The sequence below is a fragment of the Pseudoalteromonas sp. C2R02 genome (genome assembly GCF_018860845.1).
GTDB lineage: Bacteria > Pseudomonadota > Gammaproteobacteria > Enterobacterales > Alteromonadaceae > Pseudoalteromonas.
On record NZ_JAHKQC010000015.1, the window covers coordinates 1 to 57671 of the forward strand.

Annotated in this window: 54 protein-coding genes and 5 tRNA genes (1 of these 59 running past the window's edge); 23 read left to right on the forward strand and 36 right to left on the reverse strand. The window is 35.1% G+C overall.

Annotated elements, in window-relative coordinates:
- Positions 1-44: 44 nt before the first annotated feature.
- The 6 genes from KO527_RS04630 to KO527_RS04655 all read left to right on the forward strand — a co-directional run bounded on the left by KO527_RS04630 (position 45) and on the right by KO527_RS04655 (position 2025).
- Positions 45-120, forward strand: a tRNA-Lys gene (locus KO527_RS04630).
- 41 nt (positions 121-161) lie between these two features.
- Positions 162-237, forward strand: a tRNA-Lys gene (locus tag KO527_RS04635).
- 41 nt (positions 238-278) lie between these two features.
- Positions 279-354, forward strand: a tRNA-Lys gene (locus tag KO527_RS04640).
- 46 nt (positions 355-400) lie between these two features.
- Positions 401-476: transfer RNA gene (locus KO527_RS04645), tRNA-Lys, on the forward strand.
- Positions 477-655: 179 nt separating this feature from the next.
- Entirely contained in the window at positions 656-1696 is a 1041-nt protein-coding gene (gene nadA / locus KO527_RS04650; RefSeq protein ID WP_216039200.1) for a quinolinate synthase NadA, read from the forward strand.
- Positions 1697-1937: 241 nt separating this feature from the next.
- A tRNA-Ser gene (locus tag KO527_RS04655) sits at positions 1938-2025 on the forward strand.
- A 409-nt stretch (positions 2026-2434) separates the two neighbouring features.
- On the opposite strand, the gene KO527_RS04660 is transcribed toward KO527_RS04655, so the two are convergent.
- From KO527_RS04660 to KO527_RS04745, 18 genes are all read right to left on the reverse strand, one after another.
- On the reverse strand, positions 2435-3466 hold the full coding sequence (locus KO527_RS04660) for a hypothetical protein (protein ID WP_216039201.1): 1032 nt from the start codon (positions 3464-3466) through the stop codon (positions 2435-2437).
- 214 nt (positions 3467-3680) lie between these two features.
- Entirely contained in the window at positions 3681-5537 is a 1857-nt protein-coding gene (locus tag KO527_RS04665) for an acyl-CoA dehydrogenase (protein ID WP_216039202.1), read from the reverse strand.
- A gap of 20 nt (positions 5538-5557) precedes the next feature.
- Complete coding sequence (locus tag KO527_RS04670; protein ID WP_216039203.1) at positions 5558-6847, reverse strand: hypothetical protein; 1290 nt, start codon at positions 6845-6847, stop codon at positions 5558-5560.
- On the reverse strand, positions 6844-7611 hold the full coding sequence (locus KO527_RS04675) for an outer membrane lipoprotein-sorting protein (protein WP_216039204.1): 768 nt from the start codon (positions 7609-7611) through the stop codon (positions 6844-6846). Before KO527_RS04675 ends, KO527_RS04670 begins: the two co-directional genes overlap by 4 nt.
- An 11-nt stretch (positions 7612-7622) precedes the next feature.
- Entirely contained in the window at positions 7623-8852 is a 1230-nt protein-coding gene (locus KO527_RS04680) for an FtsX-like permease family protein (protein WP_216039205.1), read from the reverse strand.
- A complete protein-coding gene (locus KO527_RS04685) occupies positions 8852-9607 on the reverse strand; it encodes a hypothetical protein (RefSeq protein WP_216039206.1) in 756 nt (251 codons plus the stop codon). The genes KO527_RS04680 and KO527_RS04685 overlap by 1 nt, the downstream gene beginning before the upstream one ends.
- Complete coding sequence (locus KO527_RS04690; protein WP_216039207.1) at positions 9604-10287, reverse strand: ABC transporter ATP-binding protein; 684 nt, start codon at positions 10285-10287, stop codon at positions 9604-9606. Before KO527_RS04690 ends, KO527_RS04685 begins: the two co-directional genes overlap by 4 nt.
- Complete coding sequence (locus KO527_RS04695) at positions 10281-11015, reverse strand: hypothetical protein (RefSeq protein WP_216039208.1); 735 nt, start codon at positions 11013-11015, stop codon at positions 10281-10283. Before KO527_RS04695 ends, KO527_RS04690 begins: the two co-directional genes overlap by 7 nt.
- Positions 11016-11033: 18 nt before the next feature.
- Positions 11034-11282, reverse strand: a complete 249-nt coding sequence (locus tag KO527_RS04700; RefSeq protein WP_042142386.1) for an acyl carrier protein — start codon at positions 11280-11282, stop codon at positions 11034-11036.
- 28 nt (positions 11283-11310) lie between these two features.
- On the reverse strand, positions 11311-12537 hold the full coding sequence (locus tag KO527_RS04705) for a hypothetical protein (RefSeq protein WP_216039209.1): 1227 nt from the start codon (positions 12535-12537) through the stop codon (positions 11311-11313).
- A complete protein-coding gene (locus tag KO527_RS04710; RefSeq protein WP_216039210.1) occupies positions 12534-13469 on the reverse strand; it encodes an alpha/beta fold hydrolase in 936 nt (311 codons plus the stop codon). Before KO527_RS04710 ends, KO527_RS04705 begins: the two co-directional genes overlap by 4 nt.
- Positions 13469-15388, reverse strand: a complete 1920-nt coding sequence (locus tag KO527_RS04715; RefSeq protein ID WP_216039211.1) for an NAD(P)/FAD-dependent oxidoreductase — start codon at positions 15386-15388, stop codon at positions 13469-13471. The genes KO527_RS04710 and KO527_RS04715 overlap by 1 nt, the downstream gene beginning before the upstream one ends.
- Entirely contained in the window at positions 15385-16410 is a 1026-nt protein-coding gene (locus KO527_RS04720) for a hypothetical protein (protein WP_216039212.1), read from the reverse strand. The genes KO527_RS04715 and KO527_RS04720 overlap by 4 nt, the downstream gene beginning before the upstream one ends.
- Positions 16410-16919 carry a hypothetical protein gene (locus KO527_RS04725; protein ID WP_216039213.1) on the reverse strand — a complete coding sequence of 170 codons (510 nt, stop codon included), beginning with the start codon at positions 16917-16919 and terminating at the stop codon, positions 16410-16412. The genes KO527_RS04720 and KO527_RS04725 overlap by 1 nt, the downstream gene beginning before the upstream one ends.
- Complete coding sequence (locus tag KO527_RS04730) at positions 16912-17769, reverse strand: hypothetical protein (RefSeq protein ID WP_216039214.1); 858 nt, start codon at positions 17767-17769, stop codon at positions 16912-16914. Before KO527_RS04730 ends, KO527_RS04725 begins: the two co-directional genes overlap by 8 nt.
- Positions 17766-18809, reverse strand: a complete 1044-nt coding sequence (locus KO527_RS04735) for a hypothetical protein (RefSeq protein WP_216039215.1) — start codon at positions 18807-18809, stop codon at positions 17766-17768. The genes KO527_RS04730 and KO527_RS04735 overlap by 4 nt, the downstream gene beginning before the upstream one ends.
- A gap of 8 nt (positions 18810-18817) precedes the next feature.
- Positions 18818-19948: a hypothetical protein gene (locus KO527_RS04740; RefSeq protein WP_216039216.1), complete on the reverse strand. Its 1131-nt coding sequence runs from the start codon at positions 19946-19948 to the stop codon at positions 18818-18820.
- A gap of 30 nt (positions 19949-19978) precedes the next feature.
- Positions 19979-21466, reverse strand: coding sequence for a class I adenylate-forming enzyme family protein (locus KO527_RS04745; RefSeq protein ID WP_216039217.1), 1488 nt, complete (start codon positions 21464-21466; stop codon positions 19979-19981).
- Positions 21467-22094: 628 nt separating this feature from the next.
- On the opposite strand from KO527_RS04745, the gene KO527_RS04750 reads away from it, so the two are divergent.
- Together KO527_RS04750 and KO527_RS04755 are read left to right on the forward strand one after the other, a co-directional pair.
- Complete coding sequence (locus KO527_RS04750; protein ID WP_216039218.1) at positions 22095-22253, forward strand: hypothetical protein; 159 nt, start codon at positions 22095-22097, stop codon at positions 22251-22253.
- A 117-nt stretch (positions 22254-22370) separates the two neighbouring features.
- On the forward strand, positions 22371-23318 hold the full coding sequence (locus KO527_RS04755) for an MBL fold metallo-hydrolase (protein WP_216039219.1): 948 nt from the start codon (positions 22371-22373) through the stop codon (positions 23316-23318).
- A 278-nt stretch (positions 23319-23596) separates the two neighbouring features.
- Here the strand turns inward: KO527_RS04755 and KO527_RS04760 are convergent, their stop codons facing one another.
- Complete coding sequence (locus KO527_RS04760; protein ID WP_216039220.1) at positions 23597-23755, reverse strand: hypothetical protein; 159 nt, start codon at positions 23753-23755, stop codon at positions 23597-23599.
- A 231-nt stretch (positions 23756-23986) separates the two neighbouring features.
- Here KO527_RS04760 and KO527_RS04765 point away from each other — a divergent pair, with 231 nt between their 5' ends.
- Positions 23987-24733, forward strand: coding sequence for an NUDIX domain-containing protein (locus KO527_RS04765; RefSeq protein WP_216039221.1), 747 nt, complete (start codon positions 23987-23989; stop codon positions 24731-24733).
- A gap of 77 nt (positions 24734-24810) precedes the next feature.
- Positions 24811-25521, forward strand: a complete 711-nt coding sequence (locus KO527_RS04770) for a hypothetical protein (protein WP_216039222.1) — start codon at positions 24811-24813, stop codon at positions 25519-25521.
- Here KO527_RS04770 and KO527_RS04775 read toward each other — a convergent pair.
- On the reverse strand, positions 25516-26508 hold the full coding sequence (locus tag KO527_RS04775) for an ABC transporter substrate-binding protein (protein WP_216039223.1): 993 nt from the start codon (positions 26506-26508) through the stop codon (positions 25516-25518). The genes KO527_RS04770 and KO527_RS04775 overlap by 6 nt on opposite strands.
- Positions 26509-26573: 65 nt before the next feature.
- Between KO527_RS04775 and KO527_RS04780 the strand changes: the two genes are divergently transcribed.
- The 6 genes from KO527_RS04780 to upp (KO527_RS04805) all read left to right on the forward strand — a co-directional run bounded on the left by KO527_RS04780 (position 26574) and on the right by upp (KO527_RS04805) (position 33938).
- Complete coding sequence (locus tag KO527_RS04780) at positions 26574-29291, forward strand: EAL domain-containing protein (RefSeq protein WP_216039224.1); 2718 nt, start codon at positions 26574-26576, stop codon at positions 29289-29291.
- A gap of 64 nt (positions 29292-29355) precedes the next feature.
- On the forward strand, positions 29356-29850 hold the full coding sequence (locus KO527_RS04785; protein ID WP_216039225.1) for a peptidylprolyl isomerase: 495 nt from the start codon (positions 29356-29358) through the stop codon (positions 29848-29850).
- A 240-nt stretch (positions 29851-30090) separates the two neighbouring features.
- Entirely contained in the window at positions 30091-30717 is a 627-nt protein-coding gene (gene upp, locus KO527_RS04790) for a uracil phosphoribosyltransferase (RefSeq protein WP_216039226.1), read from the forward strand.
- Between the two features lie 67 nt (positions 30718-30784).
- Entirely contained in the window at positions 30785-32041 is a 1257-nt protein-coding gene (locus KO527_RS04795) for a GTP cyclohydrolase II (protein WP_216039227.1), read from the forward strand.
- Entirely contained in the window at positions 32038-33264 is a 1227-nt protein-coding gene (locus tag KO527_RS04800; protein WP_216039228.1) for a DUF1688 family protein, read from the forward strand. The genes KO527_RS04795 and KO527_RS04800 overlap by 4 nt, the downstream gene beginning before the upstream one ends.
- Before the next feature lie 44 nt (positions 33265-33308).
- Complete coding sequence (gene upp, locus KO527_RS04805; RefSeq protein ID WP_216039229.1) at positions 33309-33938, forward strand: uracil phosphoribosyltransferase; 630 nt, start codon at positions 33309-33311, stop codon at positions 33936-33938.
- Between the two features lie 303 nt (positions 33939-34241).
- Here upp (KO527_RS04805) and KO527_RS04810 read toward each other — a convergent pair whose 3' ends face one another.
- From KO527_RS04810 to KO527_RS04820, 3 genes are all read right to left on the reverse strand, one after another.
- Entirely contained in the window at positions 34242-34826 is a 585-nt protein-coding gene (locus tag KO527_RS04810; RefSeq protein WP_216039230.1) for a TetR/AcrR family transcriptional regulator, read from the reverse strand.
- A gap of 140 nt (positions 34827-34966) precedes the next feature.
- A complete protein-coding gene (locus KO527_RS04815) occupies positions 34967-35587 on the reverse strand; it encodes an SGNH/GDSL hydrolase family protein (protein WP_216039231.1) in 621 nt (206 codons plus the stop codon).
- A gap of 109 nt (positions 35588-35696) precedes the next feature.
- Entirely contained in the window at positions 35697-36032 is a 336-nt protein-coding gene (locus KO527_RS04820; RefSeq protein ID WP_216039232.1) for a PBPRA1643 family SWIM/SEC-C metal-binding motif protein, read from the reverse strand.
- A 186-nt stretch (positions 36033-36218) separates the two neighbouring features.
- On the opposite strand from KO527_RS04820, the gene KO527_RS04825 reads away from it, so the two are divergent.
- Entirely contained in the window at positions 36219-36845 is a 627-nt protein-coding gene (locus KO527_RS04825) for a LysE family translocator (protein WP_216039233.1), read from the forward strand.
- A 141-nt stretch (positions 36846-36986) separates the two neighbouring features.
- Here the strand turns inward: KO527_RS04825 and KO527_RS25790 are convergent, their stop codons facing one another.
- The 6 genes from KO527_RS25790 to KO527_RS04845 all read right to left on the reverse strand — a co-directional run bounded on the left by KO527_RS25790 (position 36987) and on the right by KO527_RS04845 (position 39209).
- Entirely contained in the window at positions 36987-37139 is a 153-nt protein-coding gene (locus KO527_RS25790) for a hypothetical protein (protein WP_252733428.1), read from the reverse strand.
- The gene (locus KO527_RS26360) at positions 37136-37330 is read right to left on the reverse strand and encodes an amidase family protein (RefSeq protein WP_354668604.1); all 195 of its coding nucleotides are present in this window, start codon (positions 37328-37330) and stop codon (positions 37136-37138) included. The genes KO527_RS25790 and KO527_RS26360 overlap by 4 nt, the downstream gene beginning before the upstream one ends.
- Before the next feature lie 17 nt (positions 37331-37347).
- Positions 37348-37521, reverse strand: coding sequence for an amidase family protein (locus KO527_RS25795; RefSeq protein ID WP_252733430.1), 174 nt, complete (start codon positions 37519-37521; stop codon positions 37348-37350).
- A 264-nt stretch (positions 37522-37785) separates the two neighbouring features.
- On the reverse strand, positions 37786-38163 hold the full coding sequence (locus KO527_RS04835) for a hypothetical protein (protein ID WP_216039234.1): 378 nt from the start codon (positions 38161-38163) through the stop codon (positions 37786-37788).
- A gap of 68 nt (positions 38164-38231) precedes the next feature.
- A complete protein-coding gene (locus tag KO527_RS04840) occupies positions 38232-39020 on the reverse strand; it encodes a hypothetical protein (protein WP_216039235.1) in 789 nt (262 codons plus the stop codon).
- A 30-nt stretch (positions 39021-39050) separates the two neighbouring features.
- Positions 39051-39209: a YqaE/Pmp3 family membrane protein gene (locus KO527_RS04845; RefSeq protein WP_216039236.1), complete on the reverse strand. Its 159-nt coding sequence runs from the start codon at positions 39207-39209 to the stop codon at positions 39051-39053.
- A 177-nt stretch (positions 39210-39386) separates the two neighbouring features.
- On the opposite strand from KO527_RS04845, the gene KO527_RS04850 reads away from it, so the two are divergent.
- Both KO527_RS04850 and KO527_RS04855 read left to right on the forward strand, forming a co-directional pair.
- Positions 39387-40535: an efflux RND transporter periplasmic adaptor subunit gene (locus KO527_RS04850; RefSeq protein WP_216039237.1), complete on the forward strand. Its 1149-nt coding sequence runs from the start codon at positions 39387-39389 to the stop codon at positions 40533-40535.
- A complete protein-coding gene (locus tag KO527_RS04855) occupies positions 40535-43684 on the forward strand; it encodes a multidrug efflux RND transporter permease subunit (RefSeq protein WP_216039238.1) in 3150 nt (1049 codons plus the stop codon). The genes KO527_RS04850 and KO527_RS04855 overlap by 1 nt, the downstream gene beginning before the upstream one ends.
- 105 nt (positions 43685-43789) lie before the next feature.
- Here the strand turns inward: KO527_RS04855 and KO527_RS04860 are convergent, their stop codons facing one another.
- A complete protein-coding gene (locus KO527_RS04860) occupies positions 43790-44383 on the reverse strand; it encodes a LysE family translocator (protein ID WP_216039239.1) in 594 nt (197 codons plus the stop codon).
- Between the two features lie 110 nt (positions 44384-44493).
- Here KO527_RS04860 and KO527_RS04865 point away from each other — a divergent pair, with 110 nt between their 5' ends.
- Entirely contained in the window at positions 44494-44946 is a 453-nt protein-coding gene (locus tag KO527_RS04865; protein WP_216039240.1) for an Lrp/AsnC family transcriptional regulator, read from the forward strand.
- 22 nt (positions 44947-44968) lie between these two features.
- On the opposite strand, the gene KO527_RS04870 is transcribed toward KO527_RS04865, so the two are convergent.
- From KO527_RS04870 to KO527_RS04885, 4 genes are all read right to left on the reverse strand, one after another.
- On the reverse strand, positions 44969-46252 hold the full coding sequence (locus KO527_RS04870; protein WP_216039241.1) for a HAMP domain-containing sensor histidine kinase: 1284 nt from the start codon (positions 46250-46252) through the stop codon (positions 44969-44971).
- 16 nt (positions 46253-46268) lie between these two features.
- The gene (locus KO527_RS04875) at positions 46269-46937 is read right to left on the reverse strand and encodes a response regulator transcription factor (RefSeq protein WP_216039242.1); all 669 of its coding nucleotides are present in this window, start codon (positions 46935-46937) and stop codon (positions 46269-46271) included.
- A 68-nt stretch (positions 46938-47005) separates the two neighbouring features.
- Complete coding sequence (locus KO527_RS04880) at positions 47006-50062, reverse strand: efflux RND transporter permease subunit (protein WP_216039243.1); 3057 nt, start codon at positions 50060-50062, stop codon at positions 47006-47008.
- Between the two features lie 23 nt (positions 50063-50085).
- Positions 50086-51189, reverse strand: coding sequence for an efflux RND transporter periplasmic adaptor subunit (locus KO527_RS04885; RefSeq protein ID WP_216039244.1), 1104 nt, complete (start codon positions 51187-51189; stop codon positions 50086-50088).
- 399 nt (positions 51190-51588) lie between these two features.
- Between KO527_RS04885 and KO527_RS04890 the strand changes: the two genes are divergently transcribed.
- Both KO527_RS04890 and KO527_RS04895 read left to right on the forward strand, forming a co-directional pair.
- Complete coding sequence (locus tag KO527_RS04890) at positions 51589-54699, forward strand: efflux RND transporter permease subunit (RefSeq protein ID WP_216039245.1); 3111 nt, start codon at positions 51589-51591, stop codon at positions 54697-54699.
- Positions 54700-54714: 15 nt separating this feature from the next.
- Positions 54715-55773, forward strand: a complete 1059-nt coding sequence (locus KO527_RS04895; protein ID WP_216039246.1) for an efflux RND transporter periplasmic adaptor subunit — start codon at positions 54715-54717, stop codon at positions 55771-55773.
- A gap of 57 nt (positions 55774-55830) precedes the next feature.
- Here KO527_RS04895 and KO527_RS04900 read toward each other — a convergent pair whose 3' ends face one another.
- Positions 55831-56190 (reverse strand): DUF2750 domain-containing protein, encoded by a 360-nt coding sequence (locus tag KO527_RS04900; RefSeq protein WP_216039247.1) that lies wholly within the window; start codon positions 56188-56190, stop codon positions 55831-55833.
- 141 nt (positions 56191-56331) lie between these two features.
- Positions 56332-57171, reverse strand: coding sequence for an HDOD domain-containing protein (locus KO527_RS04905; RefSeq protein ID WP_216039248.1), 840 nt, complete (start codon positions 57169-57171; stop codon positions 56332-56334).
- 138 nt (positions 57172-57309) lie between these two features.
- On the opposite strand from KO527_RS04905, the gene KO527_RS04910 reads away from it, so the two are divergent.
- Positions 57310-57671: the start of a DMT family transporter gene (locus tag KO527_RS04910; RefSeq protein WP_216039249.1), read on the forward strand. It continues 595 nt past the right edge of the window; only the first 362 of its 957 coding nucleotides appear in the window; its start codon is at positions 57310-57312; its stop codon lies off the right edge, out of view.

Below are 57671 nucleotides of genomic sequence, written 5' to 3' on the forward strand. Positions count from 1 at the left end.
CCATTCTTTTGAATGGTACACCGGCAGGTTAATGCAAATAGAGCGGGTCATTAGCTCAGTTGGTAGAGCAGTGGACTTTTAATCCATTGGTCGATGGTTCAAGTCCATCATGACCCACCATTCTTTTGAATGGCACACCGGCAGGTTAATGCAAATAGAGCGGGTCATTAGCTCAGTTGGTAGAGCAGTGGACTTTTAATCCATTGGTCGATGGTTCAAGTCCATCATGACCCACCATTCTTTTGAATGGCACACCGGCAGGTTAATGCAAATAGAGCGGGTCATTAGCTCAGTTGGTAGAGCAGTGGACTTTTAATCCATTGGTCGATGGTTCAAGTCCATCATGACCCACCATTCTTCGAATGGCACACCGGCAGGTTAATGCAAATATCTCCAGAATGGGTCATTAGCTCAGTTGGTAGAGCAGTGGACTTTTAATCCATTGGTCGATGGTTCAAGTCCATCATGACCCACCATTCTAAAACAATATCTTTAATATCAAATTCATATACCTTCTTATTTAATTTAATATCCTAGCACTGTCATTTAAGCTTAATATTTCGTATAATTCGCCACAATTTTAAATAGTATTATTTTCACTTTAATGTATCCGTCATTACAATAATTTTAATAGTGAATCTAAGTGGTCGAGAAAATGAATTTAGCTGAAAATTATATGCCTGAGGGATACATATTTCCTCCAAAGCCAGCCCCTTTATCTGAAATAGAAAAGTCAGACTACAAAGCAAGAATTAAACAATTATTAATTGAAAAAAATGCCGTGTTAGTGGCGCATTATTATACCGACCCTGAAATCCAAGCATTAGCCGAAGAAACCGGCGGCTGTGTTGCTGACTCATTAGAGATGGCACGTTTTGGTAAAACGCATCCAGCGACAACCGTTGTTGTTGCAGGTGTACGTTTTATGGGCGAAACATCAAAAATATTAACACCACAAAAGACAGTTGTAATGCCAACATTAGCAGCAACCTGTTCTTTAGATGTAGGTTGTCCAATTGATGAGTTCTCAGCATTTTGTGATCAGCACCCTGATCGTAAAGTTGTTGTATACGCTAATACCTCTACAGCAGTTAAAGCACGCGCTGATTGGATTGTTACCTCTTCTTGTGCGCTTGAGATTGTTGAGCACCTTGATGAGCAAGGTGAAAAAATAATTTGGGGACCAGATAAGCATTTAGGTTCATACATTCAAACAAAAACTGGCGCCGACATGATCATGTGGGATGGTGCTTGTATTGTTCATGATGAATTTAAAACAAAAGCACTTAAGGATATGAAAGCACTTTATCCTGAAGCCGCTGTGCTTGTACATCCTGAGTCACCAGCTGAAATCGTTGAATTAGCCGATGCTGTTGGTTCAACAAGTCAATTAATTAAAGCAGCACAAACAATGGACAATAAAATGTTCATCGTAGCAACTGATCGTGGTATTTTTTATAAAATGCAGCAGCTGTGTCCTGATAAAGAGTTCTTTGCAGCTCCTACAGCCGGTGAAGGCGCTACTTGTAAAAGTTGTGCTAATTGTCCTTGGATGGCAATGAATGGCTTAAAAGCGATTGAAGAGGCTTTAATCGAACCTGCTGATAAAGAAGTATTTGTTGATATGACATTAAGAGAAGGTGCACTTAAGTCACTTAATCGTATGTTAGATTTTTCTGCAAGCTTGAAAAAATAGCCTGTCAGATTTTTAAAAGTAGCTTTACTCAAATGGCTATGCTTTTTGAGTAAAGGTATTACCTACCGAAATAAACTCCTTTTTATCATAATCTCAATAAAACTTACCGAAATATAATAAATTTCGCATACAAAAGCGCTTAATATATGTTCACTTAAACAAAACAGATCGTTTTTTTCTTGCGAAAGAACGTAATTTTCCCTAATATGCGTATCGCTTAATCTGTTAAGCAAAAAAATGCGGTGAGATGTCCGAGTGGCCGAAGGAGCACGCCTGGAAAGCGTGTATACGGAAACGTATCGTGGGTTCGACTCCCACTCTCACCGCCACTTCTCTTAAAGCTCCTGTCAAAAGTCCCAAATAAAATCATTTATCGTAATTACTCGTATATTAACTTGCATCTATACACACACTAGCATTTCAATATCTCATTTTACTATCAGAATGATAGCTTTTTAATTACCCGTTATTTTAGCGATTAATAATTTAAAAAGTTAAGTAATTTAGCTGCTTGTTACTGAATTAGACATCAAAATATATATGTAGGTAATTTGAATAATAAACTTGAAGTATCTAATCCGCTGCTCGGTAATGATGACTTTATAATCCAAAACCTTAAAGTGGATCGTTTCAGTAAACTTAAAACTTATAATCAATAAACCGGTTAGTTTGACTAAAAAATAATTCAGGCCACAAGAAGAGTTACATTGTGTCCTGTTTAAAAATGCTATCTAATGACTAAAGCTTACTTTTTATAAACGACAATATCTCGTCTTTTTCTTTGCCTTCTTCTTGCTTCAATAAATCAAAGATCTTACCTTCTTCTTGCTTTTTGATTGCATCAAAGTCAGGTTTAAAAGGTGTGCCATCATAGTATTTTGCACTCGTGCCTTCTCCTTCAGGTGAGCCATGATCTGCATTGATTGATTCGCGCCATACCCAAGCATGTCGTGCCCATTCATCTTGATCAACTAGTTGAGGGGCGGTAAACCATACATTCCATGAAAGGACATTTTCCTTTTGTAGCATATTGCCAGAGCCTAAATTAAAAACATCAATAATGAATTGGTTAAATCTATCAACTTCTGGGTAACCAGTTTTGATAATTGAGCCAATTTGAACTTTTAAGTGGCCTACAGACCAAGCTTCGTTTTCATGCTTTGCAAAATCAGGAATATCAAAATCCTGGCTTTGTCCTTTGACCAGTGGAAATATAGGTTGCTCAGGCTCTTTAACTAAACTTGTTGTGATAGTAATAGCTTGCGATTTTTTAGATGGAAAGGGGCGACCGCTGCTTTCAAATTTTTCCCATAGTTTTTTCACGATGAAGTTTTGTTTTGCACTTGGGCTGAACCATACTTTACCAACTACACCCATTTCAGCTGCAAGCTCGCGAGTGTCTTCGTTAACCCAGCCTCTCGTACCAGTAACGGTCACTTCTACATTTAAAGTTCCTAAAGTAGGCGAGGTAACACCTTGCTGAGGACATATGATTGAATAAACCCGGCCTGTATCTGTGTAACCAAGTCTAGAAATATCAGGTGCAAACATTTGATAACAGCGTTTGGGATCAGCACTGCCCATTTGTGTTTCCCAACTAAATTCAGGCCACTTAACTGCTTGTTGTCGCTGGAGTCTATCAATATTAAACATGTTGTCAGGCATCGGTAATGATGTCAGATCCACTGTAGGGTAGGCAAATGCAGGGTTTGATTGTTCAAATCCACCAATCCATCCTGGTACACGTTCTAATTCAGGCCTATTATCCATTATACTTTCCTTTTTATAATTGTTTAGAGCAAAACTCTATGAGGGATGTAAAAGCAAAATTAAATGCTTTAAAATTAACGTAACTGAAAAAGGGACTTAAAACATTGTAACTTCATTGTGAAGGTGATTAATGTTTATAGTCTTGACTTAAGAACTTAAAAATTAGTAAAAATAATGGCGTTGGTGAAAGTAATCCACCAATGCGATTAAAAGCTTAAGGTATAAAAGTGGTGATATCTGCATTGATAGCACTTTCATCTTCAAGTGCAATAATGTCAGCTATGCTAAATACATTAGGTAAAATATTATTAATGTAAAATTGTGCAGAAGTGATTTTACCTTGATAGAACTCAGTTTCGCTTTGGCTAATATCAGTTTGCAAAGCATTTTGAGCAATAATAGCAGCATCAAGTAATAACCATGATACGGTGACTTCGGCCATCATTTGTAAAAAGCGGGTTGATACTGCAAAAATCAGTTCCATTTTTTGTACTTTGATCCAACTCCCCATTAATTTATGTGTATCAGTTAAACTGAACAGCGCTTTCTCAAGCATCGCTATAGATTTTTCAAACTTTGGATTATGTGCGTTTTGCTCTATAAATGCCATTACGTTTTGCTCAAATAGAGCTAAGAGTTTTGAGTGACGACCCATAGCCAGTTTATCTCTGAATAAATCGGCAGATTGCACAAAGTTAGTGCCTTCCCATAATGAGAGCACTTTTATATCTCTGGCATATTGCTCAACAGGGTGATCTTTAATGTAACCATGACCGCCATAAACCTGAATAGCCAATTCGGTTATTCTATATGCTTGATCTGAGGTATAGGCTTTAACTATAGGAGTCAGTAAATTTACTAATGATTGGTGCTGATATAATTGGGTTTCACTTTGTTCAGTTGTTAATAAACCATTTTGGTGTTTAATTTCAATATTAGTCGTCATGCTTTGATGAAAACATAGCTTAACGATTAATGCGCGGCAGCCTTCAACCTTACTTTTCATTTCGAGAAGCATACGTTTTACATCGACATGGGCAATAATTGGTACCCGTTTCGCTTTTGGATTAAATGACTGTTTAAAATCAGTCCCTTGAATACGTTCTTTTGCATATTCGGCTGCATTTAAATAAGCACTTGATGCCATTCCTAATGCATATATGCCCGTTGCGATGCGCGCGAGATTCATCATGGTCATTAACTGGCGTAGACCAACGTTTTCTCGTTCTCCCAATAAATAGCCAAAACAAGGTGATTCGGCACCAAAAGTTAAGTGGCTGGTGGCACAACCATTGAGACCCATTTTATTTTCTAATCGCAAACACTTAACGCCATTATCTTGCTGTTTCAAATCAACTTTAGGCACAACAAAGCAGGATAAACCAACCGTTCCAGAGCGTGCACCTTCAACTCGGGCCAATACAATATATGCTATGTTTTTAGTTAATTGATGCATACCTGCTGAGATAAATATTTTTTCTCCGGTTATTTGGTAACGACCGTCAGCTTGTTTAATTGCTTTTGTTCGGCAATTTCCGACATCGCTTCCAGCATCAGGTTCTGTCATACATAAACAGGCTCCCCATTCATTAGCTGCAAGCTTGTTGCAAAATATGTCTTTAAGCTGTTGGTTACCAAATTTATCAATTAAATATAATGCTGGGCTACAAAACCCTGAATAAATCATAAACGCAGGGTTTGCACCCATAAATAGTTCATTTATTACTTGAGCTAATATGTAAGGTGCACCTAAGCCGTTATATTCTTCAGGAGCGCCTAAGCGACCCCATTGCGCCGATATATAGTCATCCCATAGTGTTTCAAAACCTTTGGGGAGCTGTACTTTGCCATCGGACATTAATTTACAGCTATCTCTATCAGATGATTGATACAAAGGGCCCAACTTTTGATAACAAAATGTATGGGCGTGCTCTATTAAATGATTACAGAAATCTTGATCGAATTCAGGGTATATATCTGAATCAAGAATGTGGTCTTGTACTTTAAATTGTTGCCACAGTAAAAACATGTGGTCGCGTAAATCAACGCGAAAAGCATTATTTGATGTCATGTTTAACTCTTATTATTGTTTTAAAATGCCCAGTTAAATACTAGTCGCATACTGTGCTGATTAGGGTTTAAACCATATTCACAATTATTACAGCCATTGAATAATTCAAATTGCAATCGACTGGTAAGGTGATTGTTCCATGATTTGAGTAGCTCAAGGCGATGTAATTGGCTGTTATCATTAAGGTTGAATTGCACACTTTGTCTATACTGCCAAAGTGCATTAGAAAGTGGGGTTGCATACATTAAATACAGGTAATTTTGCCTCAGTTGCCCCTGACTTAAACTATTTAATGATGCCGATAAGTAATTATAATCTTGCGCACTCGCTTGGTTGTTAATCACATTTTGATAAGCAGTTGTGCTTTTAGTTGATATTTCAGACCATTCGTCACGGGTAAATCCGTGTTTAGTATTTAAATATTCTAATCTAAAATTATGACCTGAATCTAATGTGTAGCCGGCACCTATCAAGAGCTTTTGCCATCGTTTCACCTCATTTTGGACTAGATTAGTTTCATCAAGTAATATTTGTGTTTCTTGGTCTCTTTGATGCAACAAACTCCATTCAAATCGCATCGTCATATCGTCGGTTATTAATTTATTATAACTGGCAGCATAATTGAGATTTTGATTGGGTTGTTTATGTAATAATAACGAAAAGTCATGGCTACCTTGAAAGCCAAAACGGGCAATATATTGTTGCTTATGATTTTTAGCTCGAGTGATATAATCTGCAATGACTAATTGATAAAACCAGTTGTTTTGATTGAATTTTATAGTGGCCATATCCCAACCTTTTTGTTGGTTTAGGTCATCTAAATCTATATAAGGGCGGTCTCGGTAAGGTTTTAATAAATTAGTTAAATTCCAATTAAATCCGGTACTCCATTGGGTTTTTATTCGCCCTAATTGCCATTGCCATGCATAATCGACGCTAGTCCAATTAATATAGGCTTCTAATACTGTGGTATCAGTTTCACTTTGGTTATCAGTATGTTGATATTGCGCTATGGTACGGGCTCTGGCTTGAAAATTACTTTGCCATTGGGTTTTAACTTGCCAATCAATCACTGTAAGCTGTTTGTTTTGTTCAAAGTTAACTAAACCAGGGTTAAAACTTTGTTCTTCATTGATTTTGTTATTTTGAACAAAAGTTAGTAATTGCGTATTATGCTCGAATTGCTTTGGTGTTACTTTCTTACTCTCTGTAAAAGGGTCATCTGGAATGGTACTTTTTGCCCATGACTGAAGACTAAAGAAGCTTAAGCAAAATAAGCTATAGCAAAAGTATAAATTATTCTTGCTCATAAGCTTATAATCGCTTCTTTATTAAATAGCGCATCAGGTAATTCACTGCTGCGGTAATTATCAAACAACATCCACGTATAACTACCAGAAATTAAAGGGTCTGATAACAACATTTTGTGCACTTTTAGCTCACCATTAAATTCTTTAAATGCTTTATATTGCGCAGTTTTAAGTAATTTACCTGAACGGGCATAATATTCACTTTTAATCGGTTTAAAAGGCGCTTGGTTTTGCAACCAGAATGTTACTTTTTGATAACTCATATTACTTTTTTTAGCACTGAGCTCTAATTGTATTTGCTCAGGGTTATCTTGGGGTATGATTTTGCCAGTATAATCTCGGCTAAAATTACTGCCAGTGACATCGGCATTACTGGTTTCTCCTAGTAATCTTTGTGCTGGAGATATTCTAATAACCTTACGCGTACCTGGTATATATAACCACATGTCGCTGTGTTTTTTTAATAGTATACGACCTTGTTGTCTGGCAGGTGATTGAAACTTAACTAACGAATTATCCTGTTTCACATCTACGGATAGTTGATTAGTTCGGCTATCTCTATTTTCTTTATAACTTACATTGGTGATATCGAAGCTAAAACCTTTGCTGTTTAGGCCTCTATATGAGTCAATAATTTGTATTAATTGGCTTGCGCTATTATTTTGTTCGGAAGATAAATCATCATTGACTTGTTCGCTATGAGCGTTATTAGCAGTTGCGGATAAAATAAAATATAGTGCAATTTTGAGTAGGTGTTTATTCATGTTTATTCCTTTTAAGCTGAACGCATCGCTTGATTTATTTGTAAGCGAGATGCTTTAAAAGCGGGGTAAATACTGGCAAAAATAGCCACTAAAGTGCCTGTTATTGCTGTTTGCCAAAGTATTGGCCAAGAGATAAATATGCGAATAGGGTAGCTTTGACTACTACCCGGTGGTGTAGGCATAATAAATTGCGCTGATGTAATTCCATTGGCAAATAACACCGCTAGTAACAGTCCGATAACACTGCCTATTAAGCCTAAATAACATGCTTCTGTAATAAACAGCATCATGACTTCATACCGTGTTGCTCCCAACGCACGAATGGAACCTATCTCAGGTGTACGTTCCATTACCGCCATCATCATAGTGTTAGCAATACTTAATGCGGCAATAAATAAAACAATCACTTTAATAAAGCCAAAAACACCATTAAATAAATTAATAACTTCATGGTAATAATCAGCAAGTTCATACCATGTTTTTGTTTCAACTATGAGTCCATGTTGTTCAAATAATGATGTTAATTGCTCAAGCATATGTGGCGTTTGTTTAGTATCAGAAAGTAAAACGACTAATCGACTGACACCTTGGGTAAATTGAAGATCTTGTGCATGAGGTAAGTTGACACGGATTAATCGGTTATCAACATCTCTTACGCCAGTATTAATCGCACCTATTACTTTTATATCTACTGCATTCACTGCGCCATCTGTTGTTGATCCCAATAGGGTAAGATAATCACCTACCTGGGTATTAAGCGCATTAAATAATCCTTGGCCTAGTAAAGCACCATCAATATCTTGGCTAAATAAATCTTCACCTTGTGTGATGGTAATTGCTGAGCTTAACAAAGATTCTTTATCAGAATTAATGCCACTACCGACTACAGCGATAGACTGGTTTGAATTGGTTAATAAACCAGAAAAATTAAGCCTAGGAGTAATAAGCTCAACACCTGGTTGGGATTCTACTAATTCGCTGATCTTTTTCACATCATGTTGGGTTAATAAGTACTTTTCAGGCTCAATATGACCATATTGGTTAAAACCTTGTTTATATATTTGTATATGTCCAAGTTGCGAGCGGATCATATTTTCTCGCATACCGTCATACATAGAAGCAACAAAGCCACCAAACAGCACTAAACTTATTACCGCTACTTGGATTGACAATAAAGTAATAATACTTCTGCGTCGGTTGCGTAACACATTAAGTAATGCAATTTTATATCTAAACCCCATTATTCAGCTTCCTCTAGACGCTCAGTGGCTTTAGATTGCCAATTAGGTGATGCATTATTTTTTAATGATTGCCAAAGTGCTTTAGCTTGTTGTGGTTGATCATTTTTAGCAAAAGCCATCGCTAAGTAATAATCAACAAAGGATAAAAACTCACTAGTTGGCTCTGATTTAGTGTGTTGCTTAATAAGTAATAAATCGGTTACTGCAAATTTAGCCCGATTTAAAAAGCTAGGCATGTTGGCATAACTCACACCACGTAATAATCTGGCTCCTAAGTTATGGGGAGCTTGTTTAATTGCTCGGTCCATTAATCTCATGCCTTTACGTGAAACAAAGTTCATTTGTCCCAAGTTATGTTGAAGAAAAACAGCTTGATAACTTAGCGCGTTGCCATAGGCTGCCATCATTTCAAAATCGTTTGGCTGAGCTTTCGATAATGATTCAAGTGAATGACTGATTGTTTCTAATTTAGCGAGTGATTGATTTTTATCACTCGAAAACAAGGCTAATTCAATTAACGTTTTTTGTCTCAGTTGCACATCTGATATCTGCGTTTGAGCTGTTAAATGAGCTAGCAATTCTTTTTGTTCATTTACATTACTACCAATAAATGTCGGTGGAATATATTGTGCTTGGCTATTGTTAGCTTTTGCGAGATTTAAAATCGGTTGTTCTATGATTTCATTTACAGAATTTGATTCAGAGCAGCCCGTAATCATTAAGCTGAATAAAATAATACCTAGTGTTGATTTCATGCAGCAGTCCTTTGTTTATCGTTAATAATCTCACCGTCTTTTAATTCAATAATGCGAGATGCTTGAGAAAGGACGTAGTCATGGTGAGTAGCAAAAACAAAGGTGATCCCTTGTTTATTAAGTTGTTTCATTAGTTCCATAATGGAAGCTGCTGTATTTGAATCTAAATTTGCAGTGGGCTCATCGGCTAATATGATATCTGGCTCAGTAACTAAAGCGCGCGCAATCGCAACCCGTTGCATTTGACCACCAGACAGCTGATTAGGTTTGTGATGCATAAAATCAGCTAAACCAACTCGAGTTAATGCTGCAATAGCTTTATTTTTTGTACTTTTAGCCCCTTGCAACGACAAAGGGTATTGCACATTTTCAAGTGCTGTTAATACAGGCAATAAATTAAATGACTGAAATATAAAACCAATATGCTGTTTTCTGATATGAGACTTTTTATTATCAGATAGTTTATTTAAGCTTTTATTTGCGATGATCACGTCACCAGTATTGGCTTCATCCATTGCACCAATTATGTTTAATAATGTACTTTTACCGCTACCACTTGTGCCTTTTAATACTAAGAATTCGCCTTTGCTTATGGTTAAATTTATATTTTTTAATGCATGTACTGCGTTTTTTCCGAGCATAAAATGTCGACTAATATTTTCAAGCGCGACAACTACCATAACTCACCTCGATTTTGCTCTGTAAATTGTAATTCTAGGCTTTGATATTGGTTCAAATCTGATGGCATTTTAGTGTTTATTGCTTGATATAAATCTAGATAACTTTGTACTTTGTCAGCCGATAATGTATCGCCTTTGAAGAAATAAGCTTGTGCCATTGCGATGTAAAATTGTCCCTTTACTTGTTCAGGGATTTCGTTAGAGGTGCGCTTTAAAAGTGTTTTAAACCAGGCTTCGTCATTGAAGACTAAGTCAAAATTTGGATTTATTTGTCCAATATTAGCAAAAGTAGCTAAGCGAATTAATCTTATATTTAGATCATTTGGTGCTAAATCTACGGCTTTACTGATGTTTCCTAATACTTTATTTAAGGTATAAAGTTTGTAAAACCCCATAGTAAAATCAAGAGATGCGCCTGATAACTTGGCAGCATTGGCATTATACCAAGCCATCACTAATGCATTATTAGGAGAAATATTATTTGCTTGCGCTAAATATTCATCAGCTAATTCAATATCATTGTGCATAGAGTAAATAGCGCCTAATTCCACTAGTAATGAAATATCTTCAGCATTATCTACTAATTCTTGCTTTAGGGACTTGATACTTGAGCGTTGTTGCTCTGTATAAGCTTGATGTTTAAATTCAATCGGCCAAGATCCCATAGACCAAGAAATAATATTACCAATTATTAAGCTTGTGATTATAAAGCTGAAGATTTTTTTCATTTTAAATTCCTTTGGTAGTTATACGAAATTATCTGATGCTTCTAACAACTGAGCATCCATATCACGTAAAGTGGTAAACTCATCAAAAATAAGTGCTTCAGGATCACTGACATCGGTATATATCTGCTCACAGATTAAAATAACTTCAACAACATTTAGTGAATCAACACCTAACTCACCTAAAGGGGTATCTGCATCAATTTGTTCTTTATTTAGCATTTGTGCTACTTCAGTTTGCAATGAAGTTAATTGTGATTTGTCTGACATATTTACTCTCTATTATGTTGTTTTAAAATTAATCTACAGACCAATCAGCATATCTTGCTAAGTGATCTAAGGTTAAGGATAAGCAGCAGAATTCTTCTACTTGAATTGGATTTTTCTTATGTTTTTTAAGTAATTTGGCGGAAATTGGCGGCACAATGTGAAATAGTTTGTTGGTAACCGGTGCAAAGCCGTAATGCATTAACCTTTGCATTGCATCAAAAATATTAATGATACTTTCATCATTAAAACTAAAAAACTGGCTTGTTTGAGGTTGAGTTGAGCTAATGTTTTCTGATAACAGCTGCTTTAATTTATTGCTATTACAATAATTAAATTGGATGTCTTTGTTATATGCTTTTGCAATTAACCTTTGTTGAGCCCATTTATTTGGTAACTCAAATGATAAATACGTCCAAGTTGCAAAACTTGTTTTGTTCTCATCAGATTCGCAAGCTATTTCGGCTTTATATTGCGCCAATAGTTGCTTTTTAAATTTGTTTAATGAGCTATTTTGCTCGTTTAAACGATTTCTGAATATATTGGTATTTAATGTATATTTTGATTTTTGTTCTACTTGATTAAGCCGCGGTCTGTGGTCACATACTAATTGTCTTTCGTGGCTGATTTGTACTAATAACAAAAATTCAATTTGCCATAATGCTGATACTGGATGCGTTATTATTTGGCTTAGGTGTGGTAATTGATTAAATATATTGAAAAAGCTCAGTTCGTCATTACTGATATTACCAGATGAATTTGCTTGAATTGCATTTGGTGCCGCATTTAACTTTTGAGATAAAGTTAATTGCTTTTGAGATATTTTCTCTGGCTCAGTTTCAAGTTGCCAAATAATACTTTGTCCATTATTTAGAGAATAAACATCTTTGAATAATGTGTTTGGTGAACTGATATAACGCCAATGTAATAGTTGAGTAACTGCAAACGGACATACTTTTGCTTGCTGACTAAAGTCAGATAATTGAATGCTCATTTTTAGCGCTTTACTGTTAATTTTATAAAATAACTGGTGGCTCGAAAAAGCAGATAAACATATAAATACTTGTTTTTTTTCTTTTAGCGGTAACACAATGGCATAATCACCGGCCAAATATACATTGATTGATAATTGCCATTTTAAGTACGCAGCTGATATTAATTCAAAATCAGATGCATCTTCAGCTAAGTCTAATTGATTTATAACGTGATTTCGGTTTGTTATTTGACCATAAAAGCTAAATTCATGTAGATTTATCATGCAAGTTCCTCTTCAGAAGTCGTAACAAGATCATTTGATTGCTCAAAAATGCTATTGAGCCAATCGGGTAAAATCATTGCTGATGCTGTGACCACTTGAATATGATTTACTTTTTTTAACTCAACTATCTTTTTATTCAATGTAGGTTTTAGGTGCCAGTGATAAATGGTTTCTAGCAGGTTAGGATGGACAACTTCATCATGCTTACCACACAGTAATAGTACCGGCACAGAGATTTTATTAAATGCACTAGGGTAGTTATTGATATCGCAAGAGAGCATTAAGTTATAACTATAATGCAATACTCTGCCTTCTAGCCTCGCCATACGTTCATTCGCAGGAAAACTTAAAATAGGTTTATGGCGCATAAATGGTAATAACTTAGCAACGATAAGAGGTAATGTTTTTAGGCTCGGTGCATAAGTTAAAGCATGTGCTGGTGGCGTTATTGCAGGTTTTGCAGCTCTAAAATAACTTATTTGATATTGCCATTTTGCAGACGTATGTTTATATCTAACTGTTTCAAGAGGGCCGTTTATTGCTGGTGCGATAAAGCTCACACCATCTATATTATTACAACCATATTTATCTATATATCTTAAGCAAATGACAGCTCCAGCTGAGTGCCCAGCTAAAATCAGAGGTTGGTCACAGACTTGCTGGTAATGAGCTATAAAATCAGCTAAATCATCCTCTAACTGACCAATATAATCTACAGTTCCCAGACGTCCTTCAGAACCGCCATGACCACGCCAATTTATAAGACAAGCTGCATAGCTTTGTTGATTTAATACCTTCGCAATGTTGGCATAGCGACGGCTATTGTATGTACTGCCATGTAAAAAGATAACTGTTGCTTTTGCATTGGTGATTAAAAACTTATCATATGCTAGTAGGGCACCATCACGTGCTAAATAAGTCATTTTATCCATTAGCATGTCTCAAGTGATAATATTGGTTTTGACATGATGTTTTCATCAGTCTTTCGGCAAAATTGTAAAAAGTAGGGCACCATAAATGGCATGGCTACGTAATCTTGTTCACTATTAAAAATAGTGTTTGCGAGCTGGTTCAACTTTTTCATTTCTGCATCAGGTAAAGTATCATCAACGACTTGTACATTTATTATTCCAGTTGTGAACGACGCTTCTTTCACTTCAGTCAACACAGTATGTTCAGTTAACTTTTGTAACTCTTCGGTGAGCTTTTGATTTATATTGGCTAATAATTCAGGCAGATCATTTTGCGAAAAAGTATCTAGGGATAAAATTTTAGGGAGCGTTAAGCATTCTTGTACCAATCTTCTGCTGGCAAATTTTGGTAAATTTAAGCGGCACTGGGTGACTTTTAAATAGACATCGACCCATAATTTAGTATGTAAATCAATACGCCAACCGTCTTTACCTGCTTGACCCATATTAAATACAAAGTATTTATATAACTCAGCACCAGATTCAAAAAAACCTTCACTGTTACGATCAAAGTAACGGCTTTGTTGTTTCAAAGTATCTACAGTCGCGAGTATTTGTTTATTAAGTTCTTTTTCTAATGCTAAATAGCCACGACGTATGTAATCTTTCTTTTGCCAAAATTCTAAATCAATAAAGTTACCAGCCATATAGTCCCAAGCAGCTTCTAAAAAATAAATTGCTGTATTGTAAGCAACAACAGGGGAGCATAATTGCGCACAATCTAGAATTGGATTGGTATTGTTAACATAGGTATGTAAACCTTGATAAAACTCATGGGCTTGTTGATTTAATATAGGCACTTTTTTGATTAAGGATTGCTCTGCTTGTTCAATCGAATCATAAGCAAAGTCATCACATATTGTTTTAGTGATTGCATCATTTATGAGTGCAATCATATCGCCACCACCACTGAAAAGTGGATCTAAAAACATAGCAGCAAAGCCCGTTGTGGCCCAACGTTGTTCACTGATATATTTTTTACCGCGATAAGCCAATTGCCCCCAAGCTTCAAAATCTTCTAAATGTGCACTTTTGAGTATTTGCCATAAGCCTTTATGTTGCTTTAAAAACGCAATAAATTGCGTTTGTTTTAATGGTGGGTTTTCCATTACATTCTTATCACAATCTATACCTATACTAGTAAAACCACCGCTAAGCGGTATCACCCAAATCCAATAGCCAGGTCCGGTGAAATGTATGGTAGATAAAAACCGGCCATTGACCATCTTTTGCCATTTCTTGCTGCCTAAAGTGTCAATGTCAGTCACATTACTAAAACGTGCCCACGCTGCGCAGTTCCTAGGAACATCATTCCTATGATGTAACTTTTTCTGTTTAGCCAATAAGCTGGCTCTGCCACTGGCATCAATTAACCACTTGGTGTTTACTTCATGATTTTGCCCTTGATAATTAAAAGCTACGGTATGATCACCTGCTTCATTGACTGCCAGTTTTGTTACTTTTGCACCTAAAAATAAGTTGATACCTTGTGCTTTATTCATTTCGACTAAGTCTTTTTCAAATCTTGCTCGGTCTAACTGAAATGCAGGGTGGGGTGGGATACTGGTGGTACCATGTTCACTCATTTGATCTAGTTCTAAATCATGATTTTCTGAATCAAATAAAAAACGTAGACCATTTTTAGGTAAATGGTTGCGATAGAGATAATTTACTAAGCCTAATCTATGTATGAAATAATGACCTGCTATTTCGACAGTAGCTTCACCTACTTTTGCTTTAAATTGGGTACTTGCCTCTAGCTGCAAAATGTTTAAATTAGGGTTTTCTTGTTTAAGTTGTCTTGCTAAAGTGAGTCCGGCCCATCCGGCACCAATAATTAAAACATCATAATGCGTATATATTTTTGTTAAGTAGTTCATGATTTAACTCCAGCTTGGATAATTAAATTGAGGGGCCAGCGAAAATAATGATTATTTATGCCTCGATATTGATGTTGTGGATATTTTAAAGTGGCTTTAACAATCGCATGATAAGCCTCAATTGAATACGGTTTCACTTGAAGAGATTGTTGATAAATAGCGTGATCTGTTGTTAAACAAAACTCATTAAATGAAGCATCATCAATTTGGCTTTTATTGTGGGTATTTATAGATAACTTGAGACTACCAACACGACCACCACCCCCTAAAGTTAATAAGTTCAGCGGTTTTTTACTGAGTTGGCTGCGATAATTATTTAATTCTAAAATGGGTTTTAAACTTAAATAATGGCGCTGATCTGTTTCAATACTTGATAACCAGTAGGTTGGTTTTGCTAGTTTTTTTAATCGACTTTTTAACGCTGATTTTAGTTTTTTACCCCAAACAGAATTAATGTCAAAAGATACAAATAACCCCTGAGATTGATCATTTTCAATATGTGCAATGAGTTGATTAAGTAATTTTGGCATACCAGGTATGCCTGAAGGTTGTGAAAATATTTGGCATTGTTCAATAACAATATCTTGGTTGAGGGCAACTCTTTTTTCTAAAAAGCAAAAGCCAATGCAATCATTTACGATTAAACCACCTTGATCCTCAGAATCACCTACGCCTAACGCATTCAAACACCCTTGCTGTAATGCTTGATCTAGCTCCAATAAAATCACCAAACAATTATGTGATTTACTATTATTAAAATGAAAAATGCTGGCATGTAAGCTAGTACATGCAGCACTGATAAAGTCGGCTTTACATGCAAAGTTATGACTTATATCTTCACAAAAAGTTAAGATATCAGGGTTTAATAAAGGCTTGATTTCACCTGCACTAACAAAAATCACTTGGTTTGGTTTTTCTGTTAGTTCACTGAGTTTTGAGCGTAGCAGTGCTAATCCATGATTAACCGAATCAACCTTTTCGGCCCAACATTGAGATAAGATCATTTGATCATTGCTTTGCATTACTGAGCACCAATATTAAAGTGTCGAAGCTTTGCAATAAATTTATAAAAATTGACTTGTTGATTATTACTTACGCTATGTAAATTGATTGCAATTTGATTGTGACCTTGCTCTAACTGATATCGAATAAAATTGTCATCGATAGTAAGAAGATGAGTCACTTTACCTGCTAATTTGTCAATTTCAGGTTTGATGTCTTGCATTAATAAAACATTATTAGCGAGCAAGGATGCGGGTAATCTCATACCGCCTGGCATAGAAATGCGTATTAAAATAGTAAGTTCTTTAGGCCATAGTTCATTAGCCAGTAAAACTAATTCATTTAAAATTTGATAATGTTCAATAAAATTGATTAGAACTGGTGCATCAGAGCAAGGTAAATCAGCAAATATTGCAAAGTCACTATCATTTGATAATGGCATACATCTAGCTAAAGCCGCTGATGGTTTATTATTAAAAGGCACACTTAATAAATGACCAACATATTCATGTTTCGCTACATTACTCATAGCCTTTTACCTCTTGTAATATAAATTGAGTTTGAGGCGTCACTTTTATTTGCGCTATTGAAAAATATCCATTTAAGGCAAGTGAACAAGCAAGGAATTCTTGTTCTTTAAGTATTGGGCTTTCTTGGCAATGACTCAAAATTGATAGCCAAGGATCTGAGCCGAAACAGTGGCCCCATTGAGCATGTAAATCAGGCAAGCGAGTTTGGTTGACTAATAATTTATTAAACATTTGTTGGATATGTTCTGGAAAAAAAGGCATTGCTAGCGTGACACCTTTTTTATTAGCTGCATGGCGACGAATTACAGTCGCAAATTCAGCCATAGCGTTATGCGTAGTGGCACATTGTGTGAGTAGTTCATCAGTCATTTGGCCATTAACTTCAAGTAATATAGTTGTGATACCAAACCCTGATTCATGCCAGTTCTCGTTATAACGCCAAAATTCTAGATCAAAAACATTAGCATCTATAATACTGACTAATAAAAATTGAGGGGTGTTTTGTTGATCATGTTGTAAATAATATCTTAAAGAAAATCCCCATGATGCGCATTCATAGGCATTGATGAAAGTATCTGCTTGATTCTTTTCATTCTGGTTTAGCATTGAAGCGACTTTTGACCAACTGATATCTCCAGTTGTAAAAGGTAGATCTATCATCGTTGAGCACAAAAAGTGTCGATTAATTTTTAATTGCTCTGAAGCAGACAGCTTTGATGTAATGCTGTTTGTTTGCTGGACTAAAAGTGTGGCTAGCCATTCAAAGCTTGTATTACTACTTGGTGTTTGATTGAATAATCGTTGCTTTAAAGGTTGAAAAGCAATTGCTTTAACTGTTAGTACGCTCATTGTCTGAACCTTTTTTGCTTGGAATAGATTTCATGAAAGCAACGATAAGAGCTCCCTTCCATTTTGGTAAAGCCTAATAGGTCTCTTTGATCTTCAAAGCTGGCTACTTTCCCTTTTGATACGGTATCTAGGAGCAATTCATTTGAAGCAAACTTCAAGGCGAGTACTTGATCTACGGAATGAATAGAAAACTCATTTTGAGCTAAACAGCTACTAGCGACATTTTGAATGTAATTTATGTGTTCAGTTAATTGAGGATCTAAAGTTAATCGTTGATTATCAGCTAACCATAACAAGTGATTCATTAAAGCTTTTACAAAGCGTGGGCGAACTAATGTTAAAAACCGGTTTACGCTACTCAGTCCACCAAGTTTCAGTTGCTGTGATGCATTAATATTTAACTCGCCTTTCACATTACCTAACTGCACTGAATTATCTAAATAGCTCGCGCCTACTTTAGATTGATTCAAAGTTCTTGCTTGTTCTGGTTCAATTAAAAAAGTTAAAGGAAATGGTTTACCTGGCTGGCGCACAACTAACATTAAAAATCCAAGATTATGCGCTTCAATCCCCCATTTTTTATTGATGGTAAGTTGCCATTGATCTTGTGTTGAATTTAAACTTGATTGCCAATAGTTTAATGAAGGACCACCAAAGTCGGTCATTAAAAAATGACCAAAGTAGCCTTGTTCAAGCCAGTCATTTACTTGCTGTTGTTGGGCTTCATTTGCTGTCATTTGCAACATAATTGAGCCAAATAGCCCAATAATTTGATGAAAATGAGGTCCAAAACCTGTTGATTTAACTTGTTCAGTTAATTGGTCAATGATATATGTTTGCTCAAAGTTTGGTAATGGTTGATTGGCTTTTGGTTTAGTTAAAGCTGGTTTAGCAGACAAATTATCTTCAATTAAAATCTCAGAATCTAATAAATTAAAAACAGCATTACTGATAATTTTTTCAAAACTTATTGGTAAAGCTTGATGATTATTTAAATGCTCGGTAATGAAGCTGGAAAAAATAGCTTTTAAATCACTCATAATTGGCCTTATTCAATAATGTAAGTTTTTGCACTTGGCAGTTTTAAGAAAGGGGATAGGGTATAGCTGGCGTTATAGGCTCCGCAATTTTCAAAGATACAGATGTCACCCACTTGCGGTGTAATATGATGCTCAGCTTGTTTACCAATAACATCATCTTTACTACAAGAGCTACCAACAAAAATGCAGCTGTTGTGTTTTGAATGTGGGGTAGGACTAAAAATTATTGGAGTTTTGAATTTTCTAAAATTGTTTTCTGTTTGAGCTAGTAAGAAATTTTGATTTATACCACCATCACAAATAGCATATTGTTGATGTTCTATATTTTTTAAATAACGAACGCGTGTGGCAAAGTATCCTGCTGAGGCCATTAGTCCTCGGCCAGTTTCATGGGCTAATGTGATATGTTTTGGGAAGCTGGTTAATAGTAGTTTATAACTCACAAAATCAAAATCACTTTGTTGCCAATTTTCACTGAATCCGCCACCTAAATTTACAAAACTTAATGCTTGTTGGTAACGCGATTCAATTGTTTTAATAATTTTTTTTGCTGCAACTGCAGTTTCAAGTGCATTGTGGGTAAATTGATATGAGCCATTAAATAAATGAAAACCAGCTAGGGAGAGATTATTAGATTTACAGATATCAATCGCTTGGCATGCGGTATCCCAATCCATACCAAATTGATCTGCTCTTATTTTTTTGATGTCAGGATTAAATTGTTTTAAAACGCATGAATTTAAGCGTAATAAAATAGGCTTTAATGGGCGCTTACCTATAAATTCAATAAGTGATGTTAATTGTGCTAGGTTATCTATGATAATGGTTGAACGAGAAGCAACAGCCGCCCGTAGAAACTTTTTATCGGCAGATGGGTTATTTATGTATTTTTCACTGTTGCCGCCAGCAACTAAATTTAGTTCGCCAATAGACGCTATTTCAATACCACCTGTTAAGTGATGTGCACAGCGCATTAACAAATCTACATTATTATTTGCTTTCATAGAGTAAATTATTTCGGTACCTAGCGCTGATTTAAGTTGTGCAAAATTACTTGCTACTTGGCTGACGCTGTATAAGTAACAAGGTGTTTCAATTTGACGATGGTTCTTATCTAGTAAAGTAGTGATGGCTTTCATTTATAACTCCTAAAACAAATATGGTTAGCTTTAAATTTCTGATAAATACGAAATAAGGTGTTGCTTATCCACTTTGCTATTTGCAGTTAATGCCATGGCTTCAATAAAACGGATTTCACGAGGGCTGTAGGCGGGGTCTAAATTTGACCTTAACCACGTTTTGAACTGAGTTTGGTGATCTGGTGTGTTTTCGTTTAATTGTACATATAGGCAAGCTATTTCATCTCCTAGCTTATCCGTGTACGGAACAATTGCAGTTAAATGTGCATTAGGAAATTGTTCAATTTGTGATTCTAACTCAGCAGGGTATAAACAATAACCTGCCTGTTTTATCAAATCTTTATTACGGCCTTTAAAGTAAAAGTAACCTTCATCATCTTGGCAAAAAAGATCACCCGTAGCTAACCAATTATCATCTCTATATTTACCACTATGAATATTAGCGCCTGCATTTCCTGAGCCATAATAACCCTGCATTAATGTCGCGCTACGAATAAATAGCTCTCCAATCTCTCCTTGGTTTACTTCTTTAAAATGTAATTTTTCATCACAATTGAATATTTTTGCTTCTAACCCTGGAATAGGAATGCCAACAGATCCAAGTTTACGCATACTATCTTGAGGAGGTAAATACAGCGCACGTTTACATTCCGTTAAACCGTACATCGCATAAATATTAGTATGAGGTATTAACTGAGATAAATTTTGAATTGTATCTTCGCCTAGATGACCACCAGTATTGGTAATTTTATTCAAGTGCGGAAATTCACTTTTAAAAGCTTGGATCACTTTACATAGCGAGCTTGCCATCGCCGGCACAACGGGCAGTAGGGAAATATTATGTTGATTTAGTGCTTTTATTACTTTTATAGGGTGAAAATCATCTTGAAAAATTGTTAATTGGCAATCAAATTTTAAGCTAAATAATACTTGATACAGACCATAATCAAATGAAAGGGGTGATAAACATAAAATATGTTCTTTAGCATTGAGGTCAAGGTAAGTACCAATTGAATTGATTGCTGTGATCACATTTACATGACTCAGCATGATACCTTTTGGTTTACCGGTACTTCCTGAAGTGTAAATTATCAAGGCAAGATCGGAGCCACAAACTCTTCTTTTAGAATTAAGCTCAAATGTTTTAATGCTATTGTCGGGTTTTCTAGCTGGTTTTTTTACTTGAAGTGACTCTGGCTCGCCATTTCTAAAAAGTAAATGTGAATCACAATCTTCAGCAATATCTAAAATTGCGCTGTATTTCATGCTAAATCGGACTGGAACAATAACCGCTCCTTTTGACCACAACCATAAAATACTTGCGATAGTTTCAGCAGTTGGGTTATCGGTTACTAAAACTCTGTCACCAAACTTTATATTTGTAGTTTTTTCTAGTGAAGCGCTAAGCTGCTGTAAAACATTTGAATCGAACTGTGAATCATTAGGATAAAACTTAATTTTTCCTAGCCAAAGATTGTTTAATGTTTTTTCAAATAAATCAGCTAATGAAAACAACATAGATAGCTCCCCTAATAATATTTAATTAAAATAAAGTATTATGTTTTTTATTTTTCTCTAAATTGATATTTAGAGTCTTTATTCCAAATAAATTACGTTCCTAAATAAGGGATGTCAATTGTATTTTTAATGACCGAGTAGATTTGTAAAAATAAATCATTTCATTAATTGGGATTATTTCTAATTATTTTTCATTAACAAAAAATTAAAAATATCGTTTTTAATTTGATCGTTTTGTCGAGGTTCACTTGATAGAAAATATTAAAAAAAGGCTATAAATCAGAAGGCTGTAATTTTATAGGGAATGAATTTAAGTCTAATATATTTATTAAATTTTTGTTTGCAAAAAAATGAGGGTTAAATAATAAAAAGTTATTTTATATGTTGAAATACTATGTAAACAATTGTAAATGCATTGGGTTTTTATAGTGAGATATTTGTATTTTTACTTTTAATTATTTAAAAATTTAAATAAACCAAGCGACTTTTATCACTTTAATAAGCCTACAATCACCAATATTGACCATTTAGCATAAAGCTTAAATTAAACTTTTTTTCTCATTTATTATTTATTTCAACAGCTGATAAGCAGCAAATAAATTAACGAATGAATATAAAGGATTAGATTATGAATACTTCAAGCTTAAGTGAACTTTTTACAACATCTGTTTTAGGTGGCTTAGTTATGGGTGTATTAACTTTCAATGGAATGGCATCAGCAGTTGCGATTGGTTCAGTGATTGCAGTATCGGTTATGAGTGCATCATATGCACTTACCAATAGATAATGTAAAACAGTTTAAAAAATTCAAATAATCAGTTATTAGTAAAAGCACAGCAATATGCTGTGTTTTTTACTTTTATAATTTAACATTTGATTGTTCCATAAAAGAGGCCTGCATTAAATGAAACATCCTACAAAAACATTAGTGACGATAGGTGTACTTTTAAGTACGCAAATTGTAAATGCAAACCAAATTAATGAATTAGAGTTAATTAATAATAAAAAATGGCTTCATGGGGCAGTTAATTGTGAAAATGATAAATCGCAAGCTTTGGATGTATTAAAAGTAAATGAAACCAGCTATATACTTAGGCAAAATAAATGCCTGACTTTTGAAGCGCCATTTATTTATGTATTAATCGGCGAAGAAAAAGTATTAGTACTTGATACTGGTGCGATTGAAGATGAAAAAGATATGCCTTTAGTTAAAGCAGTAAATGATATTATCGCTAAAAGTACTGAACCTTCGAAAAAACAAATAATTGTTGCGCATAGTCATACGCATTCAGATCATTATGCGGGTGATAAACTGTTTAGTGGGCAAGGAAATGTGACATTTGTTGGCACAACTCAAAAACAAGTAAATCACTTTTTTAAAATGAATAATTGGCCTAATTATATAAGTGAATTTGATTTGGGAAATCGTGAGTTATCTATCATTCCTACACCAGGTCATCAAAATCAAGCAATAACAATTTATGATCCACAAACAAAATGGTTATTAACAGGAGATAGTTTTTATCCTGGGCTTATCTATATAAGAGAGTGGGATGAATATAAGCAAAGCATCAATAGGTTAACTGAGTTTAGTAAAAGAAATAAAGTGAGTGCTTTGCTGGGGTCGCATATAGAAATGAGTAATAAACCGACAGAAGTTTATGATATTGGCACAACTTATCAACCTCATGAAGCACCATTAAGTTTAAGTCAAAAAGACTTAGTGAAACTAAATAACAAACTTCAAAGTACCTCAGGTGAAGAAGAGTTGAAATTTGATAAGTTTATCATTCAGCCAATGAATTTTATGCAGAAATCAATAGTGGATGTAGTGAGCTTTTTTAAGGGGTAAATACTGAGGTTTAAAGTGTTAGGCTAAAGCCAACATACAGGAATGTATCAAATTTAACCATTAGGTTTAAATTTAGGGGTAGCATAAAATTTTAGATGGTAGTCTTTTTTTGTAGGTGAGGGGTTAGCCGCATAAAGCTTAAATACTGGAATTTCAAACTATTAGGCTAAAGCCAGTCTACAGAAAATTATTTTATATTCATGGCTTTATAGGTATAAAAAAACCACAGAGGGTTGGCTGTGGTTTTTGTTGGCAAGTTGGGTTGAGCCTTTAATGCTTTATTTTTTTGTGAAAATATAAGTTGCGATAAGTGTTGTCGCAGCAATTAATGAACCAACAGCGACTGCTGAAGCCATTCCGTTTAAAGCTAAACCACCTATAACAAATACGCCTAATGCTGTTGTGCTATAAAGTTCTGATGAGTTTAAAGAGTTCATTTTATTGTCCTTAATATTGTGTTTAGCTTTAATTTGTTTGCTGCTAAGTTTGCTTGGAATGAATAATAATACGATTATCAGCTGTATTTTTTACATTTGTGTTTAATGGTTAATATCGGTGATGTTTGGCTTTTTTAGCTGATAAATGATTTTGCGAATGAAAGTTAGCTGATATGTTTTTTTATTGTGTTATGATTTTTCGATATTTAAATATTATGGTCAGGTATTTTTTTGCTCTCATTTCAAGCCGACGCCTTTAATGGCATTATTATTGATACAGATAAGTTACCTGCAACACAAACTTTATTCCAGGCTGCATTAGAGCTAACTATTGCTTATGCAGCTTCTCAGAATAAACGTCTAATTTGGTTAACCTTACCAATAGAGCGCAGTAATATTGTGCCAATCGCTACTGAATTAGGTTTCGTATTTCATAATTGTCTCGAAACAGAAATAACACTTATTTTACGACTCGTTGAAGGTGCTTATGCGCCATTTGTACCAACGCACTCTATAGGCGCAGGTGCTTTAGTTATTAATAAACATAACCAAGTATTAGTGATACGTGAAAAGATAGCAACAGGTACAGGTTATAAGCTGCCTGGCGGTCATATAGAGTTAGATGAAGATATTCATACAGCGATTGAGCGTGAAGTATTTGAAGAAACCGGTATTACAGCAAAGTTTCAGCAGCTTGTTGGTTTTGCCAATAAGCATCCTTACCGTTTTGGAAAATCGAATATCTATTTTATTTGTCGTTTAGAACCAATAACAACTCAAATTGAAATTCAAGATACTGATGAAATTGAAGATGCATGTTGGGTCGATTTAAATACTTATATTCAAGATGAAACTAATAGTTACTTTAACCGTGAAATGGTTAAATCTTTAAGTGAAGCAAGTGGACTGAAAGCTGTAGAGTTAGATTTTAATCAAGGTGTCAATGGTAAAAGAGAAGTCTTATTTTCTGATAGTTAATTAAAGTAAGTACTATTTCACAGTAATTTCACAATGTACCACTTAAGCTGAGTCATCATTTTATTAGGAAATAAACTATGACTCTTTTTAAATTATTAATTAGCTTAATCGTGTGCTTAATTGCAAATCAGGCTCACAGTGAAACAATTAAAACAGATCAGCTTGAACATCAAAATAATGTCAGGGCGAGTTTTAAGTTATTTAGCGAAACTCAACGCAAAAAATTCTCTTATACAATTACCAAATATGAAAACGAAGAAGGTGATGTTACATCCAGCCTTGAAACGTATTCTCCTGCTGCAAGTATTGCTCAGTCGTGGTCTTTAATTGAATTAAATGGTGAAATACCGACAAAAGCACAAGTAAATAAATATCTTAAAAACAAATCGAAGAAAAAGGATAACAGTAAAAATAATCAATCGATTAGTATTTCTCAATTAGTCGATATTGATACTTTACAAATTCTCAATGAAGATAATGAATTTATTAAATCATCATTTAAGGTAGGTTATAGTCGATTTGGTGAAACTGCTAAAAATAAACTTGAAGGCATTTTAACTTTTGATAAAAATAATCAGTTTGTACAAAACATAGAGATTATCAATAATGATCATTTCTCTCCTATGTTTTCGGCCGATATCAATAAACTAAAGTTAACTTTAAGCTTTATAAAGATTAAAAATGCCATATTACCTTTAAGTACTAAAATGCGATTAGTAGGCTCTATGGCGATGTTTATTGAAATAGATGAAATATCAACAGTTGATTATTCAAATTACACTTTATAAGATTTTTGTATTAACTAAAAAACTTAAACTCGTTTTGACGGCTTTTACATCAGGGATCATTTTCAAGTTGTTATTTTCAAATGTTGTTTGATCGTGTTTGTTTTGTGTATATACAGGGAATTCATAAAGCTTCGAAGCATAAATTTTTTGTGTTTGTGCTTCTAAAAGATAATTCATAAATATAATTGCATTACTTTTATTTGGTGCATATTTAGTAATAGCAGCCGTGGTTGTTGAAATTAGTGTTGTGCCTTTATATGTTTTTAACCAATGACGCTTTAACTTTGAAGCAATAAGTTGATCTTTTTGATTTTCAGAATGCGCTAACATATCAAAATAATAATGGTTAGCTAGTGCAAATTGGCATTGTCCATTAGCTAATGCACGAAGTTGATCTCTATCATTACCGGTAGGGCGCTTTACCAATAGTTTTTCTGGTTTTTGTAGCCAATGAGTATTTTCTTTTTCACCTATAGATAATAAAGAGGCAAATAGCTCTTTATTATAACTATGCGATAAATCTCTGATACAAAACTGTCCATGATATTGTGATTTATTAAAGTCACTATAATACTCTGGGATAGGTAATGTAGTGTGCTCTGCACTGAAGATAGTACGCGCCCTTAATGAAGTACTGACCCAGTATTTTTCATCATCTATGAGACTTTGATTTACGTGTGCTAAATTAGTAAATTCAGTAAAAGGTTGCAATAAATGTTTTTTATTAGCTAACTGACTTAAATCGGATGTGAGTAATAGATCTGCATGACTTTGTCTACCATCAACCTCCAGTCTTTTTAATAAATATTTCGATTTACCATGCACTAAATTAACGTTTATGCCAGATTCTTTCTCAAATGAAGAAATAATAGGAGCTATCAATTCGAGCTTTCTAAAAGAATAAATGTTTAATTGTTCAACAGGTTTGGCTAAAACTTCAGCGCTTGATGCAAATAATGCAATAAATACCAATAAATTACTTTTCATACACTCAAATAAAAACTATTATCATTTGCAACTATGGTACTGGTAAATTTTAAGAAGTCTAGAGCATGAAGCAATTAAACTTAAAATTAAAAGGATTTAGATTTCATTTATTTATTTATTTGATATTTGTAATTGCGATGTCTTTTATTGGTTTGCGTTTAGAAAAGCATTATGAAGCGCAGTCAGAGCAGGACTTAAATATACAACTATCATCATATAACCAAGTTTTTCAAAATAAATTAAGGCAACTCGAAAATTTACTTTATGCATTTGATGCATACTTTCAATCTAGTTCAAATATTAGTTCAAAGAGTTTTTATAAAGTCGCGCAATCTCAATTACAAGGAATCGAAATAGAAGTCGGTTTAGAGCAGTATGTTTTATTTAAATCAGAGCAAATCGAGGAAATACAAACACGACAAATTAAACAAGGACAATTCGATTTTAGATTGTATTTACCCGCTAAGCTTGAAGATGATTTAATGGGAGTCATAAAAGCAGCGCCTGTTTCAGATTATGGTCACAATATTGGACAAGTAATAGCACTGAATGAAAATGAGTTAACAAAGCTGTCCTTAGAGCATGGTGTTGTTGCACTTAATTGGCCACAAAAGAATGATCAATGGAGTTTAGTATTAATTCAAAAAGTTGCCGGTAAAGTGCATTCAGCACTCGGCTTAAGGCTTGCTCTCTCTAGCTTATTAGAAAATCTTTATCATAATTTATATGCTGAAACAGGAGAGCATATTCGCCTTATTAATCAAGAAGAAGTGATTTTCACGACGGATTGGAAAGGTCGTTTTAACTTAGATGAAATTAAAGCAAGTGTTTCCACATCAAGTCAGTTTTTTAGTCATGAGTTGACATTAGAGCTATATAATCCTGAAAGTTTAAGTCCTCCCGTTTTGCCAATACGTTTGTGCGTGATAATTTCTTTAGTGGTTGTTTCATGGATGTGTGGTGCTTTAATATTGTTCCAAATATTCGCTCTAAAAGGTCGCAACAGGGAAATCAATCGGATTGTAGTTCAAAGAACTGCAAGTTTAGTTGACTCTAATCGTGAACTTAAAAAAGAATCTTTATTAAAAACACAAGCGTTAAAGCAACAAATAAAGTCAGAGAATCAATATACAAAATTGTTTGTAAACTCCCATGAAGGTCTTTTTATACTAGATTGTAATGAAAATATAAAGACCTTTAATCCCGCTTTTTCATCTCTACTGCTCGATAATGATATCGATAAGAAAAACGTCTCTTTCAGTCGTTTTATTTATAGTCCAGATCAAACTTTACAATGGCAACAGGATGTGAAAAATAAATTAAATCATCAAGAATTTGAATGGTTAGCTAAAAAGCAAAATGGAAAAAGCATTTGGGTGAGGCAAAGCGGAAACTGGGTTAAAAATGATGGTATATGGAGTTATGAAGGTCGATTAGTAGATATAACACAAGCAAAACTATTTAATGAGCAGCTAAAATATAGAGCGCAGTACGATAGTTTAACGAATTTACTCAATAGGCAAACTTTTTTAGAGTTGCTTGATAAGTTAAGGTTTAGTTCTCAAAGTCGATTTATATTACTTTATATCGACTTAGACAGGTTTAAATTAATAAATGATACTTTAGGTCATGTCGCTGGCGATAAAGTATTGATTGAGTTTGCAGCAAGAATGCAAAATTTACTGGGGCCATTTTCTGATATCGCTAGATTAGGCGGAGATGAATTTGCTGTTTTGATCCGACAAAATCATTTGAGCGAAAACCTAATTGGTTTATTAATAAATATACTTGAAGAGATCCGAAAGCCCTTTAATTATAATGAACACAGCTTATCAGTGAGTGGCAGTATTGGCGTACGTAAATTCACTTCACCTTGTATAGAATATGACGCGAAAAAACTCATTCATGATGCAGATATTGCTATGTATGAAGCTAAGCAGCAAGGTAAAAATGATTATTATATTTTCTCTTCAAAACTATCCCAGCAAATTAATCGTAGATTACAAATAGAAACCTTATTACATGATTTAATTCCAGACTTAGAATTATCAATCAATTTGCAGCCCTTGTACTGTAAGTTAGGTATACGCTTAATTGGTTTTGAAGCACTGCTTAGATGGGATAGTGATGAGTTAGGTCGTATCAGTCCTGAAGAATTTATACCTATTGCAGAAGAGTGCGGAAAAATGTCACTACTAGGTAAGTGGGTTTTTGAACGTGCATTAAGATTTATGGAACAATTAGGTGATAAGTCTCAAGATCTATTCATTAATATTAATGTTTCACCACTTCAACTACAGCAAAATAGTTTTATGCATTGGCTTACTAATCGTGTTAATCAATCACCATTAAGTCGCAGGCAAATTAGAATTGAATTAACAGAGTCTGCCATGATGGCAAAAGAGGCTGCTTTAATTGAACAGCTTAAAGAAATTCATAAATTGGGAATTGGCATATATATTGATGATTTTGGCACAGGTTATAGCTCGCTTAGTCGCATAAAAAACTTACCGATAGATGGTATCAAAATAGACCGTTCATTTATTGAGAATATAGAAACAGATAATGGTGTATCGCAGTTAGTTAAAGCGATTTGTGCGATTGCAGAGTCATTCCACTTATCTGTCACTGTCGAAGGTGTTGAAACTCAGGCACAATTGACAGTATTGAAAAGTTTGTATTGTCATCAATTTCAAGGGTATTTTTTTAGTAAACCTTTAACCGAAAAACAAATGATAAAACGCATTGATGAAGAATCAAAAAATATCGTGAAAATTGCATAATTAATTATGTTACGGATACTTTGTCTATTAAAATAGGTATATCTTAGTTTTATAGACATTAGTTATGATCACATTTAAAACAAATATGGGTGATATCAAAATTGAATTGGATTTTGAAAATACACCTATTTCAGCAAAAAACTTCTTAAAATATTGCCAACAAGGTTTTTATGAAGGCACGATATTTCATCGTGTAATTAAAGGCTTTATGATTCAAGGTGGTGGTATGACGCCTGATATGAATGAAAAAGAAGGCTTTGATACTATTGTTAATGAAGCTAATCGCGGTGGCAAAAACCTAGCGGGCACATTAGCGATGGCACGTACTATGTCGCCACATTCAGCGAGTTCACAGTTTTTTATTAATGCCCGAGATAATTCATTTTTAGATTTTACATCAAAAACCAATGACGGCTGGGGTTATGCTGTTTTTGGCAAAGTGACTGATGGTATGGATATCGTTAAAAGCATTGAAAAAGTTAAAACAGGCAGTAAAGGCGAGCATGATGATGTGCCAAAAGAGGCTATTATTGTTGAAAAAGTGATAGTAGCAGAATAACCCCCTTCACATTCTAGTAAGCTAAGCGTTTTTTCTTAGCTTACTTATCTATATTTCTAATTCCTCTGCTCAATTATATTTTACAAAATCTTGTTGGATCACGTTCTGTCTATTAGTCTTTGAATAAGAAAAGTTTATTTTATTTATAAACTCATTATTTTTATTTTCAGCTTGAATGCTTTTAATGATTTTAATGATTTTAAATTCTCAATTTAAGTAGTTAGGTTTTTGGATTGATATATGTCAGATCAAGATAATAATTTTACTTTACCACCTAATGTGACCTGCTTTTCACGTTCTAAAAATGCGCAAATAAGTGAACGGCATTTATTTTTAACAAGATTAAGAAATAGAGAATTACCCTATCAAGCGTTTAGAAAAACAGCAGATCAACTATTTGATTTGATAGCAGAGGCGATGATCCCGCACCTTGAAAACCACGAAGTAATTTTAACGCCAATCTTTAGAGCTGGTTTAAGTTTGCTGCCTGTATTTATGTCTAAAATAGAAAACTCTAGATTATGCTCTATAGGCGTAAAAAGAAATGAAGATACTGCACAGCCAGAACCTTATTTATTTAAAGTGCCTCCTGAAATAGCAGCTGATGCAAAGTTTGTTATTTTAGAGCCGATGATCGCAACTGCAGGCACGATGTGCTACAGCTTAGGCATGCTGAAAAAACAAGGTTATGACTTAAATAATATTGAAATAATCTCAATATTTTGTGCGTTAGAAGCAGTCGATAAACTACAAAATGAGTTTCCCCAAGTTCATATTCATACAGAAGTTGTTGATCCTATTTTAGATGAGCATAAATATATCGTTCCTGGATGTGGCGACTTTGGTGATAGGTATTTTGGCACTTAACTTAAGTTTATCTTTTAGTGTATTTATTTAATAAATCCTTAGGTTTAAAAAATATTAAGGAGTATTTATGAAGGAACATTCAAAGTCATGCCATGTAATTTTAACATCTCATTCCAATCAGGCGTTTAAAGAATCAACGCCTGTAAAATGGGGCGCACAAACAGCCAGTGAGCGAGGTCCTGTTATTGCGACTATATCCACAAAAGAGAATCGTAATGCAATAGGCTCTCATAGTGGTAGTTACACGGTTTATCGCGCACTATCAATTGCAGCTGGCACATTTGCACAAGATCATATTCCCGATCTTACAAATACCAGTCCAACAGTTAACGTCACACCTAAAGCATCATGGTGTGATGCAAAAAAAATTATCTCTTTAGACCCATGGGGCGCCAGTATTGATGAAGTGTTTAGTGAAGCTTTAAAGAAAGGCATCAATATTCAGCCTTCTATTGCCATTACCCAGGCGCATTTAACTTTGCCTGAAATATATGAAGCCGTAGAGAAGGGAAGATTAAAACCAGATGGAGAAATTTTAAAAGAAAATAAAGATGTTTTTGTCACCAAAGTAGCCATTGAGCCAGTATGGTACTTGCCGGGGATCGCTAAGAGATTTGGTATTGAAGAAGGAGAATTGAGAAAAATTTTATTCCAAGAAACAGGAGGAATGTTCCCTGAGTTAGTAACTAGGCCTGATCTTAAAATTTTATTACCGCCAATTGGCAGCACAACGGCTTATATTTTTGGGGATATAAATGATTTAGCCGATGGCAGTAAAAAACTCACATGCAGGGTTCATGATGAGTGTAATGGTTCTGATGTATTTGGCTCGGATATATGTACTTGCAGACCTTACTTAATGCATGGCATTGAAGAAGCTGTAAAAACGGCACAAGAAGGCGGTGTAGGATTAATTGTTTACTTTAGAAAGGAAGGTAGAGCATTAGGGGAAGTCACTAAATTACTGGTTTACAATGCAAGAAAAAGACAAAAAGGCGGCGATAGCGCTGCAACGTATTTTGAACGTACAGAATGTGTTGCAGGTATTCAAGATGCACGTTTTCAAGAATTTATGCCTGATGTATTGCATTGGTTTGGTATAACAAAGATAGATCATTTAGTGTCTATGAGTGATATGAAATATAACGCGATTGTAAAGTCAGGCATTGAGGTTATAAACCGTGTATCTATCCCAAAAAATCTGGTACCAGATGATGCCCAAGTTGAAATCGAGGCTAAGAAAGCTGCGGGTTATTATACCGGTGATGAAGACGCACTATCAGATGACGAACTTGACAATGTAAAAGGGCGGGAGTTGGAATGATTTTCACAGATATTAATGACAATGATGTGAGCTATTTATTATCGCCTAAAGCAATTAGAGAGCGAAGTCAGGAAATATATGATCTGAGTTTAGCTGGGATAGGAGAGTTTCAAATAAACATATCTCGATTAGACGAAGTCGCAGATTATGTATTAGCGGTAATAAAGAATAACTATCCTGATTTAAATATTCCATTTCACTCACGTTGGAGTCACTTTCAAGTTGGCGATATAGATAGGTTAAAGCGACTTGATGAAAAATTAAATCACTTATCTGCATACGATAAGGCAAGAGCTAAATTAGATTTAGTCTTGGTTTCTGTATTATTAGATGCTGGCGCTGGGAATTCATGGTGTTACTTTGATAAACACTGCGGTCAAAGTTTTTCTCGCTCTGAGGGCCTTGCGGTTGCCAGTTTTGATATGTTTATGTCTGGCATGTTTTCAAGTGATAAATCTCAGCCTCTTCAAGTGGATGCAGAATCTTTAATGTCATTTAATCGACAAAAATTAGAGTTGGGATTTCAGGTATCTCACAATAACCCTTTAGCAGGGTTAGAGGGCCGTGCAAATTTGATAAGTGAATTAGGTAATACGCTTAATAACAATGATGATTTTAAAGATAATAGACCCGGTAATATAATTGATTTTTTAACGATTAATTATGGTGAAAAGCTTGAAGCTGACACAATTTTAAATAGTGTATTAGTTAATTTTGGCAATATTTGGCCGGGTAGAATATGCATAAATAATATCAATATGGGTGATTTATGGGCGTATTCAAAATTAAAATCTGACGACCCGTTATCTTGTTTAGTACCTTTTCATAAATTATCTCAGTGGTTAACTTATTCACTGATAGAGCCTATTTTAGAAGCGGGAATCACAGTGACTGGCGTTGAAAAATTAACGGGTTTGGCAGAATATCGTAATGGTGGTTTGTTATTAGATAAGCAATTAATAGCGTTAAAAGATAAAAGTAACCTCTCAAAATCTCATCTGGCAAATAGCGATTTAATTATTGAATGGCGTGCATTAACAATTGTATTACTCGATAAAATAGCAGAGAACATTCGAGATAAGCTAATTATGTCTGAGGCTCAATTGCCTTTGGCTAAAGTCTTAGAGGGCGGAACTTGGTGGGCAGGTCGAAAAGTGGCAAAAACACTTAGAAATACTGGCGCACCGCCTTTAAAACTTAATAGTGATGGCACTGTATTTTAAAAGTAATCTATCGCGTTCACCTCATACTGGAATAGGACAAGACAATGGAAAAATTAACAATAATTAGTCATCCCGTTTTGCAGCATAAGCTCACTTTATTGAGAAGCAAAGAGACAAAATCATGTGAGTTCAGACGTTTATTAAACGAAATTAGTGGTTTATTAGCTTATGAATCAACAAAAGAATTAGCACTTAAATGTATTGATATTGAAACTCCGCTAGAGAAAATGAAAGGCGAAGAAGTTGCACAAGCCCCTATTATAGTCTCTATTATGCGAGCAGGTAATGGCATGCTTGATGGCTTATTAAATATGTTGCCGTTTGCAAGTGCAGGGCATATTGGTATTTATAGGGATAAGTTTATCCAAAATACCGTAGAGTATTATTTTAGACTGCCAAAAGAGTCTACTGGTAAAGAAGTGATATTAGCAGATCCTTTATTAGCGACTGGAGATACTGCAATCGCCTGTATCGATAGGTTAAAACAGTATGGGGTAGGTAAAATCACCATGATTTGCATTTTAGTTTCTCAAGCCGGAGTCGAAAAGCTACATCATTATCATCCGGATGTGAATATTATTGCTATTAGTAAAGAAAGGGACTTGAATGAAAAAGGCCATTTATTACCAGGATTAGGAGATGCAGGAGACCGTCTATATAAAACAACTGATTAGGTTTGAAAGTTTAATTGAATAAATTATCTGTTTTATGTCTAATTTTAACTTTTAAATTTATATTTTTATTTTAAATTAAAAGGAAGTGCATATTAATTCTAACTTGTAAAAACAAACCCTGTGCTTACTTTATTTCTTATTGTATTGTTTAGTCATTAGAAAGTGCTAATTGAATTAGCTTTTTCAAAACGGTCCCTGGGCCCTTCTGGGCTTTTTTATTTAGTATATTCGCCTTACTATTGTGTATTTTATTTCAAAGTAAGGCGAAAAAACTACCTTATTAACGGTTTACCAATCTATTATTTAAGATAAGTTTTTAGTCCAAACGTCAGCCCAAGTTTCTAGATATTTATTTTGCTCTATGCCATAAGGTGTTGCACCTATATCTAAGCTGATCATGTAATAAAATACACTACCAAATATAATCTGTATCATTTCATCAGGGCAGTTGTTACTAAATGACGTATTTTTAAGATTAGATGCAATCCAAGGAAACAAATGTTCATCAGCTAAGCGTGAATTGATCACTTTCATTTTTTCTCTTAGCTCTGGTAAAGTGCCTACTTCGGCTCTGAGCAATATACGTAATGGGCGATATTTTTCACCTATATGTAAAATCATGCGACCAATTGTCAGCAATTCTTGTTTTATATTATCTAAAGGTAAAGAGAGGTTATGTTGAAAGTCTTCGAGTATCTCAACTTCTGCCTCATCAACAATCGCCTCTAAAACCGACATTTTTGTTGGAAAATGACGATAAAATCCACCAGAACGTGCTGTTAAACCGGCTGCTTTTTCAATTGCACCAACAGTGGTTGATGAGAAACCTTGTGTAGCGAAAAGTTCCATAGCCTGAAATTTTAACTTCTCTCTCGTAGATACTTTCACCGGACATTCCTTATTTGTAATTATTGCTTTTATTGTAATTATTGAGCTTAACAAAAAATAAACTGCTTTTGTTTGAAAAATATTAATTCTTACATTTTGAGGGAGGGGCGAGGATTCGGTTTGCTATTTTGACTTTTTAGCTAGGGTAATATTTTTTGTATAATCGGAACAAGTGCTTCAGCTAAAATTTTATGTTGTTCTACTTGCCAGTGAATGCCTTCTTTTTTACAAGTTTGCACAACAGATCCGACATCAAAAAAAACGCAGTTAAGCTTTTGGCTGACCTCTAAGTAGTATTTGGCTAATGCTATTGATTTTTCATGACCATTTTTATAAATACTTGCATAGCTGCCGACTTCATAAATAGCTGGAGGGCATAATAGAAGGGCTTTAGTAGTAGGCTGGTTTTTACTTTTTGAAAGTTGAATTTTCCGTATTAAATCAAAAGCACCTTGCGCTATTTGTTGTGCGGATAATGCAAATTTATTTTTGAGGTCATTGGTACCTAACATGGTGATGACTAAGTCTGGAGAATGTAATTCTAGCAAAGGATTTAAATATTGAATGCCAGTTTTAGAGCCAGCAAAAGGGGGGTTATTTACTAAGGTTCGGTTTGGTTGACCTGACTCAATTACTGTATGGAGATCAGCTAGTACTGTTTTTAAAAGAGCAGTCCATCGCTCATTATCATCATATCTTGACTGCGTATTTGGGGTGGTACCCCACGTATTAGAATCACCAAAACATAATATTTTTGCCATTAAGAGATCCTAAAATATACCTTTGTCTTTAATTGATTATGAATATACTTTTTCAAATTTAGCAGCTTTTTAATCTAAATTGTAAGTACTCGCTATTTTTTATAGTGAATTACTTACCACAACACTTTTTGTATTTTTTATTGCTACCACATGAACATGGCTCATTTCTGTTTGGTGTCTTTTCAAAAGTTTGTGTTTTAGGAACGTTTAAAACGGCATCAAGTTCTTTAATGTTTTCTTCAATATCAGCATTAACTGTGATATTTGCGAAGAAGTTATGTTCATTTACAGTGACTTCAACTTCTTCTTTACGTTTATCTGATTGCACGTTTAGTGTCAATGGGTTTGATTCTGTACCTAGCTTAACAGTAGGCTTAGGTTTGTAAGTCCCCATGTTATTTTTACCCATAATATCAGGCTTACCACGGAAGAAAAATTTAGACATGATGTTATCCATATTTGGTGATGTTCTTACACCACAATTTTAAGTGGCGCGCATTCTAACAGTTTATAAAGGTATTAGCTAAAGCAGTTGCAATAAAAATATAATAGTGACTTGTTGATACAATTTTTAATGGATATAGTGAAGATAGCTATCTCATTGTCATTTTTTTTGAAAAAGGAATTTGTTATGTTTTCCATGGAAGTTTGGTTAGCTTACACTTTAGCATGTTTATTATTAGTGATATCTCCTGGGCCGGATAATATTTTGGCGATAGGTCGCGGATTGAGTCAAGGTAAACTCGCAGCTTGTATTTCAGGGGCTGCATCTGGAACTGGTATTTTATTTCATATTGTAACGGCTACTTTTGGTTTAACTTTATTAATACAGACGTCTGAAATTGCTTTTATGGGGGTCAAATTTTTGGGCGCTGCTTATTTAATTTATTTAGGTATAAAAGTACTTAAATCTCGCAGTTTAATCAACCTTGAGCCTGCTGCTAAACAACCTATAAAATCTATTTTCATCACTGGATTTTTATCTGCGGCACTCAACCCAAAGCCTGGGTTATTTGTTTTAGCATTTATCCCACAATTTATTAATCCAGAGCTAGGCTCTGTTACCATTCAAATGCTAGCTTATGGAATGTGGTTTGCATTTTTAACCGCTATCGGTTTTTCACTTATGGGCGTGTTTTCATCTAAGCTTTCAAATTGGTTAAAGCAAAAACCTAAAGTGATTAATGGGCTTAATATGGGCGCAGGATTTACTTTTATCACGTCGGGCATAGCTGTTGCTGTTCTAAAACAAAAGTAGCATTTTTATAATGTGTTAAAGGAAGCGGGTAAGGATTATTTAATCATTCCCCGCTTTTTTTAAGAAGTGAAGATTAGGTGGTTGGCGATGAAGTGCTGGTTGCTCAAAACACCATCTAACTTTTTATGATAGCCCATTAAATTACGGGACAATGCCGATATGCTTTCCTTTTAAACCAGAGATTTTAAGGTGCGATAAATAGTCAATTTTTGAATCTATGCTAGCTGAATCTGACTTATCTTTAGCGACTAATGTATTGAGCATGATAGTCGCATCAGTTAAGTTACGTGTCATGCTACCAGTTGTATCTTGACTATGAGAAATAGGAATATACCGCTGCGGCTTATAGTGCCTAAAGTAGACTTAAGACCAACAATACCATTAACAGCTGAGGGGCAGGTTACTGAGCCATGAGTTTCAGTGCCAACGGCTAAGAGTGTAAATTTGCAGCCATAGCAATACCAGATACTGAACTTGAACGACATGGATTAGTTGTTGGGTCCTACGGGTTTTTACTTTGTCCATATAACCCACTCCAACCGCTAGAAGCACTTGTAGAGCGAAAGTTTGCCCATTCACTTAAATTTGTTTTTCCTAAAATAATTGCGTCATCTTCAATGAGTTTTTCATCAATAATGGCATTTGACAAAAAAGCATATATCAACAGGATTGGCATTATTATTTTTTTAGATACATTTTAAGTCCTATCATGTTTAAACAAGTTATTTTATAACTGAAACTCTTTGCTCAATCTAGCTTGTATAAACTTTTAATAGGTTGTTTTATAGGGAAAAATATTTAATTGGCATAAGTTAAGGCTGTAAACATAACCTTGCATATTCGCTTATAAAATGCGTGAATACAGGTTACTTGATTACAGCCCTTTATTTTTGAGGCTAGGATAAAAAAGTTGTTTTTTAGTCTTTACACTGATGTAAATCTAGTTTGAATTCTCGATTGCTTCGCGCTGTACTTTTATCTTTTTAGCAAGTTCATCGGCCGCTTTTTTTGCTTCATCAGTTGCATCACTTGCCATTTCTTTACCTTGCTCTACTAGGTCTTTACTTAATTCTTTACCTTCTGAAGCCAGTGCATTTCCTAACGCTTTAGTTTCATCTAATAATTCAGTTAAAGACTCATCTTTGAACTCTTTACCAGATTCTTTAGCATCTTGCCAAGCTTCACTTAATGCTTGCTTAACATCTTGTTTTACTTCAGTAGCCTCTTGTTTAATCTCTTCTTTTTCTTCGCAACCCACTAATAAAAGGCTAGTGAGTAAAACAAAACTGCTTGTGGTTAATTTAAATATTTTATTCATAAGACTAAATTCTGTATTGATTTATGCTGAGGATATTATCTGTTTATACCTTTTCCTCGTCAATAAAATTAAGGCTGGCTTTCTTTAGCTGGAATATAAAGCATTGACGTTATAATATTTTGGAAATCAAAACTCTGTTCTTGTACATGTTTAGCATTAAAATCTAGGAGTTGTTGTTTATCAGGAATTTTCTTGATAGAAATAATTAGAACTATATTTTTATGATCTGGATATTCAACTAAAGTCACATAGTTAAAAACTTGGCGTATTAATAGTAAAATTTGCTGTAATTGAGCTGCATCTTTAGGAAGTAAGTTTAAAAATATGACACCATCTTCATTTAGTTGTTGTTTCAATTTATGATAAAAATCGACTTTAAGTACGCAACTACTATGATCTTGACTGTTAAAAATATCACATAAAATCACATCAAATCTTTGATTTGTTTTATCTAAAAATGCTTCTGCTGTATCAATATTTAAGCTTATTTTAGTCGGTAAATGAAAATAGTCTTTTGCTATTTCTGTAATATTTTTACTTTGTTCCACTGAAGTGAGTGAGATGTTGTGTTTTTCCAGTGAAGTTTCAATTGAACCTACGCCCATTCCTAAGTTGAGTAGGTTAATACTTGATTGCTTCCAAAGTAAAAATAACGTCATAGTTCGAGTATATGGCAGCACTAACTCAGTGGGGTTGTTTAAATTAATTAGGGATTGAAAAACCAAAGGTGATTGCTCAGTTTTCTTAGTTGCGAGCCAACGGTACCCTTTATGTTCTCTTACTTCTGCAATTGCATCAGTTAATTGAAGTTTGCATAGTAGCTGACCTTCATTTACTTGGATATGTGAATTTTTCATAGATGAAGGCCTAATTTTTTGTGCTCTAACTTATTTAGTTATTAGCCATAGTGCATGTATTACACCTGGTATAAAAAAGAAGATGCTTAATAATATATTCAGCGCAAGTTGTTTGCCAACACCCTCTTTTAGAAATGTGGCAACTGGCGGTAAAAATAGTGCAAGAATGATTAGTAATAATTTGTTCATAAAATTTCTCCAAAATTGAATAAGCAAACTCTACGTATAAATATACAATTTTGCAACGCAACGAATTTGTAATCATTCATATTTGATTCAGTTTTGCTTGATATATTGCTTCCAATTACCTATTCGCTTCTATGTTGCGGGTGTGATTTTAATAAATACCATTGAAGTGAGAATGCCGTGCCAGCTTATGTTCTAAAAAATATCTTTTTTGTCGCATTGAGTGTGTTGATTATTGGCTGTGATAAGCCAGAAAAGCCTGCAAAAGTTAATGATGTAATTGTACACACAGTAGAAAAGCAGAATGTGCCTATTTATGGTAACTATGTTGCTAGAACTCAAGCATCTCTAGATGTAGAAGTGCGTTCTCGTATTACAGGTTATGTTGAGCATGTTGAATTTGTTGAAGGTAGCTGGGTGAATGAAGGTGATTTACTTTATCAAATTGATGATAAGCCATATAAGACAAAAGTAAAACGTGTAGAAGCGACTTTGGCAAAAAATAGAGCTGCTTTAGATAAAGCGAAGCGTGATACAGCTAGGTTAGAGCCGTTATACCAACAAGGTGCAGCCAGTCAGCTTGATTTAGATAATGCCATATCAGCACAAGAACAATCTAAAGCAACTGTAATGGCCACAAGTGCTGAATATGATGAAGCTTTACTTGAGTTAAGTTATACGCAAGTTAAAGCCCCTATCAGTGGCATGGTGGGAGGGTCGATGGCAGATGTAGGCGCACTTGTCGGTAATGGTGGTATTTCTTTATTGACGACAATTCAAAGAATTAATCCCATCTACGTGACATTTAATATGTCTTCTTTAGATTATTTAAATGCACGTAGAAGAATGAATAGCCTTTTAGAACAAATAGAAGCGGATAAAAAAGGTAAGTCTTTAGCAGGTTTTGTGCGAATAACTTTACCCGATGATAGTGATTATCGTTATTGGGGTGATGTAAGCTTTACTGATCCAAAAGTAAATCCAAAAACGGGAACTTTTCAGGTACGAGCTGTTTTGCCTAATCCTGACAGTGAACTGTTACCTGGTCAGTATACAAAAGCGCAAATTAAACTAAGTGAATTTGCAAATGCGGTTGTCGTGCCTGAAGAAGCAACCAAAGTGGAGCAAGGCGGAATATACGTCATGGTGGTGCTTGATGATAATACGGTAGAGCGTCGTTTCATTATTGTTGCGCATTATGGGGAAGCAGGATTGGTTGTCAGTTCGGGTTTGAGTGCTGGAGAGCAAATCATTGTTGAAGGCTTGCATCGTGCACGTCATGGTCAAAAGGTGAACCCAATCACAATTAATAAAAAGGGAGATGTTTAATGTTCTCTCACTTTTTTATTAAAAGACCCGTTTTTGCTTCTGTGATCTCTTTGATTATTTTATTAGTCGGTATCGTATCATTTTTAACTTTGCCGATAGATCAATATCCAGAAATTGCGCCACCAGCGGTGAAAGTATCGGCTTCATTCCCTGGTGCAACAGCTACAACGGCATCAGAATCTGTGGCGATACCATTAGAGCAAGAGTTAAATGGCACACCGAATATGTTGTATATGTCATCTAAGTCTACTAATTCTGGAAGTTCAAATATCACTATCACATTTGATGTCGGTACTGATCCTGATTTAGCATCAGTTGATGTGCAAAATACAGCAAGTCAGGCAGGTAGCAGTTTACCTGTTGATGTTCAAACTGATGGCGTTACTGTGTCAACTGAAAGTTCTGTTGAACTTTTAAAGTTAGCGCTTACTTCTGATGATACGAGATACGATGAAATTTACTTGAGTAATTATGCAACAATTAATGTTCAAGCGGCTTTAAAACGCATACCTGGTGTAGGGCGAGTAAGAAACACGGGTTCAAGAAGTTATTCTATGAGAGTGTGGTTAAGGCCTGATACTATGGCGGGTTATGGCTTAACAGTCAGTGATATTTCTAAAGCAATCAAAGAGCAAAATAAAGAAGCTGCAGCGGGTGAGATTGGCGCACAACCTAGTGATGATACGATTAAATTAACTTTTCCAGTAAGGGCGCAAGGCAGATTTAATAAAGTAGAAGACTTTAAAAATATCATGGTAAGGGTTCACTCTGATGGCTCTATGATCAGGCTAAGAGATGTTGCTCGTATAGAGTTAGGTTCATCAGCATACACTTTACAATCAAAACTCAACGACAAAAGTGCAACCATTTTACAAGTATATATGCTGCCAGGTTCAAATGCGCTTGAAGTGACTGAAAATGTAAAAAAAGTGATGGCGACGCTTGCTAAAGGGTTTCCAAAAGGTTTGAAATGGGAACTATTTTTTGATGCATCTGAATTTATTAAGTTATCTATTTCTGAAGTGATAAATACCTTGATACAAGCATTGGTATTAGTGATTTTAGTTGTATATTTGTTTTTACAAAATTGGCGTACAACCATAATTCCCGCTTTAGCTGTGCCAGTATCAATTGTAGGTACGTTTATCGCACTTGCTTTGTTTGGTTTTACCATTAATACCATCAGTTTATTAGCTATGGTGCTCGCGATAGGCATCGTAGTGGATGATGCAATTGTGGTGGTTGAAAATGTAGAGCGCTTAATGCATGAGCAAAACTTAGATGTTGTCAGTGCGACTAAACAAGCGATGACGGAGCTAAGTGGTGCGCTGGTTGCGACATCTTTAGTATTAGCTGCGGTATTTGTTCCAGTCTCCTTTTTAGCTGGTATCACGGGTATTATGTATCGCGAATTTGCAATTTCTATTACTGTGGCAGTGCTTATTTCTACTTTAGTTGCTTTAACTTTGAGTCCGGCATTATGTGCGCTTTTCTTAAAACCAAAAATGGCAAAAAAGAATGCGTTTTTTACTTGGTTTAACCTTTATTTAGAGAAACTATCAAGTAAATATAGTGCAGTGGTTTTACTTACTTGTAAAAATGCGACACGTAGTTATGTCATATTTATGGTGATGATAGCCTCAGGTTGGTTTGTATTTAACCAAATTCCAGTGAGTTTTATGCCTCAAGAAGATCAAGGACGATTTTTTGTCGATATTAGTTTACCTGATGCTGCTACCGTGACACGAACTGATAAAGTTATTTCACAAGCAAATGACCTTATTATGCAACATGAGGCTGTGGCTTATTCATTTTCTTTGGCAGGTGAAAACCGAAGAAGTGGTAGTGCTCAATCAAATGGTCAATTTGAAATAGTATTAAAACCTTGGTCCTATCGGCAAAAACAAGGTATTACCGTTGAGGAAGTGATGAGAGACATTAACGCTTCCTTAGAGCAAATACCCAGTGCTGAGTTTAATGTGTTTCAACCATCAGCAATAGCTGGGTTGGGCTCAGGTTCAGGTGTCGAACTTGCTTTACAAGACAGATCTGGGTCAAATTGGTTAGGATTAATGGAGTCATTAGGTGTATTTTTAAATAACTTAAATGAACGCCCTGAAATTGCAAAGGCTTCAACGTCTTTAAAAGGAGAGGTACCACAACTTTATTTAGAAGTTGATCGTGAAAAGGCTAAAGCATTAGAGGTGCCTATCGCTGATGTATACAGCACAATGAAGTCTTTTACAGGTTCATCAACGGTGAATGATTTTAATATGTTTGGTCGAGTATATCGAGTGAAAATGCAAGCTGAATCTCAATTTAGAGCCAGACCTGATAATTTAAATGACTATTACGTTCGAAGTTCAAACGGCGCTATGGTGCCATTAAATGTACTGGCAAAGCTAGAACTGACAACGGGGCCTTCTGCGGTTAATCGATACAATATGTTTAGCAGTGCCAATATTAATGTATCAGCAGCGCCTGGATACGCTTCTGGTGATGTGATCAAAGCAATTGAGGAAGAAGCTGCTAAAATTTTACCTCCAGGCATTGGATATGAATGGACAGGATTAACCTTACAAGAAATGCGTTCATCTGGTCAGTTAGGTGTGGCGTTAGTTTTGGCCTTTGTATTTGTGTTTTTATTTTTGGCTGCTCTATATGAAAGTTGGACATTGCCATTTGCAGTACTGCTCATTAGCCCTATTGCTATGTTAGGTGCTTCCTTATTTGTATGGGCTACAGGCAATGAAAATAATTTATTTTTTCAAGTTGCCTTTATAGCATTGATTGGTTTGGCTGCTAAAAACTCTATTTTAATTGTAGAAGTTGCAAACCAACTTTATCGCTCAGGTATGAATGTAAGCCAAGCTGCGATGGAAGCTGCACGCTCACGCTTTAGGCCTATATTGATGACTGCAGCATCATTTATTTTAGGCGTATTACCTTTAGTACTAACAAGCGGACCTGGTGCAATCAGCAGAGAGTCTATTTCTATGCCTATTTTAGGCGGAATGATATTAGCAAGTACCATAGGGATTATCTTTGTGCCTTTATTTTTCATTACGGCAGCACGTTTTTTGAAGCAAAAATTATTAATCGACTCAACTAAACATGAAACATTATCATCTAAGAAGCGTGATGTTTAGTTGCTAACTCACCTTAGTTTATACTCAAAATACGCGCTTACAAAGCATGACTAGGCTTTAGAAGGCGCTAGGTCCTGGCTAGGCTGATAAGTCTAGCCAATCTGATCAAATTACCATAGGATATAAACTCGCAATTAATAATAACGCCATAGTGATGTTAAATATTCTTAATTTAATGTCACTGGTTAAAAAACGTTTGAGTTGCTGTCCTAATACAGTCCAAACTCCAACAGAAGGTAAGTTAATAGCGCCAAATACAATACCAACTAACAAGATTGACTCCATGTTTTTAGAAGGGGAATAAACGCTTATCGCGGTTAATGCCATAGTCCACGCTTTTGGATTTACCCACTGGAACATAGCAGCTTGTAAAAATGTAAATGGCTTAGAGTTATTGGGTTTGTGATCTTCAATCGGTTTACTAGTGGCAATTTTATAAGCTAAATATACAAGGTAAATCACGCTAAACACTTTTAATACTTGATAAGTTATAGGATAAATATCAAATACTTGAATTAAACCAGCGCCTACTAAGCACACCATAAATACAAAACCTAAACTGACACCTAACATATGTGGGATTGTAAGTTTAAAACCAAAATTTGCTCCTGATGACATGAGCATTAAGTTATTTGGGCCTGGTGTAATAGATGAAACGAAGGCAAATGTGGCCAGTGCAGTTAATATTTCAATATTCATAAGAGCCTCTTGATGTCATAATTTCTTGCTTAATTGTTAAAACAATTATAATTTTAATCTTATTAAATTATCTTGCTTTATTGCTGTGATAAGAGGGTTATTCGCAACTTATGATCGAATTAGATAAAATAGACGCAAGAATATTGCGTGAATTGAAATTGGATGGCAGGATCAGTAATGCTGAATTGGCCAATCGTGTTGGTTTGTCTGCATCAGCATGTTTAAGGCGAGTTCAAGAGCTAGAGCGTTCAAATACCATTAAAGGTTACAGAGCTGTGCTTAATCAAACTCAGTTAGGCATCGGCTGTGTTGCTTATGTGACAGTTGGTTTATCTAGTCATACTAAAGATGCGCAACTTGAATTTGAAAGCGCCATCACATTATCTGAAGAGGTAAAGGAATGCCACAATATTACAGGACCTTTTGAGTATTTATTAAGGGTGGAGACAACTGATTTAGTTAGCTATAAAAAATTCCACACCGATGTTTTGGGGACGTCAGCCCATGTTGCATCAATAACGACTCACGTTGTTATGGGGTCTCCAAAAGATGATAGGGCGTAAGTATAAAAACTAATTAAAACAATTATCTAAAGTCGATAGTTACTTTTCTACCGCCCAATATTTGTTTGTTTTCATATTGCCAATTCATTTTCCTAATAATTTTATCGACAAGTTGAAGGCCCAATCCATAACCATAATCTGAATTCTCGCTTTCAAATTCAGTTTTACCTGTATTGATATTCTCAATAATTAAAATTTTACTTTCAAAATAAATGTTAATATTGCCTTGAGCCGTATATTGAAATGCATTACGGATTATATTGTTTAAAATTAAACGACATGGGGTGGGTGCTAATTTTAGGGTTAGTTCATCAATTTCAAAGTTAAGCTCTACGGTTTTTCCTTGTAATAGGTATTGGTTATCTTCAAGAAGGTGTTTGATCATATCTGAGATATTAATATCGCTGATAATTAATTTTTCGTTTTCATCTTCACGACTTAGCCATAATAAGGTTTCTGTCATATGTTGCATATTTAAAGCAGCGCGTTTTATTCGCTCAATCGATGTTTGGTTTTTTGGGTTATCTTCACGGCGTTCCATCAATTGTGCATTGCTTTTAACTACAGCAATAGGTGTTCTCAGTTCATGGCTTGCGTGGCGTAAAAATGCTTGCTCTTTGTCTAATACATCACTGATCCTTAACATGGCTTTTTGCTGTTGAAATGCAATTTTTTTTAGCTCATTAAACTCAAAATCAGGAATGGGATCTGTTACATTGTTTAATGTGAGATTGTCAATCCAAGTACCTAAGTGATGTAATGGACGCATAGTGCGTTTTAAAATAAAATGTACATATAAATGCATGATAATTAAAAAGAGTAATGCTAAAGGCCAGGTAAGCTTAAACATATTTTTAATATTGTTTTTACTTAAAGCTTGGTAAGTTTCTATATCAATTTGTCTGGTTAAATAAAAGATATTGCCATCATTTAAAGGTTGAGCTAAAACAAAAATAACTTGTTCTGGCCAAGACATTGGCAGGCCTTCGAGATTTAACCTTTTACTGTGCATTTGTAATTGTGATGCAAACTCTAACTCTGGAAAGTATTTTTTTATCTGGGCTGGTACTGACTGCCAATTAATAAAACCTTTAAAGTGAATTGAGTTTGGAATTTCTGGTTGTTTGTTATTGTTATATGCTTGGGTAAAGCTTTTAGCTTCAAGATGTAAGTCTTGAAAGTTGCCTTCGTCTAAACCATTTACAAAATAAATATTTACCAATGCGGTATAAATGAGTACGACCATACAAGCAATAATAGAATGCGCTGTGATCACATATTTGCGTAACGTTTTATTATTATTCATTTAATCGAGCTTCCGTTTATTGCTTTATTGCAAATCCTTGTCCTGAAATTGTTTTTAATAATTTAGATTCACCCTCAGAGTCTATTTGTTGGCGAAGTTTAAAAATATGTACTTTTAAGCTATTACTATCTGGGATCTCATCATCCCAAATAGCACGAGATAACTGCTCTCGGCTGAGCACTTGTGGAGATTTACGTAATAATACCTCTAGTAAAATCCACCCGGTTGGTGAAAGCTTAAGTTCACGCTGGTGGCGTTTGGCCACTTTAGATTTAAAATCAACAGTTAAATCAGCAATTGAAAAACGTTCAGATTGACCGCTTTGTCGCTTAGATAATACATTGATACGCGCTACCAATTCCAACATTTCAAAGGGTTTTACCATGTAGTCATCAGTACCAACATCAAAACCTGCAAGTTTATCAGGGAGTGAGTCGCGTGCTGTGAGCATCAATATAGGCATGTTAGAGCCAAGTTCACGAATAGATTTACATAATGTTAGGCCATTCATCTGCGGCATATTAATATCTAAAATTGCTACATCATAATTATTTTTTTCAATTAATTGCAGCCCTATCAAGCCATTAGCTGCATGATCACAGCATATGTCTTCGATTTCAAGGTAATCAATTATGGTCGCGGCTAAATCGAGGTCATCTTCGACCAGTAGTATATGTGCTTTCATTTTATCAGAATATTTATTGTCATAATTAAGAGTATGAAGCTGTAGTTAATACTACAGCTCCATCAAAGTTAGTGCTGAGGTTCAACTTTAAAAAAAGCGGCGTACAATACAGGCACTACGCCTAAAGTTAATATTGTGCCAACACCTAAACCAAAGGCTAAGACATTTGCCATGCCGTAAAATAATGGATCTTTGTTTAATATTAAAGGCAATAAACCCATAATCGTTGTTACTGTGGTCATGGTAATGGGTCTTAGGCGTGTCATACAAGAGTTGATCACAGCTTGATATTGGGCAACACCATTGGCTATTTCAATATCAATTCTATCAATTAAAACAATCGCATTATTGATAATGATGCCTGCAAGGCTGTATATACCTAAAGTGACCATAAAACCAAAAGGGGCATTCATTATTAATAAACCACTTACCGTACCTATGATCAGAAGTGGAATTGTCAGTACAATAATTAATGCGCGTCTATATGAGTTAAACTGAATCACTAATAGAATTAATATAAAACCTATTACCATAGGCATACTCGCGCCTAAAGCTTGCTGTGCATCGGCAGATTGTGTAATAACACCATCATATTCAATACTATGATTTACAGGTAAATCATCTTTAAGTGCCTCAATATCTTTATCTATCACTTTTTGTAAATCTTGTGCTGTCATCGCTGTATTGGCAGCTTCTACGCTCACAGTATTAAACATATCTTCACGTTGAATCTTCGAATACTGATTAACAGGGACAAAATCTGCTACTTGAAATAATGGTATTGCAAGCCCTGAAGTATTAGAAAAAACAGAAGCGGTGCGCAATCTATCTAGATTAAAGCGTTCGTTATCATTTGCCCTAAGCAGAATAGGAATAATGTCATCGCCTTCTCTAAATTCAGTGATATTGGTACCATTGAAAAAGCCTTTAAGTGCAGTTGCAATATCATCAGATGTTACACCAGCACGACGTGCCCTATGCTGATCTATTTTTACCATGACTTTTACAATGCGGTTTTCCCAGTCGGTGCGAATATTTTTGGTATGCGGCACTTGATATAATACATCCATGATTTCTTGTGCTTTGGCATAAATAATGTCTTTATCTGGACCTTTTACCTGAATTTTTATAGAGCTTGAATCAGATGGTCCAGCAAACATACGTTTTACGCGACCAAATACATTAGGAAAGTTTTCAATTAATCCATTATGTAATTTACTCACCATCATATTTAAGTCTGTACCAGCTTTTACATTTAATACTACAAAGCCTTTATTATCGGCAGGGTCTTCAGGTGTTAAGGTTAAAACAAATCGTGGACCATTAAACCCTGAATAACCTGAATAGCTGGTGATTTCAGGAAAGGCCTTTTTATCATCAAGCCAAGAGAATATTTGTTTCATTTGTCGGTTGGTTTCTTTAGCTGATGTGCCGTTTGGTAAATCAACGTACATCATGATTTGTGTACGATCAGAATCTGGAAAAAACTGATGAGAAACAAATTTAAATGCTGTCAATGATGCAAATAATAGCGCAAACATCGCAATCATAAATATTGCTTTATGACTTAACACCCAATGTAAAAATGCTTCATATTTTTGATAAAACACGCTGTTTTGTGATTCGTTTTTATTGTCCGAAGATGACTTTTCTTTTTTGATAAAGAAATAACATAATGTAGGGGTAACACATAAAGCCAAAACCCAACTGGTTAATAAGGTAATTAGAATAACCAGTGAAATCGCGCGGGTAAATTCGCCTGCAACATGCTCAGCGAGTATCAGCGGTAAAAAGAAAAAGATCGTGGTAGCTGATGAGCTCAGTAGCGGTAAAGCAAGCTCTTTTCCGCCTTGGCACATAGCTTCAAAACGCTCTTGGCCATCTTCAATTCGACGTTTAAAATCTTCAGCAACGACAATGCCGTTATCAACTAATAATCCCAGCGCAATAATTAAGGTGGCTAAGCTCATTTTTTCTAAAACCATGCCGCTATATTGCATGATAGCTAAAGTTGTAAGCATAACAAAAGGCACAATAGATCCTACAATCAAGCCTGTACGCATACCTAAAAAGAAAATAACTACAACTAGTACAATAGCGAGTGTTTGTAATACGTTTATTGATACGCCTTTTACTGTGCGTTCAACTTGTTCTGCTTGATATGTCGCAATATTTATATTGTAGCCAATTGGTAAAGTACTTTGCACATCACCTATTTTAGCTTTTACTCGTGGTGCGTATTCTAATAAATTAAAGTTTGGCAGCATGGCAATTGAAAGCATAATGGCAGGTTTGCCATTAAAATAAGCAGGCTGATGGGGCGGATCAATATAACCTCTACTTAATTGAACAATATCTTTTAGTGCAATGGTATCGCCAGTGCCAGGAATTGAAATATGGGTATTGCCAATTTCATCAATTGAATTGAAGTTACCTGTAGGTTCAATTACAAATGATTTTGCGCCTGTATCGATACGACCACCTGGACTTATAATATTTTGTTTTTGCAAAGCATTGATCACCGCTTGAGGTGAAATACCTAATTGAGATAGTTTTGCTGAGCTGGCTTCTAAAAATATACGCTCATCCTGAATACCAAGAATATCTACTTTTTTAGTACCCGCGACTGAATAAATATGGTCTCGTATATGTTTTGCAATATCATGGGACTCTCCCATAGAAAAACCATCAGAAGTAAGGGCTAGGGTGACAACAGATACATCACCAAAGGAGTCATTTACAAAAGGAGTGCGTGTGCCGTCGGGTAAATTCGCCTCAGCTTGTTTTACTTTGTTACGTAAATCTTGCCAGATATTGTCTAAATTAAAATATCTATCATAGATTTCAACATGGATCACTGATTGACCTGTGGTAGATGTTGATGTCAGTTTTTCTACTTCTGGAATTTTACGAATTTCTTTTTCTAAAGTTCGGGTAATTAATTGTTCTACACGTTCTGGTGCCATGCCTGGATATGACGTAGTCACTATGGCATTACGAATTGTGATAGATGGATCTTCTTGCGCAGGTAAAGTGAAATACGCAAAAAGGCCATTTATTAATAACAGTGCTAAAACCATCAAAACAGATTTTCGATACGTAAAAGCGATTTGAGTTAAATTCATTTTCAAGCCTCAATTATCAAAAATTAGTTAAATTGTTTTACATGTTTATCAAGTAAACGCACTTTTTGGCCATTACGTAAAAAACTGACACCGGCAGTTGCGATAATTTCACTTGTTTTTAGTCCTGATGAAATCATGACTTGGTTATCAATGATATTTTCTGTTTGTATAACACGCTTTGAGATTGTTTGAGTCTTTTCATCATATACAAACACATAAGAAGATTGGCCCGAACCTGCTCCGATAGCAGATAAAGGTAGGCGAAATGTTTGACCACGATAACCTGTACGACCAACACCTTCAAACGTAAAGTCGACCTCAGCTGTCATACCTGCTCTTAAACCAACCACGGAAGAATCGATTAATACTGTAACCGGAAATGCATTGGCGGTTTGTGCGCGAGTACCAATTTCAGTTACGGTACCATCACCCGTTAACTCAGGAAATGCGGGGTAGTGTATTTGCATTTTATTACCTGTTGATAAATCACGAATTAGTGTTTCGGGTACCATGATTTGTACTTCTAAACCGTCTTCACCTTCAATTTCAAATACAGTTTGTCCTGGCGTGATTTGCATTGATGGCTCTATGCTACGCTTAGTAATTCGTCCATTATAAGGGGCCTTTAATTGACTATCATTTAAGTCTTTAGTTGAAATATCTAATTGCGTTTTTGCTAAGTTTACTGCGCTGGTGGCCGATTGAAATGCGGCTTGTGCATTATCAAATCCAGATTTAGACACTAAACCTTGTTTAGATAATTCTGTATATCGTTGAAATTCATTTTTTGCTTCTACTAATGCAGACTTTGCTTTTTGTAAATTAGCCTGTGATGATTGCTGGCTGAAAATAAAACTACGTTTATCTAGCATAGCTAACGTATCACCACGGGTAACAGCATCACCCAATTTCACCTTTACTGTATCGACCTTGCCACCTACTTGAAAGCTTAAGTTAGTGGCTTCTACTGGCTGAATAATGCCAGATAATCGTCTAACTTGATCTAAGTTACTTAATTGTACTTGAGTCCAAGCTATGGGTCTGATCACTTGTTCTTGAGTGACTTCAGGTTTACTACAACCGAAAAGTCCAATTGTGAGTATCATTAAGGTTAGGCAAGCACGCATGAGGCTTTCTCCGTTTATATAACTGAATAAAGTGTAGACTAAAATTGTCTTTGTAATTCAGTTGGTTTGAAGCAATTAAATATAGAATTACATTCAGTATAAACAAAGCAAGGTTACGGCAGGGTTAAACTTGGAATTAATTACAGATATGTTTATAAAAAAGCGCTTATTCATCGAATTATGAGTTGGTGTTTTTGTTCTCTTTAAAGGTATTTCTATGTGTTTAGGCATACAAAGATATGTCATTTTGTGTCAGGTCTTAACAAGGAATTTCAGCAAAGTGATTTGTCCTGTTTTCACTGTCATTCACCGAAAAGGCTCTTTTTATATTTACTAAGCCTGCTAACTTTTTAGTTATTATTTCTCATTTGTTAAATCGAATTCTGGTTGGAGATTGACATGAAATTGATTTCAGCAGCGCTTAAAAGTCCGGCAGCAGTCGCTGTCACTGTGGCGCTTATTTTGCTAGTTGGTGTGATAAGTTTATTTAAACTACCGGTGCAGCTATTTCCGGATATAGAACGACCTCGTATTGCAATTCAAACACAGTGGCGTGCAGCTTCTCCTAAAGAAGTTGAATCAGAAATCCTAGAACCGCAAGAGCAAGTATTAAAAGGTATTCCTGGATTACGCTCTATGAATGCATTTGCGAATCAAGGCGGTGGGTTTATTAATTTGGTCTTTGGTGTTGAAACCGACATGGAGCAAACACTGATTGAAGTGATCAGCCGTATGACCAGAGTGCAAAACCAACCAAGAGACGCTTTACCACCACGTATTATGTTAGGTGGTTTTGGTGGTAATAACCCTGCGCTAACCTGGTTTTTCTTACAAGCTTTGCCGGGCAATGATAAATCCATCAGCGACTATATTGATTTTACCGATGATGTTATTCGACCACGATTAGAGTCTATTAATGGCGTTGCAGGTGTTCAAACTTTTTCAGATCAAAACCGAGAAGAGTTACAAATAAGATTCGATCCAATTAAAGTCGCGCAATATGGCATTCAAATTCCGCAATTAATTTCGTTGGTATCGGCAAGCAATGATATTTCGGGCGGTTTTATCGATGTTGGTCGCAGACAATATACGCTACGTTTTAATGGTAAATATAAAGTGGATGAATTATCTGACTTAATTTTAGAGTCCAGAAACTTTAGTAATATTCGTTTAGGTGATGTCGCAAAAATTTCAGTTAGCCGACAAGATAGACAACAACTTGCCATTCAAAATGGTAACCCTGCATTTTCATTTCGTATAGATAAAGCCAATGGTGCCAATGTACTTGAAACATTAAATCGCGTAAAAGATGAAGTGGCTTTAATTAATGAAGAAGTACTTGCTGATAAACAGTTAGTGATGGTGCAATCATTTGATGCCTCTGTATTTATTTACCGTGCGATTAATTTAGTGACAAGCAATTTATTTGCTGGCGTTATTTTATCCCTTGCTGTGTTATGGCTATTTATACGCCGAATGAGAGCAACTTTAATAATCGCCACTGCGATTCCGATTAGTTTATTTTCTACTTTTATCGTTTTACAGATCACTGGTCGCTCATTAAATGTGATTTCTTTAGCCGGGTTAGCATTTGCGGTGGGCATGGTGCTTGATGCTGCGATTGTGGTACTTGAAAATATCCTAAGAATGCGTGAGCAAGGTCATGATAATCATAAAAGTTCAGAGCTAGGTTCTAAGCAGGTTTGGGGAGCACTATTAGCCTCTACAGCAACCACGGTTGCAATCTTTTTACCTGTATTCTTTTTAAAAGATATAGAAGGGCAGTTATTCGGAGATTTGGCGCTGACTATTGCTATCGCTGTTTCAGTCTCTTTATTGGTTGCTGCTGTTTTATTACCTGTGCTGACTAAATACTTTTTACATGACCGTAGCATAGTAGACCCGAATCAAGGTTTATGGAATAAAATTACTAGCTTAGTAATGTCGATTACAAATAGCTCAATTAAACGCTTAGTATTGTCTACTACGCTACTAGCACTACCAGTTGCAATCACTTATATGGCAATGCCTAAACTAGATTATTTACCGCCCGTAAAACGAGATGCGGTTGATGCTAACTTACGTTTCCCGCCAGGTACGAATGTTAAAACGTTAGAAAAAGAAGTGGTTAATCCTATTGTTGAGCGTTTAAAACCTTATATGGATGGCACAAAAGAGCCTGCACTTAAGAATTATTATATTTTTAGTGGCCCATTTGGCGGTAATTTAGGCATTAGAGCCAAAGATCAATCTAAAGTGAATGAGTTACTTGATGTCGTTAAAAATGAAATTTTAGTTGATTTGCCTGATACCAGTGCATTTGCACGACAAGGTAATTTATTTGGTGGTTTTGGTGGTGGGCGCAGTGTGCAAATGCATTTGCAATCGAAAGACAGCAATGCATTACAGCAAGTTGCCAAACAAACACTAGAGTGGGTTAAAGATGCCATACCTGATGTAAGTGCCAGAGCGAACCCTGGTCTTGAAATGGCAGAACCAGAGATTCGACTGACACCAAACGATAGAAATATTTTAGAACAAGGTTGGGACCGCAGAGATGTAGGTCGTGTGGTACGTACTTTAGGCGATGGTTTATACGTTGGAGAGTATTTCAATGGTACTAAACGTTTAAATATGATTTTACGTGCAGATGGCTGGAGTGATCCCGATTCACTGGGAGAAGTGCCCATCGTGACAGGTAATGGCGCAATTAATCAGTTATCAGAACTTGTAACAATAGATAGAACAGCGGGACCTTCTCGTTTAACGAGAATTGATGGTAATCGTACTATTAGTATTAATATTAACCCGCCACAAGGTTGGTCTTTAGAAGAAACAATTGCGGTGCTAAAAGAGCAAGTTGCACCAAAAATAGCGCAAGTCATGCCTGCTGACGGTAATATTATATACGGGGGGAGTGCAGATCAGCTTGAAAAAGCCATAGGCATAATGAGTGAGAACTTTGCCTTTGCCTTAGTGATTCTATTCTTATTAATGGCTGCTTTATTTCGTTCAGTAAAAGACAGTGCTTTGGTGGTGATCACCATTCCTTTAGCAACGGTTGGTGGTATTTTAGCGCTGCAAATACTTAACCTATTTGTATTCCAACCACTCGATCTATTAACCATGATTGGTTTTGTTATTTTACTTGGATTAGTTGTAAATAATGCCATTTTATTGGTGCATCAAACTCGCTTAGCGCAGAAAAATGGGCTAAACCGTGAGTCAGCAATTGAGCAAGCGCTCACTTTACGTTTACGACCCATTTTTATGAGCACAGCAACCAGCTTTTTTGGCATGTTACCTCTGTTACTTGTACCCGGTGCTGGTAGTGTTATTTACCGTGGTTTAGCTGGTGTTATTGTTGGTGGATTAGCTGTAAGTACTATTTTTACTATTGTACTTTTACCTTGTTTATTAAGGCTCAGTGCAAAAGATTTTGGTTTTAAAAAATCGTTAAAAAATGATTCAAGTTTAGTACCTGTAGCAAATGTTGCTGCTGAAAAATAATTTAAGGAATATCTCATGAAAAAATTCACGATGAGTTTAATATTAGCAGGCATGTTAACAAGTACTATAGTGATGGCTGCAGGCGATAAAGATGCAAAACTGGTAACTGTAGAGACAGTTAAAAATGAACAAGTCAATCCAACAACTTGGCTACCAGGTAACGTGATCAGCAGAACCAATTCGCCTATTTCAGCAGAGCAAACAGGGCAGTTATTATGGGTGGAAGATATTGGTGCTAAAGTTGAAAAAGGCCAGGTTATTGCGACAATTGATAATCGACACTTGAAGCTACAATTGGCGCAAAGACAAGCGCAATTAAAGCAATCTCAAGCAGAATCTGATTATTTGTTAAAACAGAAAAAACGTATGTCTAAGCTTAATAAAATGAATAATACTGCATTAAGTGAGCTTGAACGTATTACTAAAGATTTAGCGGTATCACAAAATGAAGCATTGGCTTTAAGTTCTCAAATTGCCTTAACGCAATTGGCCATAGAAAAAACCCAAATAAAAGCACCATTTACTGGCAGTATCAGTCAACGTTTTGTAAATATTGGTGAACTTATCGCGGTAGGACGTCCTTTAGTTCAGTTAGTTGATACGCATCACTTAGATATTAAGATTGCAGCACCCATTAATATTGCGCCTTTTTTACAAGAAAATAGTAAGGTAATGGTTAAATGGCAGCAAAACTTAATTGAGTTATCTGTGAGAGCTTGGAGCCAAGCTGGGGATCCATTATCACGTACTTTTGATGTACATTTATCTGCCGATGGTTTAAATCTTGTCTCAGGCTCTGCTGTGACGGTTTCTTTACCAAAAAGTGCAACCAAAATGGCGACATTAGTGCCAAGAGATGCATTGATTGTAAGGGAAAAAGAAACATTCATCTTAACGGTTGATGAAAATGATGAAGCGCAAAAAATAAATGTATTGGTTGGCTTAGGAATTGGTGAGTGGGTATCGGTGTCTGGCAATATTAATGCGGGTACAGAGGTGATTATTCGTGGTGCAGAACGATTACAGTCTGGTGAAAAAATAAGGCGTCAGAAGGATTTAGTCGCAAAAAGATGATAAATAGCCCCCAAACTTTAGTAAGGGGGCCGTTTTTTGATATATATCTATTTAATTTTATAGGGCTTCGATAGTTGCAATTGCTTGGCTAAATGCTGATAAATCAAGCTCTAGACATTCGCCTTCTTCTTGCCAGTTCACACCTATGATCACACCATCTTCATTTAAATCTTCAACCCAAAATTCAAGCCATTCAGCTACTGATATTTCCGCTGGCGTATAGTTTTTCCATTCATCGACACAATGAAGTTGAGCAAGTTCACTACTTGACCATGTTGGCATAACATCTGCGTTTTCAAAATTAATAGAATCTAAAACAACCCAATCTTCACTTTCCTTATCTTGAAGCGCCCAAAGTGTTTGTGTTGGCTTAATATCAGCTAAAAATGTGGTCAGTGTTTGATTGTTATCTGTCATGGTCGGCTCATTTAAATATAATTAAGCATAAGATTATACGGGGAAGTGTTTTAATGAACAAATTAATAAAAGGTTAAAAAATTAGCTAAGAAAACTTGAGAGGGTGGATAGCTAAAATCTAGTGTAATCCACCGAATATATCTATAAATCTATATTGCAGTATTTTTCTTCTAAATCAGCATATTCATCGCTATTGATACCTAATACATTAAGTACATCCTCACCAATAAATTGCCAATCACTAGATTGTCTGAACCTTAGTTTTCTTTCAGTAATATTTTCAGCCATTTTTAATGTTGCATATATAAGTTGTTCATTTGAACCTGTCACTTTAAATAAAAAATCAAGTTCATGGTGCTGGAGTATGATGTTGCAAATTTCTTTTGGTAAATGCCATGATGATGCGATGTAATAGCCGACAATGGCGTGATTTGTTCCATATTTTTCATTTTCTATAATGACAGAATTAAAACCTAGCTCATCAGCTTCATCTAAAGTATTTTTATAGTCATTATATTGCAAAGCCATAGCGGGAATGCCGCAATCATGAAATAAACCTACGGCATATAAACTGTCTGTTGGTATATCACAGGAGAGGTTGTCACTAATAAACATCATGGCATTTGCAATATTAGTTGCATCAGACCAAAATTTATCAAATGAAAGACAGCTTGTTTCACCTACAAAAGCTTTTTTTAACAATAGGGCAGTAGCGAGATAATTAACCCCTTCCATACCAATAAAGCATACAGCTTGATGAATATTGCTTATGGTTCTTGTAATACCAAAAAATGGAGAATTAATTGTTTTAAGAATGGCTGATGATAAACTGATATCTTTAGAAACAATTTTGGCTTCATCAGAAATACTGGCATTTTCATCACTCATGATTTGTTTAAATTCATGCAATATTTCAGGTTTAGCTGGAATATGAAACCCACGTGCAACATCGTCTAAAACTAAATTATCAACATAAATCAAAGTATAAGCTCCATTTATAAAAGTAACTTCAAGATAAGACAGGTACAATCAATTAAGATAGTAAAAGGGTGTAAAAATAGCTAATTTTTATTGATAATGATAAGAAGACTTAATTAAATTTAGAATAGGAATATATTAATGATACGGACTCCTGTCATGGCCTTTTGGGCTTTGGTTTTGGTTAATTTGATTTGGGGCATCGGATTTGTGGTTGTTGATGATGCCATTGAAATAATGCCAGTAAATACTTTTAATACTTTTCGATTTGGTGTTGCCACTCTGGCTTTATTACCTTTACTCTTTTTTATGAAAAAACCAGATAAAAGTGAATTTAAGTATACCAATAGGCAACTTTTTAAAGCTGGGTTTGGCTTAGGTTTATTGTTGTTTTTAGGTTTTTCATTACAAACTCAAGGTTTATTATATACCAGTGTTTCTAATACGGGTTTTATTACTGGCATGTGTGTCCCTTTAGTGCCAATTATTGGGTTTTTATTATT

Coding starts and splice junctions, on each gene's coding strand:
- nadA (WP_216039200.1), top strand. CDS start 656: ATGAATTTAGCTGAAAATTATATGCCTGAGGGATACATATTTCCTCCA.
- KO527_RS04660 (WP_216039201.1), bottom strand. CDS start 3,466: ATGGATAATAGGCCTGAATTAGAACGTGTACCAGGATGGATTGGTGGA.
- KO527_RS04665 (WP_216039202.1), bottom strand. CDS start 5,537: ATGACATCAAATAATGCTTTTCGCGTTGATTTACGCGACCACATGTTT.
- KO527_RS04670 (WP_216039203.1), bottom strand. CDS start 6,847: ATGAGCAAGAATAATTTATACTTTTGCTATAGCTTATTTTGCTTAAGC.
- KO527_RS04675 (WP_216039204.1), bottom strand. CDS start 7,611: ATGAATAAACACCTACTCAAAATTGCACTATATTTTATTTTATCCGCA.
- KO527_RS04680 (WP_216039205.1), bottom strand. CDS start 8,852: ATGGGGTTTAGATATAAAATTGCATTACTTAATGTGTTACGCAACCGA.
- KO527_RS04685 (WP_216039206.1), bottom strand. CDS start 9,607: ATGAAATCAACACTAGGTATTATTTTATTCAGCTTAATGATTACGGGC.
- KO527_RS04690 (WP_216039207.1), bottom strand. CDS start 10,287: ATGGTAGTTGTCGCGCTTGAAAATATTAGTCGACATTTTATGCTCGGA.
- KO527_RS04695 (WP_216039208.1), bottom strand. CDS start 11,015: ATGAAAAAAATCTTCAGCTTTATAATCACAAGCTTAATAATTGGTAAT.
- KO527_RS04700 (WP_042142386.1), bottom strand. CDS start 11,282: ATGTCAGACAAATCACAATTAACTTCATTGCAAACTGAAGTAGCACAA.
- KO527_RS04705 (WP_216039209.1), bottom strand. CDS start 12,537: ATGATAAATCTACATGAATTTAGCTTTTATGGTCAAATAACAAACCGA.
- KO527_RS04710 (WP_216039210.1), bottom strand. CDS start 13,469: ATGGATAAAATGACTTATTTAGCACGTGATGGTGCCCTACTAGCATAT.
- KO527_RS04715 (WP_216039211.1), bottom strand. CDS start 15,388: ATGAACTACTTAACAAAAATATATACGCATTATGATGTTTTAATTATT.
- KO527_RS04720 (WP_216039212.1), bottom strand. CDS start 16,410: ATGCAAAGCAATGATCAAATGATCTTATCTCAATGTTGGGCCGAAAAG.
- KO527_RS04725 (WP_216039213.1), bottom strand. CDS start 16,919: ATGAGTAATGTAGCGAAACATGAATATGTTGGTCATTTATTAAGTGTG.
- KO527_RS04730 (WP_216039214.1), bottom strand. CDS start 17,769: ATGAGCGTACTAACAGTTAAAGCAATTGCTTTTCAACCTTTAAAGCAA.
- KO527_RS04735 (WP_216039215.1), bottom strand. CDS start 18,809: ATGAGTGATTTAAAAGCTATTTTTTCCAGCTTCATTACCGAGCATTTA.
- KO527_RS04740 (WP_216039216.1), bottom strand. CDS start 19,948: ATGAAAGCCATCACTACTTTACTAGATAAGAACCATCGTCAAATTGAA.
- KO527_RS04745 (WP_216039217.1), bottom strand. CDS start 21,466: ATGTTGTTTTCATTAGCTGATTTATTTGAAAAAACATTAAACAATCTT.
- KO527_RS04750 (WP_216039218.1), top strand. CDS start 22,095: ATGAATACTTCAAGCTTAAGTGAACTTTTTACAACATCTGTTTTAGGT.
- KO527_RS04755 (WP_216039219.1), top strand. CDS start 22,371: ATGAAACATCCTACAAAAACATTAGTGACGATAGGTGTACTTTTAAGT.
- KO527_RS04760 (WP_216039220.1), bottom strand. CDS start 23,755: ATGAACTCTTTAAACTCATCAGAACTTTATAGCACAACAGCATTAGGC.
- KO527_RS04770 (WP_216039222.1), top strand. CDS start 24,811: ATGACTCTTTTTAAATTATTAATTAGCTTAATCGTGTGCTTAATTGCA.
- KO527_RS04775 (WP_216039223.1), bottom strand. CDS start 26,508: ATGAAAAGTAATTTATTGGTATTTATTGCATTATTTGCATCAAGCGCT.
- KO527_RS04780 (WP_216039224.1), top strand. CDS start 26,574: ATGAAGCAATTAAACTTAAAATTAAAAGGATTTAGATTTCATTTATTT.
- KO527_RS04785 (WP_216039225.1), top strand. CDS start 29,356: ATGATCACATTTAAAACAAATATGGGTGATATCAAAATTGAATTGGAT.
- upp (WP_216039226.1), top strand. CDS start 30,091: ATGTCAGATCAAGATAATAATTTTACTTTACCACCTAATGTGACCTGC.
- KO527_RS04795 (WP_216039227.1), top strand. CDS start 30,785: ATGAAGGAACATTCAAAGTCATGCCATGTAATTTTAACATCTCATTCC.
- KO527_RS04800 (WP_216039228.1), top strand. CDS start 32,038: ATGATTTTCACAGATATTAATGACAATGATGTGAGCTATTTATTATCG.
- upp (WP_216039229.1), top strand. CDS start 33,309: ATGGAAAAATTAACAATAATTAGTCATCCCGTTTTGCAGCATAAGCTC.
- KO527_RS04815 (WP_216039231.1), bottom strand. CDS start 35,587: ATGGCAAAAATATTATGTTTTGGTGATTCTAATACGTGGGGTACCACC.
- KO527_RS04820 (WP_216039232.1), bottom strand. CDS start 36,032: ATGTCTAAATTTTTCTTCCGTGGTAAGCCTGATATTATGGGTAAAAAT.
- KO527_RS04825 (WP_216039233.1), top strand. CDS start 36,219: ATGTTTTCCATGGAAGTTTGGTTAGCTTACACTTTAGCATGTTTATTA.
- KO527_RS25790 (WP_252733428.1), bottom strand. CDS start 37,139: ATGACACGTAACTTAACTGATGCGACTATCATGCTCAATACATTAGTC.
- KO527_RS26360 (WP_354668604.1), bottom strand. CDS start 37,330: ATGTCGTTCAAGTTCAGTATCTGGTATTGCTATGGCTGCAAATTTACA.
- KO527_RS25795 (WP_252733430.1), bottom strand. CDS start 37,521: ATGCCAATCCTGTTGATATATGCTTTTTTGTCAAATGCCATTATTGAT.
- KO527_RS04835 (WP_216039234.1), bottom strand. CDS start 38,163: ATGAATAAAATATTTAAATTAACCACAAGCAGTTTTGTTTTACTCACT.
- KO527_RS04840 (WP_216039235.1), bottom strand. CDS start 39,020: ATGAAAAATTCACATATCCAAGTAAATGAAGGTCAGCTACTATGCAAA.
- KO527_RS04845 (WP_216039236.1), bottom strand. CDS start 39,209: ATGAACAAATTATTACTAATCATTCTTGCACTATTTTTACCGCCAGTT.
- KO527_RS04855 (WP_216039238.1), top strand. CDS start 40,535: ATGTTCTCTCACTTTTTTATTAAAAGACCCGTTTTTGCTTCTGTGATC.
- KO527_RS04860 (WP_216039239.1), bottom strand. CDS start 44,383: ATGAATATTGAAATATTAACTGCACTGGCCACATTTGCCTTCGTTTCA.
- KO527_RS04865 (WP_216039240.1), top strand. CDS start 44,494: ATGATCGAATTAGATAAAATAGACGCAAGAATATTGCGTGAATTGAAA.
- KO527_RS04870 (WP_216039241.1), bottom strand. CDS start 46,252: ATGAATAATAATAAAACGTTACGCAAATATGTGATCACAGCGCATTCT.
- KO527_RS04875 (WP_216039242.1), bottom strand. CDS start 46,937: ATGAAAGCACATATACTACTGGTCGAAGATGACCTCGATTTAGCCGCG.
- KO527_RS04880 (WP_216039243.1), bottom strand. CDS start 50,062: ATGAATTTAACTCAAATCGCTTTTACGTATCGAAAATCTGTTTTGATG.
- KO527_RS04885 (WP_216039244.1), bottom strand. CDS start 51,189: ATGCGTGCTTGCCTAACCTTAATGATACTCACAATTGGACTTTTCGGT.
- KO527_RS04890 (WP_216039245.1), top strand. CDS start 51,589: ATGAAATTGATTTCAGCAGCGCTTAAAAGTCCGGCAGCAGTCGCTGTC.
- KO527_RS04895 (WP_216039246.1), top strand. CDS start 54,715: ATGAAAAAATTCACGATGAGTTTAATATTAGCAGGCATGTTAACAAGT.
- KO527_RS04900 (WP_216039247.1), bottom strand. CDS start 56,190: ATGACAGATAACAATCAAACACTGACCACATTTTTAGCTGATATTAAG.